Origin of the sequence: Streptomyces sp. SID5643 (assembly GCF_009872555.1) — a bacterium.
Classification (GTDB): Bacteria; Actinomycetota; Actinomycetes; order Streptomycetales; family Streptomycetaceae; genus Streptomyces; species Streptomyces iakyrus.
The window spans coordinates 1-52,934 of record NZ_WWIC01000324.1 but is presented as its reverse complement, the minus strand read 5'-3'; the positions used below and the strand labels follow the sequence as shown (position 1 = coordinate 52,934).

The 52,934-nt window shown below is 71.5% G+C and carries 63 protein-coding genes and 2 pseudogenes; 25 read left to right on the top strand and 40 right to left on the bottom strand.

Annotated elements, in window-relative coordinates:
• Positions 1–261 precede the first annotated feature (261 nt).
• Positions 262–1,791, top strand: coding sequence for a diguanylate cyclase CdgB (cdgB, locus tag GTY56_RS34350; protein WP_524540177.1), 1,530 nt, complete (start codon positions 262–264; stop codon positions 1,789–1,791).
• Between the two features lie 210 nt (positions 1,792–2,001).
• Entirely contained in the window at positions 2,002–2,478 is a 477-nt protein-coding gene (locus GTY56_RS34345) for a hypothetical protein (RefSeq protein WP_161369193.1), read from the top strand.
• A 124-nt stretch (positions 2,479–2,602) separates the two neighbouring features.
• Here GTY56_RS34345 and GTY56_RS34340 read toward each other — a convergent pair whose 3' ends face one another.
• Positions 2,603–2,929: a GYD domain-containing protein gene (locus GTY56_RS34340; protein ID WP_161369210.1), complete on the bottom strand. Its 327-nt coding sequence runs from the start codon at positions 2,927–2,929 to the stop codon at positions 2,603–2,605.
• Between the two features lie 134 nt (positions 2,930–3,063).
• On the opposite strand from GTY56_RS34340, the gene GTY56_RS34335 reads away from it, so the two are divergent.
• The 3 genes and pseudogenes from GTY56_RS34335 to GTY56_RS34325 all read left to right on the top strand — a co-directional run.
• Complete coding sequence (locus tag GTY56_RS34335; RefSeq protein ID WP_161369192.1) at positions 3,064–3,738, top strand: SMI1/KNR4 family protein; 675 nt, start codon at positions 3,064–3,066, stop codon at positions 3,736–3,738.
• Positions 3,739–3,900: 162 nt separating this feature from the next.
• The gene (locus tag GTY56_RS34330) at positions 3,901–4,317 is read left to right on the top strand and encodes a hypothetical protein (RefSeq protein WP_161369191.1); all 417 of its coding nucleotides are present in this window, start codon (positions 3,901–3,903) and stop codon (positions 4,315–4,317) included.
• 429 nt (positions 4,318–4,746) lie between these two features.
• Positions 4,747–5,277 (top strand): annotated as a pseudogene (locus tag GTY56_RS34325) (site-specific integrase); the annotation flags it as partial.
• Between the two features lie 40 nt (positions 5,278–5,317).
• On the opposite strand, the gene GTY56_RS34320 reads toward GTY56_RS34325, so the two are convergent.
• Positions 5,318–6,079, bottom strand: coding sequence for a phosphoglyceromutase (locus GTY56_RS34320; protein ID WP_033312308.1), 762 nt, complete (start codon positions 6,077–6,079; stop codon positions 5,318–5,320).
• Between the two features lie 193 nt (positions 6,080–6,272).
• On the opposite strand from GTY56_RS34320, the gene GTY56_RS34315 reads away from it, so the two are divergent.
• Both GTY56_RS34315 and GTY56_RS34310 read left to right on the top strand, forming a co-directional pair.
• Positions 6,273–7,577: an MDR family MFS transporter gene (locus GTY56_RS34315; protein ID WP_161369190.1), complete on the top strand. Its 1,305-nt coding sequence runs from the start codon at positions 6,273–6,275 to the stop codon at positions 7,575–7,577.
• Entirely contained in the window at positions 7,574–8,137 is a 564-nt protein-coding gene (locus GTY56_RS34310) for a GNAT family N-acetyltransferase (RefSeq protein WP_161369189.1), read from the top strand. The genes GTY56_RS34315 and GTY56_RS34310 overlap by 4 nt, the downstream gene beginning before the upstream one ends.
• A 275-nt stretch (positions 8,138–8,412) precedes the next feature.
• Here the strand turns inward: GTY56_RS34310 and GTY56_RS34305 are convergent, their stop codons facing one another.
• Both GTY56_RS34305 and GTY56_RS41685 read right to left on the bottom strand, forming a co-directional pair.
• Entirely contained in the window at positions 8,413–8,748 is a 336-nt protein-coding gene (locus tag GTY56_RS34305) for a DUF6233 domain-containing protein (RefSeq protein ID WP_161369188.1), read from the bottom strand.
• 63 nt (positions 8,749–8,811) lie between these two features.
• Positions 8,812–8,922: a DUF3237 family protein gene (locus tag GTY56_RS41685; RefSeq protein ID WP_524540176.1), complete on the bottom strand. Its 111-nt coding sequence runs from the start codon at positions 8,920–8,922 to the stop codon at positions 8,812–8,814.
• Between the two features lie 243 nt (positions 8,923–9,165).
• On the opposite strand from GTY56_RS41685, the gene GTY56_RS34295 reads away from it, so the two are divergent.
• Entirely contained in the window at positions 9,166–9,585 is a 420-nt protein-coding gene (locus tag GTY56_RS34295) for a nuclear transport factor 2 family protein (RefSeq protein ID WP_161369187.1), read from the top strand.
• 40 nt (positions 9,586–9,625) lie between these two features.
• On the opposite strand, the gene GTY56_RS34290 is transcribed toward GTY56_RS34295, so the two are convergent.
• The gene (locus tag GTY56_RS34290; RefSeq protein ID WP_202511106.1) at positions 9,626–10,324 is read right to left on the bottom strand and encodes a YqeB family protein; all 699 of its coding nucleotides are present in this window, start codon (positions 10,322–10,324) and stop codon (positions 9,626–9,628) included.
• A 122-nt stretch (positions 10,325–10,446) separates the two neighbouring features.
• Positions 10,447–10,893 carry a PTH2-like family protein gene (locus GTY56_RS34285; RefSeq protein WP_161369185.1) on the bottom strand — a complete coding sequence of 149 codons (447 nt, stop codon included), beginning with the start codon at positions 10,891–10,893 and terminating at the stop codon, positions 10,447–10,449.
• Between the two features lie 49 nt (positions 10,894–10,942).
• Here GTY56_RS34285 and GTY56_RS34280 point away from each other — a divergent pair, with 49 nt between their 5' ends.
• A complete protein-coding gene (locus GTY56_RS34280) occupies positions 10,943–11,746 on the top strand; it encodes a helix-turn-helix transcriptional regulator (protein WP_161369184.1) in 804 nt (267 codons plus the stop codon).
• On the opposite strand, the gene GTY56_RS34275 is transcribed toward GTY56_RS34280, so the two are convergent.
• Complete coding sequence (locus GTY56_RS34275; protein ID WP_161369183.1) at positions 11,743–12,252, bottom strand: type III secretion system chaperone family protein; 510 nt, start codon at positions 12,250–12,252, stop codon at positions 11,743–11,745. The genes GTY56_RS34280 and GTY56_RS34275 overlap by 4 nt on opposite strands.
• A complete protein-coding gene (mshA, locus tag GTY56_RS34270) occupies positions 12,245–13,582 on the bottom strand; it encodes a D-inositol-3-phosphate glycosyltransferase (protein ID WP_346345648.1) in 1,338 nt (445 codons plus the stop codon). Before mshA ends, GTY56_RS34275 begins: the two co-directional genes overlap by 8 nt.
• A gap of 221 nt (positions 13,583–13,803) precedes the next feature.
• On the opposite strand from mshA, the gene GTY56_RS34265 reads away from it, so the two are divergent.
• The 3 genes from GTY56_RS34265 (at position 13,804) to GTY56_RS34255 (ending at position 17,640) form a co-directional block, all read left to right on the top strand.
• Positions 13,804–14,622 (top strand): class I SAM-dependent methyltransferase, encoded by an 819-nt coding sequence (locus tag GTY56_RS34265; protein ID WP_202511105.1) that lies wholly within the window; start codon positions 13,804–13,806, stop codon positions 14,620–14,622.
• Positions 14,623–14,819: 197 nt separating this feature from the next.
• Positions 14,820–15,908 (top strand): C40 family peptidase, encoded by a 1,089-nt coding sequence (locus tag GTY56_RS34260; RefSeq protein ID WP_161369181.1) that lies wholly within the window; start codon positions 14,820–14,822, stop codon positions 15,906–15,908.
• A 385-nt stretch (positions 15,909–16,293) separates the two neighbouring features.
• Positions 16,294–17,640 (top strand): PP2C family protein-serine/threonine phosphatase, encoded by a 1,347-nt coding sequence (locus GTY56_RS34255; protein WP_161369180.1) that lies wholly within the window; start codon positions 16,294–16,296, stop codon positions 17,638–17,640.
• Between the two features lie 30 nt (positions 17,641–17,670).
• Here GTY56_RS34255 and GTY56_RS34250 read toward each other — a convergent pair whose 3' ends face one another.
• From GTY56_RS34250 to GTY56_RS34230, 5 genes are all read right to left on the bottom strand, one after another.
• Positions 17,671–18,003 carry a DUF2516 family protein gene (locus GTY56_RS34250; protein WP_161369208.1) on the bottom strand — a complete coding sequence of 111 codons (333 nt, stop codon included), beginning with the start codon at positions 18,001–18,003 and terminating at the stop codon, positions 17,671–17,673.
• A gap of 119 nt (positions 18,004–18,122) precedes the next feature.
• A complete protein-coding gene (locus GTY56_RS34245; protein ID WP_161369179.1) occupies positions 18,123–18,794 on the bottom strand; it encodes a hypothetical protein in 672 nt (223 codons plus the stop codon).
• An 89-nt stretch (positions 18,795–18,883) separates the two neighbouring features.
• Positions 18,884–19,480, bottom strand: coding sequence for a helix-turn-helix domain-containing protein (locus tag GTY56_RS34240; protein ID WP_161369178.1), 597 nt, complete (start codon positions 19,478–19,480; stop codon positions 18,884–18,886).
• Between the two features lie 81 nt (positions 19,481–19,561).
• Entirely contained in the window at positions 19,562–19,930 is a 369-nt protein-coding gene (locus GTY56_RS34235; RefSeq protein ID WP_161369177.1) for a VOC family protein, read from the bottom strand.
• Between the two features lie 7 nt (positions 19,931–19,937).
• Complete coding sequence (locus GTY56_RS34230) at positions 19,938–20,501, bottom strand: DUF6817 domain-containing protein (RefSeq protein WP_161369207.1); 564 nt, start codon at positions 20,499–20,501, stop codon at positions 19,938–19,940.
• Between the two features lie 217 nt (positions 20,502–20,718).
• Between GTY56_RS34230 and GTY56_RS34225 the strand changes: the two genes are divergently transcribed.
• Positions 20,719–21,732, top strand: a complete 1,014-nt coding sequence (locus GTY56_RS34225) for a LysR substrate-binding domain-containing protein (protein ID WP_161369176.1) — start codon at positions 20,719–20,721, stop codon at positions 21,730–21,732.
• A 65-nt stretch (positions 21,733–21,797) separates the two neighbouring features.
• Positions 21,798–22,442: a hypothetical protein gene (locus tag GTY56_RS34220; protein ID WP_202511114.1), complete on the top strand. Its 645-nt coding sequence runs from the start codon at positions 21,798–21,800 to the stop codon at positions 22,440–22,442.
• A gap of 12 nt (positions 22,443–22,454) precedes the next feature.
• Here the strand turns inward: GTY56_RS34220 and GTY56_RS34215 are convergent, their stop codons facing one another.
• Entirely contained in the window at positions 22,455–23,108 is a 654-nt protein-coding gene (locus GTY56_RS34215; RefSeq protein ID WP_161369174.1) for a class I SAM-dependent methyltransferase, read from the bottom strand.
• A gap of 142 nt (positions 23,109–23,250) precedes the next feature.
• Between GTY56_RS34215 and GTY56_RS34210 the strand changes: the two genes are divergently transcribed.
• Genes GTY56_RS34210 through GTY56_RS34200 form a run of 3 tightly spaced genes read left to right on the top strand, consistent with a single transcriptional unit; the run spans position 23,251 to position 25,598 of the window.
• Positions 23,251–23,778 (top strand): DUF2269 domain-containing protein, encoded by a 528-nt coding sequence (locus GTY56_RS34210; protein ID WP_161369206.1) that lies wholly within the window; start codon positions 23,251–23,253, stop codon positions 23,776–23,778.
• A 48-nt stretch (positions 23,779–23,826) separates the two neighbouring features.
• Positions 23,827–24,414 (top strand): TetR/AcrR family transcriptional regulator, encoded by a 588-nt coding sequence (locus GTY56_RS34205; protein ID WP_161369173.1) that lies wholly within the window; start codon positions 23,827–23,829, stop codon positions 24,412–24,414.
• A 5-nt stretch (positions 24,415–24,419) separates the two neighbouring features.
• On the top strand, positions 24,420–25,598 hold the full coding sequence (locus tag GTY56_RS34200) for a GDSL-type esterase/lipase family protein (protein ID WP_161369172.1): 1,179 nt from the start codon (positions 24,420–24,422) through the stop codon (positions 25,596–25,598).
• 15 nt (positions 25,599–25,613) lie between these two features.
• Here the strand turns inward: GTY56_RS34200 and GTY56_RS34195 are convergent, their stop codons facing one another.
• The 7 genes from GTY56_RS34195 to GTY56_RS34165 all read right to left on the bottom strand — a co-directional run bounded on the left by GTY56_RS34195 (position 25,614) and on the right by GTY56_RS34165 (position 32,843).
• Positions 25,614–26,237: an RraA family protein gene (locus GTY56_RS34195; protein WP_161369171.1), complete on the bottom strand. Its 624-nt coding sequence runs from the start codon at positions 26,235–26,237 to the stop codon at positions 25,614–25,616.
• A 31-nt stretch (positions 26,238–26,268) separates the two neighbouring features.
• Positions 26,269–28,287, bottom strand: a complete 2,019-nt coding sequence (locus GTY56_RS34190; RefSeq protein ID WP_161369170.1) for a HelD family protein — start codon at positions 28,285–28,287, stop codon at positions 26,269–26,271.
• Positions 28,288–28,327: 40 nt separating this feature from the next.
• Complete coding sequence (locus tag GTY56_RS34185) at positions 28,328–28,966, bottom strand: TetR family transcriptional regulator (RefSeq protein WP_161369169.1); 639 nt, start codon at positions 28,964–28,966, stop codon at positions 28,328–28,330.
• A 10-nt stretch (positions 28,967–28,976) separates the two neighbouring features.
• A complete protein-coding gene (locus GTY56_RS34180) occupies positions 28,977–30,056 on the bottom strand; it encodes an aminoglycoside phosphotransferase family protein (protein ID WP_161369168.1) in 1,080 nt (359 codons plus the stop codon).
• The gene (locus GTY56_RS34175) at positions 30,013–30,873 is read right to left on the bottom strand and encodes an HAD family hydrolase (protein ID WP_161369167.1); all 861 of its coding nucleotides are present in this window, start codon (positions 30,871–30,873) and stop codon (positions 30,013–30,015) included. Before GTY56_RS34175 ends, GTY56_RS34180 begins: the two co-directional genes overlap by 44 nt.
• A 130-nt stretch (positions 30,874–31,003) precedes the next feature.
• Positions 31,004–31,930, bottom strand: a complete 927-nt coding sequence (locus GTY56_RS34170; RefSeq protein ID WP_161369166.1) for a GntR family transcriptional regulator — start codon at positions 31,928–31,930, stop codon at positions 31,004–31,006.
• Positions 31,931–32,141: 211 nt separating this feature from the next.
• Positions 32,142–32,843: an HAD family hydrolase gene (locus GTY56_RS34165; protein ID WP_346345647.1), complete on the bottom strand. Its 702-nt coding sequence runs from the start codon at positions 32,841–32,843 to the stop codon at positions 32,142–32,144.
• A gap of 103 nt (positions 32,844–32,946) precedes the next feature.
• Between GTY56_RS34165 and GTY56_RS34160 the strand changes: the two genes are divergently transcribed.
• Positions 32,947–33,141: a hypothetical protein gene (locus tag GTY56_RS34160; protein WP_237525168.1), complete on the top strand. Its 195-nt coding sequence runs from the start codon at positions 32,947–32,949 to the stop codon at positions 33,139–33,141.
• A 56-nt stretch (positions 33,142–33,197) separates the two neighbouring features.
• The gene (locus GTY56_RS34155) at positions 33,198–33,383 is read left to right on the top strand and encodes a hypothetical protein (protein ID WP_161369164.1); all 186 of its coding nucleotides are present in this window, start codon (positions 33,198–33,200) and stop codon (positions 33,381–33,383) included.
• 251 nt (positions 33,384–33,634) lie between these two features.
• On the opposite strand, the gene GTY56_RS34150 is transcribed toward GTY56_RS34155, so the two are convergent.
• From GTY56_RS34150 to GTY56_RS34135, 4 genes are all read right to left on the bottom strand, one after another.
• The gene (locus tag GTY56_RS34150; protein WP_346345646.1) at positions 33,635–34,408 is read right to left on the bottom strand and encodes an HAD family hydrolase; all 774 of its coding nucleotides are present in this window, start codon (positions 34,406–34,408) and stop codon (positions 33,635–33,637) included.
• A complete protein-coding gene (locus GTY56_RS34145) occupies positions 34,408–35,259 on the bottom strand; it encodes a GntR family transcriptional regulator (protein ID WP_161369162.1) in 852 nt (283 codons plus the stop codon). Before GTY56_RS34145 ends, GTY56_RS34150 begins: the two co-directional genes overlap by 1 nt.
• Positions 35,260–35,298: 39 nt before the next feature.
• Entirely contained in the window at positions 35,299–36,561 is a 1,263-nt protein-coding gene (locus tag GTY56_RS34140; protein WP_161369161.1) for a GNAT family N-acetyltransferase, read from the bottom strand.
• 90 nt (positions 36,562–36,651) lie between these two features.
• Positions 36,652–37,284 (bottom strand): RsiG family protein, encoded by a 633-nt coding sequence (locus GTY56_RS34135; protein ID WP_161369160.1) that lies wholly within the window; start codon positions 37,282–37,284, stop codon positions 36,652–36,654.
• 211 nt (positions 37,285–37,495) lie between these two features.
• Here GTY56_RS34135 and dtd point away from each other — a divergent pair, with 211 nt between their 5' ends.
• The gene (gene dtd, locus GTY56_RS34130) at positions 37,496–37,921 is read left to right on the top strand and encodes a D-aminoacyl-tRNA deacylase (protein ID WP_003991219.1); all 426 of its coding nucleotides are present in this window, start codon (positions 37,496–37,498) and stop codon (positions 37,919–37,921) included.
• A gap of 19 nt (positions 37,922–37,940) precedes the next feature.
• On the opposite strand, the gene ygfZ is transcribed toward dtd, so the two are convergent.
• From ygfZ to GTY56_RS34100, 6 genes are all read right to left on the bottom strand, one after another.
• Entirely contained in the window at positions 37,941–38,906 is a 966-nt protein-coding gene (gene ygfZ, locus GTY56_RS34125) for a CAF17-like 4Fe-4S cluster assembly/insertion protein YgfZ (RefSeq protein WP_161369159.1), read from the bottom strand.
• 9 nt (positions 38,907–38,915) lie between these two features.
• The gene (locus tag GTY56_RS34120; protein ID WP_030849015.1) at positions 38,916–39,353 is read right to left on the bottom strand and encodes a Fur family transcriptional regulator; all 438 of its coding nucleotides are present in this window, start codon (positions 39,351–39,353) and stop codon (positions 38,916–38,918) included.
• Positions 39,354–39,374: 21 nt separating this feature from the next.
• Positions 39,375–40,028 (bottom strand): restriction endonuclease subunit S, encoded by a 654-nt coding sequence (locus tag GTY56_RS34115; protein ID WP_161369158.1) that lies wholly within the window; start codon positions 40,026–40,028, stop codon positions 39,375–39,377.
• Positions 40,025–41,626, bottom strand: a complete 1,602-nt coding sequence (locus GTY56_RS34110) for an N-6 DNA methylase (protein ID WP_161369157.1) — start codon at positions 41,624–41,626, stop codon at positions 40,025–40,027. The genes GTY56_RS34115 and GTY56_RS34110 overlap by 4 nt, the downstream gene beginning before the upstream one ends.
• Positions 41,619–42,239: a hypothetical protein gene (locus tag GTY56_RS34105; protein WP_237525161.1), complete on the bottom strand. Its 621-nt coding sequence runs from the start codon at positions 42,237–42,239 to the stop codon at positions 41,619–41,621. The genes GTY56_RS34110 and GTY56_RS34105 overlap by 8 nt, the downstream gene beginning before the upstream one ends.
• Positions 42,240–42,603: 364 nt before the next feature.
• A complete protein-coding gene (locus GTY56_RS34100) occupies positions 42,604–43,179 on the bottom strand; it encodes a heme-binding beta-barrel domain-containing protein (protein ID WP_161369155.1) in 576 nt (191 codons plus the stop codon).
• Between the two features lie 203 nt (positions 43,180–43,382).
• Here GTY56_RS34100 and GTY56_RS34095 point away from each other — a divergent pair, with 203 nt between their 5' ends.
• The gene (locus GTY56_RS34095) at positions 43,383–43,745 is read left to right on the top strand and encodes a DsrE family protein (protein WP_161369154.1); all 363 of its coding nucleotides are present in this window, start codon (positions 43,383–43,385) and stop codon (positions 43,743–43,745) included.
• Here GTY56_RS34095 and GTY56_RS34090 read toward each other — a convergent pair.
• From GTY56_RS34090 to GTY56_RS34055, 9 genes and pseudogenes are all read right to left on the bottom strand, one after another.
• Positions 43,739–44,116: a VOC family protein gene (locus GTY56_RS34090; RefSeq protein ID WP_161369153.1), complete on the bottom strand. Its 378-nt coding sequence runs from the start codon at positions 44,114–44,116 to the stop codon at positions 43,739–43,741. The two genes, GTY56_RS34095 and GTY56_RS34090, sit on opposite strands and share 7 nt — an antisense overlap.
• A gap of 18 nt (positions 44,117–44,134) precedes the next feature.
• Positions 44,135–44,395 carry a DUF3099 domain-containing protein gene (locus GTY56_RS34085; RefSeq protein WP_161369152.1) on the bottom strand — a complete coding sequence of 87 codons (261 nt, stop codon included), beginning with the start codon at positions 44,393–44,395 and terminating at the stop codon, positions 44,135–44,137.
• 148 nt (positions 44,396–44,543) lie between these two features.
• Positions 44,544–44,831 carry a DUF1416 domain-containing protein gene (locus GTY56_RS34080; RefSeq protein ID WP_003991226.1) on the bottom strand — a complete coding sequence of 96 codons (288 nt, stop codon included), beginning with the start codon at positions 44,829–44,831 and terminating at the stop codon, positions 44,544–44,546.
• 39 nt (positions 44,832–44,870) lie between these two features.
• On the bottom strand, positions 44,871–45,716 hold the full coding sequence (locus GTY56_RS34075) for a sulfurtransferase (RefSeq protein WP_161369151.1): 846 nt from the start codon (positions 45,714–45,716) through the stop codon (positions 44,871–44,873).
• Between the two features lie 137 nt (positions 45,717–45,853).
• Positions 45,854–45,934: a putative leader peptide gene (locus GTY56_RS41680; RefSeq protein WP_350310325.1), complete on the bottom strand. Its 81-nt coding sequence runs from the start codon at positions 45,932–45,934 to the stop codon at positions 45,854–45,856.
• Between the two features lie 202 nt (positions 45,935–46,136).
• A complete protein-coding gene (locus tag GTY56_RS34070) occupies positions 46,137–46,874 on the bottom strand; it encodes an LmeA family phospholipid-binding protein (protein WP_161369150.1) in 738 nt (245 codons plus the stop codon).
• Positions 46,875–47,016: 142 nt separating this feature from the next.
• Entirely contained in the window at positions 47,017–48,099 is a 1,083-nt protein-coding gene (locus tag GTY56_RS34065; protein ID WP_161369149.1) for a hypothetical protein, read from the bottom strand.
• 2 nt (positions 48,100–48,101) lie between these two features.
• The gene (locus GTY56_RS34060; protein WP_010036212.1) at positions 48,102–48,356 is read right to left on the bottom strand and encodes a MoaD/ThiS family protein; all 255 of its coding nucleotides are present in this window, start codon (positions 48,354–48,356) and stop codon (positions 48,102–48,104) included.
• Between the two features lie 38 nt (positions 48,357–48,394).
• Positions 48,395–49,245, bottom strand: a pseudogene (locus GTY56_RS34055) (alpha/beta hydrolase).
• Positions 49,246–49,417: 172 nt separating this feature from the next.
• On the opposite strand from GTY56_RS34055, the gene GTY56_RS34050 reads away from it, so the two are divergent.
• The 4 genes from GTY56_RS34050 to GTY56_RS34035 all read left to right on the top strand — a co-directional run bounded on the left by GTY56_RS34050 (position 49,418) and on the right by GTY56_RS34035 (position 52,703).
• Complete coding sequence (locus tag GTY56_RS34050) at positions 49,418–50,206, top strand: response regulator transcription factor (RefSeq protein WP_161369148.1); 789 nt, start codon at positions 49,418–49,420, stop codon at positions 50,204–50,206.
• Positions 50,207–50,333: 127 nt separating this feature from the next.
• On the top strand, positions 50,334–51,356 hold the full coding sequence (locus GTY56_RS34045) for a LacI family DNA-binding transcriptional regulator (protein ID WP_078625532.1): 1,023 nt from the start codon (positions 50,334–50,336) through the stop codon (positions 51,354–51,356).
• Positions 51,357–51,466: 110 nt separating this feature from the next.
• Entirely contained in the window at positions 51,467–52,489 is a 1,023-nt protein-coding gene (locus GTY56_RS34040; protein WP_161369147.1) for a S1C family serine protease, read from the top strand.
• Between the two features lie 31 nt (positions 52,490–52,520).
• Positions 52,521–52,703, top strand: coding sequence for a hypothetical protein (locus GTY56_RS34035; protein WP_161369146.1), 183 nt, complete (start codon positions 52,521–52,523; stop codon positions 52,701–52,703).
• Positions 52,704–52,934 lie beyond the last annotated feature (231 nt).

The window sequence follows — 52,934 nt, the reverse complement described above, 5'->3', positions numbered from 1 at the left end:
CGCCCCGGCAGCGCGCTCTTCGACGTGCTGAACGGGGCACTGCCGGTCACCACCGACACGCCGGTCGGCGGCGCCGCGCTGCCGGAGCTGCTCGGTGAGGGCCATGGGACACCCGGCGGAGGCCACACCGTGCTCGTGCCTCTGCACGGTCGCCGGCGGATCATCGGTACGGCGGTCCTGCTGCGCCACGCCGCCGAGCGAGCCTTCCAGGACGCCGACCTGTCGGTCGCCGCCGAGTTCGCCACCCGCAGCGCCCTCGCCATCGACAAGAGTCACAATCTCCAGGCCGCGGTCCAGGGTCTGCATCTGGCCCGCAGTCTCGCGGGCACCTTGCAGGTCGTCGCCGACGGAGTCGTGACCGGTCTCGGCTACGAGCTGGCGTGCGTGAACCTCGTACGGCCGGACGGCGATCTCGTGGTCGCCTCCTTGGCGGGCAACTCCGCCGCCGAGGCCCTCCTCACCGGCCGCGTCGGCTCGCGCGAGTCCTGGGACCGCAGGCTGAGCATGGGCGAGCACTGGGGCGACCTGGTCTTCATTCCGCACACCGAGGGCTGGGTCCTCGACGACGACGACGTCCCGCAGTGGCACACCGACGGCCCCGCCCCCCGCTTCGAGGACGAGTGGCACCCCTCCGACCGTCTCTTCGCCCCGATGTACGCCCGGAGCGCTTCCGGTGCCTCCCACGGTGAACTGATCGGCGTGATCTCCGTGGACCACCCCCTCACCCGCCGCCGTCCCGGGCCGGACGAACGCCGGGACCTGGAGGAGTACGCCTTCCAGGCCGCCATCGCGATCAGCAACGCGCGGCTGCGCGCGAACATGCAGCGCGCCCTGGTCAGACTGGACAGGGAGCAGCAGACGCTGCGGGCCAGCGAGGAGTCCTTCCGGCAGGCCTTCGAGTACGCGCCCAACGGTATGGCCATCGCCGAGCTGGGCGGTGACCAGAACGGCCGCATCCTCCGGACGAACGACGCGCTGTGCCGCATGCTGGGCCGCCCGGCCGCCGCCATGCGCCGCTACGCGTTCTCCGACCTCGTGCATCCCGAGGACATCGGCATCCTGCTCGGCACCAGCGCCGAGGGCGGGCGCGCGGAACTGCGCCTCGGGCGCCGCGACGGGACGTACCTGTGGGTGTCGATGCGCAACAGCGTGGTCGCGGACGAGGCCGACGGCCCCCGCTTCCTGCTCACGCACGTCGAGGACATCGAGGAGCGCAAACAGCGCGAGTTGGATCTCGCCCACCGCGCCTCGCACGACGCCCTCACCGGCCTGCCGAACTCCGCCGAGCTGCACGCCCGTATCGACGCCCGGCTCTGCGCGCTCCGGGAGCACGAACCCGACGCCGCGGAAGGGGCCGACGACCCCTACCTCGGCCACGCCTACCCCGCCACGACCTCCCACACCCATGTCCGGGCCCCCGTGGACGACGCCGGCACCCACGGCCTGGCCGTGCTGTTCTTCGCCCTTCGCGACTTCAAGGCGATCAACACCCTCTTCGGGCACGACGCGGGGGACGACGTCCTCGTCGAAGTCGCCCGACGGCTCGCGGAGACCGTGCGCGACGGCGACACGGTGGCCCGGTACGGCGGTGACGAGTTCGTCGTCCTGGCCGACGGTCTGGACCCCGCCGCCGCGCACACCGCCGCGGTGTGGATACAGGAACGGATCCACCTGCCGATCCCCCTGGGCGACCAGACCGTGCGCATGCACGCGGGCGTCGGCATCGCGTGGGCCCAGTGCGGGACGGCCCCCGGTGACATCCTGCGGGCGGCACGGGAGTTCTCGTCGTGAGGACGGAGTCGACCACGCCCTGACATCTGTCAGGACCGCGACATCCCTGGCGCGGTCTACGCTCCGAGGCGCTGACGCGGGGGAGTTCTTGGCCACTACGGCATCCGGAGCACGAGTTGTGAGCGCTCGGGTCGCGTTACAGCAGCAGCCGCGGTGACGACACCGCGCCCTTGGAACGGCTGCATCGATGGCGACTACGGAGGAGACCGAATGAGTGTGACAGGCATCAGAAAACGGGCGACCGCCATGGCCGTGACGATGATCGCCGCAGTGGCCCTCGTTCCGCTGGCGGGGCAGGCACCGGCACAGGCAGCACCGAACGTCGCGACCGGAACGGCCGGATGGACACCGGAGATCTACCCGCTGTTCTCAGGCGAGTGGGTCAAGCGGGACGTGTCGGGTGAGAAGCGGAGGGATGAGCTGATCGACTGCTCCCGGGCATCCGGGATCGCCTGCGTGGCGGTGGGTCAGGGCGACGGCAAGCACAGCATCTTCCACCTGTTCAAGTGCGATACGCGGTCGCTCTCGAACTTCATCGACGCGCTCTCCGTCCGCAACAACCAGACGGGTGGGGCAGAGGTCCGTTTCTGGGGTCCCACCTACTCGTACCGTGCCCTCGCGGACGGCAACATCTACAACTTCCCGGACCACGCGACGTACGACTTCAACCGCCTCGACATCTGCTGAGGGCGCCTCGACCCGGGCGCACTGATCACGGTGTCCACTCGGGCCGCGAGATCGAGAATGCCCCCGCCCCGCGCGTATGCGCAGGTCGGGGGCATGGCCACCAGTGCTCCGGCCACCTCGACCCCTATGCGCCGGGCGCCCGGTACTGGACTTGCCCGGCTTTGCGCAGGGCGTCCATGGTTTCGTCGACGCTCAGGAGGACGGTCGTCTCGAACGAGCTGAGTGCGCCGCCTCCGCTGATCGACAGGGCAACCGCGGCCATGGAGACGTTGTCGGGGGCCTCCCACAGGTTGTAGCCGTCGCGGGTGCCGAACGCGTACCAAAAGCCGTGGAGCTTGCCGCCGACGGATTCGATGTACGACTGGGCGGCCTTTGCACGGTCCTCGGGGTGGCCGATGAGTCGCGCCCAGGTCTCCGGCGTGTAGCTGAACCTTGATAGATAGAGCGGCATCATGTCTCCCTTTCGTCCCAGCAAGGGATGCCCCCACAGGGTGAGAAACGCCCCCGGGGCCGCGCGCAACTCCCCCGAATGGCCGGGACGACGACCGGTACGGCCACGGCAGCTCGGGATCTACGCTTCGGCTCATGGGGACAATGATCTGGAGCGGCGTCCGGGAGCGGGTGGAGGCTCTGGCCCGTGCCGACAAGGCGCGAAAGGTGTTCGGCGCGTGGGACAAGCATGGAGGAACGGGGCACCGGTTCCGGCTTGCTGATCCGCTGTCGGAGGCGGACGTCGCCGAGGCAGAGGCCCAGTGGCGTGTGTCGCTTCCCGCGGACTACCGGGCCTTCCTCCTCGAAGTGGGCGCCGGCGGTGCCGGACCCTTCTATGGACTCACGACCCTGTCCCGCACCGATGCCGGGTGGCTGTGGAGTGACCCCGGCGGCGGCACCGTCCACGAGCGACTGCGCTTCCCTTGCCCCGATGCGGCAGACAGCATGCGTGCTCAGGCCGAGCACGAGCGCAAGGAGCCCGTCGAGTCCGACTTCGAAGGCGAGGAAGCCTTCGACGCGGCGTATCGCGCCTGGCTGGAGGACGAGGAGAAGCTGTCCGACTGGCTCTTGTCCGGCGCTGTGTGCCTCAGCCACGAGGGGTGCGGCTACTTCGACTGGCTGATCGTCTCCGGCCCCCAGCGCGGCCAGGTGTTGCTCGACGAGCGTGCAGGGGGCGGACGGTTCGGCCCTCTCGGGCGGGTCGGATTCGCTGACTGGTACCTCCACTGGGTCGGGAAAGCTGAGGCTCTTGTGGGACGTGGCCGTTAGGACGGGTGCTCGCGTACTCCGGGCGGATGTTCTTCGACACGGCCCGGTCGGGCCTCACCAGGACCTGACGGCCGGATCACCGACCCCTTGGCATGTGAGGGTGATCGTCGAGTCCGGCGGCCTCTGTAGCCTGGCGGTGCTGTACGTCGGGGGGAGCTGACCGTGGAAAACATCCTGGCCGTGGCCATCGGGGCCGCCATCGGCCTCATAGGAGCGGTGTTCGGTTCGTGGTTCACTGCGCGCCGACAGGACCGCATGTGGCTCCGCGAGCAGAAGCTCAAAGCCGGGATCGGCTTCAACACGGCCGTAGTTCAGCTGCTGGACTACCTGAAGGAAGCACAGCTGAGTGACGACGGTCCCGGAGGCAACGAGTTGGCGAACCAGATGCAGGAAGCACGCTCGGCCCTCTACCTGCTCTGTGCCGGCGACACCGTGGATCTCGCCGATGCTCTCGCACATCGGGTCTGGAGCACCCGGCCCACCGACGGCAGGGACGACCGACGAGCCGAGTTCCGAGAGACGCTAGACCTCCTGCGGCGCTTCACCCACCAGCTCCGGCAAGAAATCGCCAGATTGTAGTCCCCCTCGGTGCCTGGCCCGACCCACGGGCCTGGTCCGCTTGTCGCTTGTCTTGTCGGCTCGCAGGTCAGAGCCTGTTCCGGGCTACCCCCGCAGTACGGTCCCGTCTTGTCACGCCAAGCGACAAGACAACCGACAAGGGCATGAGCGTGCCGGCGCGCCGGGGGAGGACGGGCAAGAAGGAGCGGCCTACGGCCGCGCGTCTTTCGGACGCCCGCCCTCGTCCGTCGCGCGCCATGTCGGCGACGTCCTCCACGGCGTCGCACCCCGCGGTCTCACTCAGCCCTGACGGCCGTCTGCCACCCTCTGACAGTCAGGGCCCCTCTGACACAAAGCCCTAGGCAAACGCGGGTGTCACCCGCTGTAACACCTTGCCTGACACCTGACGCTCACACCCTCTGACACCCCGCCCTGACACCCTGCCCGTGCGCGCCCGAGGACGGCAGTTCAGGGCGGGGGCTCCCGCTCGCTCCGCCTGGAATGCCGTCCGACCCCGTGGCAGAGGCACTACGGGAGCACATCAAGCGGTTCCCACCCGTGGGGATCAAGCTCCCGTGGACACGAGCGAACGGCCAGCCGGTGACCCGGCGGCTCATCTTCACGGGCCCCAACGGCGGGCACGTCTGGCCTACGTCGCTGAACGAAGATCACTGGAAGCCCGCTCTCGCCAAGGCGGGCGTCATTTCGAAGGCCAAGAGTCGCGAGCACGCCGCCGCCCGCAAGCACGGCATGCACGCGCTGCGGCACTTCTACGCGTCCGTGCTCCTGGACGCCGGGGAGAGCATCAAGGCCCTCGCGGAGTACCCCGGTCACTCGGACCCAGGGCTGATGCTGAAGGTGTACGCACACCTCATGCCGAGCAGCCGGGAGCGGGCCCGAAAGGCTCTCGGGCACGCTCTTCGGCCGCAGGATCACAGGGCTGAGGTTCCAGAGAGGTTCCACGACATGAAAAGCCCCTGAGTTGCGCCGTATGCGCAGCTCAGGGGCATGATCACAAAGCCTACTTCTTCTTGCCCTGGTTCTTGACCGCCTCGATGGCCGCTGCCGCCGCCTCGGGGTCGAGGTACGTGCCGCCCGGGTTCAGGGGCTTGAAGTCGGCGTCGAGCTCGTAGGAGAGCGGGATGCCCGTGGGGATGTTGAGGCCGGCGATGTCCGCGTCGGAGATGCCGTCCAGGTGCTTGACCAGGGCGCGCAGCGAGTTGCCGTGGGCCGCGACCAGGACCGTGCGGCCGGTCAGCAGGTCGGGGACGATCGCGTCGAACCAGTAGGGGAGCATGCGGACGACGACGTCCTTCAGGCACTCCGTGCGGGGGCGCAGCTCCGGCGGGAGGGTCGCGTAGCGCGCGTCGGAGAACTGGGAGTACTCGGCGTCGACGTCGAGCGGCGGGGGCGGGGTGTCGTAGGACCGGCGCCACAGCATGAACTGCTCCTCGCCGAACTCGGCGAGCGTCTGGGCCTTGTCCTTGCCCTGGAGGGCGCCGTAGTGGCGCTCGTTCAGGCGCCACGAGCGGTGGACCGGGATCCAGTGGCGGTCCGCGGACTCCAGCGCGAGCTGGGCCGTGCGGATCGCGCGCTTCTGGAGGGACGTGTGGACCACGTCGGGGAGGAGGTCGGCGTCCTTCAGGAGCTCGCCACCGCGGACTGCCTCCTTCTCGCCCTTCTCGTTGAGATTGACGTCCACCCAGCCGGTGAACAGGTTCTTCGCGTTCCACTCGCTCTCGCCGTGGCGGAGGAGGATCAGCTTGTACGGTGCGTCGGCCATGCCTCAGAGCGTAATCCACGCTTTCGCCCGTTCGCGTGGCTGCCCGGCAGGCGGACGTTTGACGGGATCTGTTAATTGAGTGGCCCCCGTCAACCGGCGGCTTGTAATTTGCGCTTGCCATCATCGCTGCTTACAAGAGCGGTCGACAGGTGGCAGACAGCGCAGCCGACACCTGTCGCCTCCGGGGGGATCCATGCCGTACGTCCTGCGTGCCCGACGTGCCGTCCGGGAGACGGTCTCGGGTCTGCCCCGCGAGTTCTGGTGGCTGTGGACCAGCACGCTGGTCAACCGGCTCGGTGCCTTCGTCGCCACCTTCATGGCGCTGTACCTGACCCTCGACCGCGGCTACTCCGCCACGTACGCCGGTCTGGTCGCCGCCCTGCACGGGCTCGGCGGGGTGCTCTCCTCGCTGGGCGGCGGGGTGATGGCGGACCGGCTGGGCCGGCGGCCTACGCTGCTGATCGCGCAGGCCTCGACCGCCGTGGCCGTGGCGTTGCTGGGCTTCGTGCACGATCCGGTCGCGATCGCCGGCGTCGCCTTCCTTGTGGGCATGGCGAGCAACGCCTCGCGGCCCGCCGTGCAGGCGATGATGGCGGACATCGTCCGGCCCGAGGACCGGATCCGCGCCTTCTCCCTCAACTACTGGGCCATCAACCTCGGCTTCGCCGTCTCCTCCATGGCCGCCGGGTTCATCGCCGAGGTCAGCTACCGCGCCGGGTTCCTGATCGAGGCGGGGATGACGATGGCCTGCGCGATCCTCGTCTTCCTGCGGCTGCCGGAGTCCAAGCCCGCCGAGCCGGCGGTGCGGACCGCCGCCCCGGAGGACTCCGTGATCCTGGGCACCGTCCTGCGCGACGGGCGGTTCATGAGCGTCGTCGGGCTGTCCTTCCTGATCGCGCTGATCTTCCAGCAGGGGTCGGTCGGGCTGCCGGTGGCGATGGGCGGGGCCGGTTTCACTCCGGCCGAGTACGGCATGGCGATCGCCGTGAACGGCGTGCTGATCGTCGTCCTCCAGATCCCCGTGACCCGCTTCATCGAGCACCGGGATCCCCGCCGGCTGCTGGTCGTCTCGTCCCTCCTCGCTGGATACGGCTTCGCCCTCACCGCGTTCGCGGGGTCGGTGGGGGTCATCGCGCTCACCGTGTGCGTGTGGACCCTGGCGGAGATCGTCAACGCGCCCACGCAGACGGGTCTCGTCGTACGGCTGTCCCCGGTGCACGGACGCGGCCGCTACCAGGGCATGTACACGATGTCCTGGTCCGTGGCCGCCCTCGTCGCCCCGCTGCTGTCCGGGTTCGTCATCGACCGGTTCGGGGCGGAGTGGCTGTGGGGGTCCTGCGCGGTGCTCGGGACGGCGGCCGGGGCCGGGTACGCCGTGCTGATGCGGCGGGTCGCCGAGGACGGGGAGAAGGCGGAGGCGGGAGCGGGGGCGGCGGACGGGCTGCGGGCGCTGCCTGCCGGGCCCGACGGGGACACACTGAGGAGCGGGACACTGTGACCACGAGCCACCCCGAACTCCACACCGAACGCCTGCGGCTGCGCCAGTGGAGCGAGGCGGACCTGGACGCGATCGCGGAGATGGACGCGGACCCGGACGTCATGCGGTACATCGGTGACGGCTCGACCGGCACCCGTGAGCGGACCGCCGCGGCGCTGGGCCGGGTGCGCGCGGCCTGGGACGAGCACGGTCATGGCCTGTTCGCCGCCGAGGAGACCGCTACCGGAGAGCTGGTGGGCTGGGTGGGACTGGCTGTTCCGGCCTTCCTCCCCGAGGTCATGCCGGCGGTGGAGATCGGATGGCGGCTGCGGCGCCGGTCCTGGGGCCGGGGCTACGCCACGGAAGCCGCACGGGAGGTCCTGGCGTTCGCCTTCGGTGAGGCGGAGGCGGGCCCCTGCCTGGACCGCGTCGTCAGCATCTGCCACGTCGACAACCACGCCTCGCTCCGCGTCATGACCAAGCTCGGGATGACGTACGACCGCACCACGCGTGTCCCCGCCCATGGGCAGCCGGTCCGGGTCATGGCACTCACGCGGGAGGGGTACCACTCCTCGGCATGACGGCGGCGACGCCGTCACCTCCCGCTTCACCCCTCGCGTCCGCAGCGGTGTGCGCGGCCGGCGCTGGCAGGTCTCCTCCTGGCCATCGACGAAGCCCGACCGTCGGTTGGGTCCCGGACGACTTCTCCGGGCCGCCCCCGGACAGATCGGGGATAGCAACCATTCCCTGCAGAGCTGGAACCCCCGGAAGCCGGCCGCGCGCTTGCGACCATAGCCCCGGGCACTGACAACGGGGCAGGGGATCCGGCGCCGCACCCCGCGCGAGCGCGGCCGTCTCACCCGTCCACGAAGCCGAGCTCCGTGTCCGGCCTGCACTGCGGGCAGGCCTTGATCCCTTCGGCCAGGGCCCGCAGGGCGTGATCGCGGTCGACGCCCTTGCTGCGGCGGCCCGCGTTCCAGCAGCCGCCGACGTGCACGTACACGGATTCCTGTCCGGACAGGCCGCGCTCGATCAGCCAGTCCGGCGTGGGCGGCCGGGCGAGGAGACCGCGGCGGTGTTCGGCCTGGCGGCGTTCCTCGTCCGCGATCCACCGGCGGGTGCGGGCCAGGTCGCGTTCCTGCACGCGCTCCAGGAAGCGGAGCAGCGCGAGCCGCGACTCTGGATCGTTCATGCGTTCGATTCTAGGAGCGGTATCACCCGCCGGCCCACCCCGGACCCGCCTCGCGGCGGTCGTTCACAGGACCTGCGAGACCTTGTAGGCGATTCCGCCGTCGCTCAGGTACCCCGATCCCACGCAGACGACGTCGTTCAGCCACGCGTATCGCTGCGCCCCCGTCTCGAACAGGGGACGTCCGGGAGTGGTGGCGTCGCCGCGAACACCGCCTTGCGGGTCGGTGGCGCAGACGCCGTGGACAAGGTCCGCCGGGTGACCGAAGGGTTCCTCACCCCTGCACGCTGATCCGTCGTCGGCACGACCTCGACGGGCCGGCGGCGTACTCCACCGCAGCGGCAGGGATCCGCCAGGGGCGGTGCGCGTTACCTCCGGGGTAATCGACGCCCACCCGGCGCCCGCGGCAGGCTGGGCCCCATGGCACCTGCCGACATCGCGGAAGCCACCCGCTCGACCGTCCAGAAGTTCCTCGCGCTCCGGCTCGCCGGGGACGCCGAAGGGCTCACCGCCCTCTTCGCCGACGAGGTCGACTGGATGCTCGCCGAGAACCCGGTCGTGCCCTGGATCAGGCCGCGTTCCACCGCCGCCGAATGCGCGGCGCAGGCCGATGAGCTGGCCCGGTACACCGTCCCGGAGGATGCCCGCGCCTCCGTGGACACCCTGCTCGTGGACGGGACCGACGCCGTGTTGATGGGGCAGCTCTCGGGGACCGTCCGGGCGACCGGGAAGTCCTTCTCGGGGCCCTTCGCCCTGCGGCTCACCGTCGAGGAAGGGCGGATCACCCGGCACCACCTGTACGAGAACAGCGTGTCGATCGCCGCGGCCTGCACCCCGTGACCGTACCGCCCCCCTGCCGGGCCGGGGCGTTCGCGGCCCCTCAGTCCCGTCGCACCAGCCGCCAGTACTGGCGCTTCTCCTCGTCCCGTACGACCACCCCCAGGCGCAGCAGCTCGTCGCGCAACTCCCGGGCGTCCCTGGCGTCGTCCTCGTGCTTGCGGGCCTGCGCGCGGGCCCGCAACAGGGCGTCCGCGCCCGGGGGCAGGCCGGGGGTGCCGGGGACCCAGCGGCGGAACTCGGCGCGGTAGGGGTCCTCCTCGGCCCACGCGTATCCGTGTTCCGTGAGGGCGGCCGCCAGGCGCCGCCAGTCCAGGCCGCAGCGCTCCCGCGCCAGTTCGGTACTGCCCGGGCCGAGCAGGACGAGCTGCTTGCCGTCCCGGAAGGACACGGAGATCTCTTCGCGCGCGAACTCCTGGGCGCTGTCCCGGACGGTCAGGGTCACGTGGGTGTCGCCGACGCGGACGGACAGCGACTCGTGCACCGCCGTGAAGCCGAGCAGCAGGCCGCCGAGGACGCCCACCGCGATCGTGCCGAGGGTGAGGCCGGGTTCCGGGATCGAGGTCAGCAGTTCGGCCGGGCCTTCGAGCGGCGCCCACGGCAGGGTGAGCAGCCAGCGGGCGAGGGGCGGGAGCAGGGCGCCGGCCACGGCACCGCAGACGACGCAGAAGAGCACGACGGCCCAGGCCGTTTCGGCGAGTTCCGTCGCCCCGTCCGCCCGCGGCCGGGGGCTCTTGCCCATGGAAACGTTCCTGGCTTCCTCCATGCGCCCAGTCTTCTGAGGAGCCGTCCGCCCTGTCATCAGCCGTTGGTCTACGGGGTGCCGACTTTGGTCTCAGGGGTGCATCCGCGCTGCCTTGACCATCAGGGATGCATCCGCGCTCCCTTGACCACCTTGTCCACCGCGTTCTTGGGGCCGTGGACCGCGAGGCCGACCAGGTCGAGTTCCGCCGTCGGCACCGCCCGTACGGCCGCTCGGTTGTCGCGGTCGTTGCCCGTGGCGAAGAGGTCGGAGGTGAAGACCGCGCGCGGCAGGGCGCGGGCCAGGGCCCGGGCGTGGGCGGTGGCCAGGGTTTCCTTGGTGGCCTCGAAGACCATGACCGGCTGGCGGAACATGGGGAGGTAGGGCACGCCGTCCGCGTCCTCGTACGGTTCGCCGATCACCTCGGGAAACTGCGTTCCCAATCCGCTGACCAGGAACGACGTCACGTTGAGGCGCTGCCAGGGCTCCAGGTCCGCACGCAGCAGCACGGCGATCTTCGTGTCGAAGCGGATCGGCTCCGGGCGCGGGGGTTCGGTGCTCGTGTTCATGATCCGAGCGTGCCGGGCGGTCCCCGTCGGGGTCTTGTACGTTCTTTGCATGGCCTCACAGCCCGCCCGGATCGTCTCCGCCTGGCGGCCTGCCGTCCCGGGTGTCGTCGAGGTGTTCCACGCGCGGTTCACCGAGTACGCGTATCCGATGCACGTCCACGACGCCTGGACGCTGCTGATCGTCGACACCGGCGCCGTGCGGTACGACCTCGACCGGCACGAGCACGGCACCCCGCACGACACCGTGTCGCTGCTGCCGCCGCACGTGCCGCACAACGGCTCCCCCGTCACCCCGGAGGGCTTCCGCAAGCGGGTGCTGTACCTCGACGCGACGCATCTCGGCGACGAGTTCATCGGGGCCGCCGTCGACCGGCCCGATCTGCGCGATCCGCTGCTGCGGCGGCGCGTGGGGCAGTTGCACGGCACGCTGGGACGGCCCGGCGAGGAACTGGAGGCCGAGAGCAGGCTGTTGTTCGTCGGGGAGCGGTTGCGCGGGCACCTGCGGGGCGACCCCGCTTCCCCACGGCCGGCCGATCCCCACCTGGCGCGGCGGCTGCGGGAGTTGCTGGACGAGCGGATCGTCGAGGGCGTCGTCCTGCGGGAGGCCGCCGGGCTGCTCGGCGCCCATCCGGCCCATCTGGTCCGGGCGTTCAGCACCGCCTACGGCATCGCCCCGCACCAGTACCTGACGTCCCTGCGCGTGGGGCGCGCCCGGCGGCTGCTCCTGGAGGGGCGCTCACCGGGCGATGCGGCGGTGGCGGCCGGCTTCTACGACCAGTCGCACCTCACCCGGCACTTCCGCAGACTGGTGGGGGTGCCGCCGGGGCGTTACCGGGCGGGCCGGGCGGGTTAGCACTCGGGGCGCTGGGTGAGGTGCGCGAAGGCGTCCAGGTTGCGCGTGGACTCCCCCCGCGACACCCGCCACGCGTACTCCTTGCGGATCGCCGAGGCGAAGCCCAGCTCCAGCAGGGTGTTGAAGGCGCCGTCGGACGCCTCCAGGACCTGGCCGAGCAGCCGGTCGAGCTCGTCGGCGGTGACGGCGGGCAGGGAGAGCCGGCCGGTGACGTAGACGTCGCCGTGCTGGTCGACGGCGTAACTCACGCCGTAGAGCTTGAGGTTGCGTTCCAGGAGCCAGCGGTGGACGCCCTGTTCGTTCTCGTCGGGGTGCCGGATGACGAAGGCGTTCAGCGACAGGGAGTGGCGGCCGACGATCAGGGAGACGGTCGTCTTGAGCTTGCGCGTGCCGGGGAGCTGGGCGACGTAGGTGCCGGGTTGGGGGCTCTCCCACTCCAGGTCGGCGTCCTTCAGCGCTCCCTCGATGACCTCGGCCGCGCGCTGTTCCTGATCGGTTTCACCCATGCAGCGAGCGTACGCGACGGCGGTGGGCCTGCATCGCGGCCGTGTAGACGTCGGCCGTGGCGGCGGCCGCCGTGTCCCAGCCGAAGGACTGGGCGTGCCGGGCGGCCTGCCCGCCGAGCCGGGGCACGAGCTGGGGGTCGTCGGCGAAGTGGCCCAGCACGCGCGCGTACTCGGCCGGGTCGTGGCCCTGGACGAGGAAGCCGGTGTGCCCGTCGCGCACGGCGACCGGCAGGCCGCCCACCGATGCCGCGAGCACCGGGGTGCCGGCCGCCTGCGCCTCTATGGCGACCAGGCCGAAGGACTCGCTGTAGGAGGGCATGACCAGCACGGAGGCGGCGCGGAACCAGTCCGCCAGCTGCTCCTGGCCGACCGGCGGGCGGAACCGTACGACGTCGGCGATGCCCAGGCGGGCGGCGAGCTTCTGCAGCCCCTCGGGCTTGGCGAGGCCGCTGCCGGAGGGGCCGCCGACGACGGGGACGAGGATGCGCGAGCGCAGTTCGGGACGCCGGTCGAGGAGGACGGCGACGGCGCGCAGCAGGACGTCCGGGGCCTTCAGGGGCTGGATACGGCCCGCGAAGAGGGGGATCAGCGCGTCCTGGGGCAGGCCGAGGCGGGCCCGGGCGGCGGCGCGGCCGTCGGCGGGCGAGAAGCGGCTGAGGTTCACGCCGGGGTGGACCACGGCGACCTTGTCGGTGTCGGCCGCGTAGTGCCGGACGAGTTCGTCCGCCTCTTCGGTGGTGTTGGCGATGAGCCGGTCGGCGGCGGCGACGATCTGGGTCTCGCCGATGACGCGGGCGGCGGGCTCGGGCGCGTCGCCGTCGGCCAGGTTGGCGTTCTTGACCTTGGCCATGGTGTGCATGGCGTGCACGAGGGGGACGCCCCAGCGCTGGGCGGCGAGCCAGCCGACGTGGCCGGAGAGCCAGTAGTGGGAGTGGACCAGGTCGTAGTGGCCGGGGCGGTGGTGGGCCCAGGCCTGCATGACGCCGTGGGTGAAGGCGCACAGCTGGGCGGGGAGGTCCTCCTTGTTGAGGCCCTCGTAGGGGCCGGCGTCGACGTGCCGGACGAGGACCCCGGGGGCCAGCTCGACGGTCGGGGGGAGGGCGGCAGCGGTCGCCCGCGTGAAGATCTCGACCTCGACGCCGTGCGCGGCGAGCCGCTGGGCGAGCTCCACGATGTAGACGTTCATGCCGCCGGCGTCGCCGGTGCCCGGCTGGTGGAGCGGGGAGGTGTGCACGGAGAGCATGGCGACGCGGCGGGGTTTGCGGTGCAGCCGGAGGCGTGGGGACGACGACGCGGAGCGCCGGCCGAGCCTGCCGATGTACTGGCTCACGTGGCGTTCCTCCTCGCTCGGGGCATGCCTTCCGCAGGGCGCACGCTGCCCTCCGACGGACTGCAACACCGGAAGCCGACGCTCCATTTCCCGATTCGGCAGTTTTACCGAATCATTACCGCTTGTCGCTCAACCGTTCGAGGGGTCTGCCGCCGGGCCCCCACCTGTCGGCGGTGGCACCTCGCCCGTGACCGGGCCGGAGGCCGCTTAACCTCGTACGTATGACACCCCGCGCAGCGACCCGACCCCTGGGCACGGTGACGCGCGGGACGACCAACCCCAACCGGCTGCGCCGCATGGACCGCTGGATCGCGGCCACGCACGGCGCCGAGCTGCGCCGCGCCACCGATCCGGTGGCGGTCGACCTCGGATACGGCGCCGCCCCCTGGACGGCAGTCGAGCTGCTCCAGCGCCTGCGGACGGTCGCACCACGCGCGCGCGTGGTGGGCGTCGAGATCGAACCGGCACGGGTCGCGGCGGCGCTGCCCTACGAACGGCCGGGGCTCGCCTTCCGGCACGGCGGCTTCGAGATCCCGATCCCGCAGCGGCCCCTCCTCGTCCGCGCGGCGAACGTGCTGCGGCAGTACGAGGAGGGCGAGGTCAGGGCCGTGTGGCAGCGGCTGTGCGGGCGGCTCGCCCCGGCCGACCCGGCGACCGGGTCGCGCGGCGGGCTGCTGGTCGAGGGGACCTGCGACGAGATCGGGCGCCGGCACGTCTGGGTCGCGCTCGGGCCGGAAGGACCGCGCACGGTCACCTTCGCGACCCGGCTGGGCTCCCTGGAGCGCCCTTCGGACCTGGCGGAACGGCTGCCGAAAGCACTCATCCACCGCAATGTCCCGGGCGAGCCGGTGCACGCCTTCCTGCGCGACTTCGACCGCGCCTGGGCGGCCGCCGCGCCCTACGCCTCCTACGGCGCCCGACAGCGCTGGATCCGCGCGGTGCGCGACCTGACGACCGACTGGCCGGTGACGGACGGCCCGGCGCGGTGGCGACAGGGCGAAGTGACCGTGCGGTGGGAGGCCTTGGCGCCGGGCAGCTGACTCCTCCGGCCCGGCCGGGGCCCGATGGAACGATCTCTTTGAGTCGTTCGTCACACAGACCGGGGAGATCGCAAGCCGGGGGCATAACGGTGAGAGGGCGGCGGGAAGTACTACCCCTGTCGCTTTCCGGACGGACATGACAGCATCCCCGGACGAACCGCATGTTACTGACGGTTAATCAGTTTGGGGGCTGAGGTATGGGAACGGGCAAGCGTGGCCTGATCGCGACGGCGGTGGCCGTGGTCTGCGCGGTCACGGTGCTGGCCGCACCGGGCACGGCGTTCGCGAACCCCACCCCCTCCCCCGCCCCGAGCGCGGGGGCGGCCCTCGCAACCGGCCAGGACCTCGAAGCCGTCCGCAAGAAGCTCGACAAGCTCTACCGCGCCGCGGGCCGCGCCACCGACGAGTACAACGCCGCCGAGGAGAAGGCGGACAAGCAGTCCGCCGAGGTCGTCGAGCTGGCCAAGAAGATCGTCAAGGGCCAGGAGAAGCTCCGGAAGCTGAAGAACCGCGCGGGCGCCGCGGCCGCCGCCCAGTACCGCGGGGGCGGCCTCCCGCCCGAGGCCCACCTGGTCCTGAGCGACGACCCGCAGGACTTCCTCGACGGCGCCGGCCGCGTCCGCGAGGGCCACCACGCGACGAAGGGCCTGCTCGGCGAACTGACCCGCACCCAGGAGGACTTGGAGCAGTACGCGAAGGACGCCTCCGCACAGTGGAAGAAGCTGGAGGCGGGTCGCAAGGCCAAGGCCGCCGCACAGAAGAAGATCGAGAAGCAGATCGCGCAGGCGGAGAAGCTCGAATCCGCACTGCAGAAGGAGGAGCAGGAGCGCCTTGCCGAGCTGGAGAAGGAGGCCGCGAACAGGGCGCAGACCGCCTGGCTCGACTCCGGCATCCTCGACGAGATCGACGGGAAGGCCTCCGAGCAGGGCAAGAAGGCCGTGCAGTACGCCACGGCCCAGATCGGCAAGCCGTACCAGTGGGGCGCCGAGGGCCCGGAGACCTACGACTGCTCGGGGCTGACGTCACAGGCCTGGATATCCGCCGGGCGCGGCATCCCCCGCACCTCGCAGGAGCAGTGGAAGCGGCTGAAGCACATCGCCGTCCAGGACATGCGGCCCGGCGACCTCATCATCTACTTCGGCGACGCCAGCCATGTCGCGATGTACATCGGCGACGGGGCGATGGTGCACGCGCCGCGGCCCGGACGCACCGTGACGATCGCGGGGGCCGGATCCATGCCCATCCTCGGGGTGGTCCGGCCGGACCCGGACACCGGCGCCAACTGATCGCCGATCACGACCTGAAGGCGACGGCCCCGACACCACGGCCTCAAGACGGCGACCTGACGACGGCGACCCGACGACAGCAGCCCGAGGACGGCGACCTGACGACGGCGCACCGGATATCGGACACCCGCGGTGAGCTGGCCCACGTGACCCACCGCACGCCCCACCGCGGGCAAACCGTGCGCTGACGTGACGTTCGTCATCCCCGCAGCATCTCCGAGCTGTCCAACTGCGGTACATATCGCGGCATATGACACTGGCCGATGGCGCAGCGGCGTGGCTCACACCATTCCAATGCGGCGCCGACACCCGCTATGGTCCCCGTCGGTGGGTCGAGGTCCCTCGCCCCACCGTGCCCTCGGGGGGAGGGAAGGAACCCAAGACGATGCCCGTACCCATACCGCGGCAGAGAGCGATCCCGGCCGTGGAGAGTGGTCAGGCGCAGGCCGCGTCCCCGCACGGCGGCTCGGCCGAGGAGTCCGCGAAGGACGTCTCGCCCACGGGCCGCACGCCGGACACCGCCGTGAACACCACGGACAAGGTGGAGAACAACACCGCCCACACCAACCTGACGCTGCTGCTGATCGAGGACGATCCGGCGGGGTCACCGATCGTGCCCGACATGCTCGACCAGGCGGGCAAGCCGATCCGCGTCCGCACGGCCCGCAACCTGACGGAGGCCGGGCGGCTGCTGACCGATGACGTCCACTGCATCCTGCTGGACCTGGCGCTGCCCGCGCCCGGCCACAGCGACTCCGAGGACGAGCTCGCCGTGCTCCGGCACGTGCTCGAGCTCGCGCCCCGGCACGCCGTCCTGGCGCTGACCGCGTCGGGCGACGCCGAGCGCGGCGCCGAGGCGGTGCGCGTCGGCGCCCAGGACTACCTCTTCCGCGACGAGCTGGACGGCAGGCTGCTGAGCCGCGCGATCCGCTACGCGGTGGAGCGCAAGCGCTCCGAGTCGGCCGAGCGCCGCCTCGCCGAGGGCCGGCTGCGCGCGCAGGAGAACCGCCGCCTGGAGCGCGGCCTGCTGCCGACGCCGCTGCTGGAGGGCTCCACGCTGCGGTTCGCCGCCCGCTACCGCCCCGGCCGCTCGCGTGCGCTGCTCGGCGGCGACTTCTACGACGTCGTGCGCACGCCGGACGGCACCGTGCACGCCATGATCGGCGACGTCTGCGGCCACGGCCCGGACGAGGCCGCCCTCGGCGTGGAGCTGCGGATCGCCTGGCGCGCGCTGACCCTGGCGGGCCTGTGCGGCGACCAGCTGCTAGGCACGCTCCAGCAGGTGCTGGAGCACGAGCGGGCCGACGACGAGATCTTCGCGACCCTGTGCACGGTGGACATCGCGCCGGACGGCCGCCGCGCCGGCCTGTGCCTGGCGGGCCATCCGTCGCCACTGCTGGCCCGCCCGGGCAAGCCGGCCCGCCTGCTGCCGTACGACAACAACGGCCCGGCCCTCGGGCTGCTGCCCGGCGCCCGCTGGCCGCGGATGCAGGTGGAGCTGGGCGCCGAGTGGAGCCTGATGCTCTACACCGACGGCCTGATCGAGGGCCACATCGGCCGGGGCCGGGAGCGGCTCGGCCAGGACGGCATGACGGAGATGATCCGCCGCCAGTTCGCCGAGGGCCTGCGGGGCGAGCAGCTGCTGCGGGCGGCGGTGAACGAGGTGCGCGACCTCAACGGTGGCGAGCTGACCGACGACGTGGCGGTCCTGCTGCTGGACCGCGTGCCGTAGCCCCGGCGCTGCTGCTTCCGGAGGGAGCCCTTACCGGCCGCCGTTCCAGGGACCGTAGGGACCGTCACTGCTGGAGCCCCGCCGGCTGCGGCCACCGCCCGGGAGCGCCCGGATCGCGGGCCGTACGTCGACCATGTACACGATCGTCGCGATGAGGCCGATGATCGGCAGGAACGACAGGATCGGGAAGAGCAGGTTCACCACGAAGGCGATGCCCAGGATGATCAGCCAGAAGGGCTTGGTCTTCTTGTCGGCCGCGCGGTAGGCGTCCTCCCGGCGCACAGCCGCGTCGAACAACGCGAAGCCGCTGAAAACGATCAGGGCCATGCTCAGAAGCCACATAAACCCTGCGAAGCCCTGCATCAGCACAACGTCCACCACCTGACTCGGCTCGTCCTACGCGTCACCGTACCCGTACAACGGGCCGGGCACCCCCAGGGTGCCCGGCCCGTGTGACCGCTCCGTCGACCTGCTCCGCCGTCCTACTTGACGGGCGGGGTGGTCTTCTTGGCGGTGGTGGTCTTGCGCGCCGGGGCCTTCTTGGCGGCGGGGGCCTTCTTCGCCGGGGCGGCGGCGACCACCGGCTTCGCCGGCTCCTCCGTGACCTCGACCGGCTGCGGCTTCGGCTTCGGCTCGACGGCCACGGCCAGCTCCTCGACGCCCTCGGCGACGTCCTCGATGCTGTCGGCGGCCTCGCCGCGCCAGGTGCGCACGGCCTGCTCGCCGTGCTCGGCGACCTTCTCGTAGGTCTCACGGGCCTTGACGGCGTACTCGGCGGCCACGCCGACGCCGCGCAGCGCGAAGTCCTGGGCGCTCTCGCCGAACTTCTTCAGGTCCGCGTCGATCGTGCTGCCGAGCTTCTTGATGTCGACGTCGATGGAGCCGATGAACTCCGTGACCTTGGTCTGGAGCGTCTCCTGCGTCTCCTTGACGCGGGCGGAGGCCTCCTTGGCCCGGGCGGACGCCTTCTCCTGGACGGCCTTGGTGTCGGTGTTGCGTACGGCGTCGATCCGCGCGGGGGCCTCGGAGCGCAGCTGCTCGACCAGGGCCGGCACCTTCTTGGCCTGCTGAAGGGCCAGGTCGGCGGTGCCTGCGGCGAAGTAGAGCGGGGTCGGGTCGCTGAAGGTCTTGCGCAGGTCGTCGGTGATGGCCATGGTGATGGTCCTCCCGGATTCTGTATCGCTTGAGGGTTCGGCTGAGGGTGGTGTGATCCGCGGCAGAGCGGCCGGTGCCCTGGTCCGGCTCAGCCGGCCGTCTGCTGCGGGTCGATGTCGTTGCCGTCGTTCTTCTCGATGCTCCGGCCGGCGCTCTTGCGGCTGCGCCGCCGGGCGGGCTGAGCGCCCTTGGCCGGGCCGGGCGTCGGTATCTCGGCTCCGGCGCCGGGAGCGTCCCCGTCCATGCTCACCGCGCCGCCCCCGGGGACGACACCGACGACGCCGGCACCGCCCGAGCCCTCCGCAGCACCCGGGACATCCGAGCCGTCGCCGCTCCCGAACCCGTTCTCCTTGCGGAAGGACTCGTAGATCTGCAGCAGCACCTGCTTCTGGCGCTCGTTCAGCGCCGGGTCGGCGAGGATGACGGCGCGCGTCTCCACCTCGTCCCGGTCCCGCTCGGCGTCGAGGATGCCGGCCCGGACGTACAGCGTCTCGGCGGAGATCCGCAGGGCCTTGGCGACCTGCTGCAACACCTCCGCGCTCGGCTTGCGCAGCCCGCGCTCGATCTGGCTCAGATACGGATTGGACACCCCGGCGGCATCGGCGAGCTGCCGCAGCGACAGCTGCGCGGTGCGCCGCTGTTCGCGCAGATAGTCACCGAGATTGCCGACGTTGAGCGATGCCATGCCTCCACAGTGCAGCACCTCGCTAACTATTGCAAGCACCCGCTTGCAAAAGTGCGCCACGCCACCCGGAGGCCGGACCGGTCAGCCCCGGGCGATGCAGAACGGATGCCCCGCCGGGTCGGTGAGTACCCGCCACCGGCCGGGGTTCGGCTGGCGCTCCGGCCTGCCCGCGCCCAGTTCCACGAGACGTCCCTCCGCCTCGTCGAGGTCCGGAACGTCGAAGCAGCAGTGCAGTTGCTGGGGTACGTCCTGGTCGGGCCAGCTCGGTGCCCGGTGGCCGGGGACCCGCTGGAAGCCGAGGCAGAGTCCGCCCTCACTGGTCAGCGCGGCGAAGTCGGCGTTCGACTCCGGATGCGGTTCCAGCCCGGTGGCCTGCTGGTAGAACGCCGCGAGGGCGAGCGGATCCGCGCAGTCCAGGGTGATCGCGCTCAACGTCATCGGTAGGGACATGGGCTCCTCATCGACCGAAGGCCTCCTGGCAGGACGTCCGGGCGGGTTCGCTCAGCAGGGGGTGGATGCGGGTGAAGAGGCTCAGGAGTCCGGGGCCCCACGCGTCGCGGAAGGCGGGGTCGGTGCGGGCGAGGTCGACTTCGTTGGCGGCGGACAACTCGGCGAAGTCACGCCGCGCCTGCGGGCCCGGGACGTGACTCAGGCCGGTGAACCGGTCGTGGAAGGGCCCGTCGGCATCCGCGAGCCGCGGATAGGTGGCCCGGCGATCGCAGGACGCGTACAGGTACACGAGCGCCTCGGCCTCCGCACCGATCGCCGCAGTCAGCTCCGCCCGGCGGTCCGTCGGCAGCAGAGCCTCGGGAAAGCCGTCGGTGCCGTAGAACGCGTGGCACAGGCCTGCCCGTTGGAGGGCCGGGCGGGCGCCCCACGCGGCGAGTTGTTCCTGGACCCGGGTGAGGTGGGCCAGGAGGGTGCCGCCCGGATGGGCGAGGGCCGCGGCACCGAGGCCCCTCAGCAGCGCGACGGCCCGGTCGGCGGCGACAGGAGAGACGGGCTCGCCAGATGGGGACACAGGAGAAACGGGCACGTCGGATGCGGGCACGGGCATGTCCCTCCGGCACTCGGTCGGCACTCGGTCGGCACCCGTCCGTGCCTTCGTCTGTGGGTCCGGACCCCGCGAAAGCGCCGGACGGGTTGCCGCCTGGGCCCGGTAGCGAGCATGCTCGATACTCAACACCCTAGTCAATCCTATGAATTGCTGCGCGAAGCCAAGCTGTAGCTTGGATGTTGTGACTCTGGACGATCTGCGCGTCTTCGTGAGCGTGTGCAGGGCGGGCAGCCTCAGTGCCGTCGCGCGGGAACTGGGCTGCACGCAGTCCGCGGTGAGCCAGCACGTGAAGCGGCTGGAGCGGGAAGCGGGCGTCAGCCTCCTGGAACGCCGGCCGCGGGGCGTCGTGCCGACCCCTGCGGGGCGGGTGCTGCGGGATGCCGCCGCCGACAGCATCGCCGGCCTGGACACGGCCCTGCGCCGCGTCGGCGACCTGGTCAACGGCGACAGCGGCGCCGTGCGCGTCACCACGGGCGGAACGACCGTACGGCACTTCATGGCCGAGGCCGTCGTCGCGTTCCGGCAGCGCTACCCGAAGGTGAGCCTGGAGTTCCAGACGGAGACGTCCAGCCGCCGGTGCTTCGAGGCCCTGGCCGACGGGCACCTCGACCTCGCCTGGGTCACCATGGACGGCCCGGTCCGGGGCATCGAGCAACGCCCCGTCGTGGAGCTGCCCTGGGTGCTGGCCGTCCGCGCCGGCGATCCGCTCGCCGGCCGTTCCCGCGTCGACGCGGCCGATCTCGCCGACGTGCGCCTCATCCGTCTCCCCCACAACTCCACCTCGGGCGCCCGGCTCGACGCCGCCTTCGCCGAGGCGGGCGTCCGGACCCGCTCCGACACCGGTGTGGCCGACTGGGACACCGCTCTGCTGCTGGCCGAACTCGGCCTCGGCCATGCCGTCGTGCCCGCTCTGCCCGGCCGGCCGGTCCCCGGCGACGGCCCTCTGCGTCTCGTCCCCGTGCCCGGCCTGCCGCCGCTCGCCGTCGGCTGGGCCGTCCGCCGCTGGGACGCCCTCTCTCCACTCGCCCGGTCCTTCGCCGAGACCGTGGCCGGCAGTTGCCGGCAGCGGGAGACGAACAGCGGGACGACGCCGCCCCCGGCCTCGCGGCCCACGGCCTCACCGCACTCCGGCCCGCCCACGACCGCGAAATCGATCGACGACCGCGGCCGGACACGCCATGATCCGTCCTCGTGACGACTCCTCCGCAGCGACACCTCGTCCGGGCCGCCGCCCGAGACAACGCCGAGTGGTGTGCGGTGATGGCCCGGGCGCACGGGGTGGCGAGCGCGTTCGGGGACGAGGCGTGGGCCGCCGCCCGGCGTACGCCGGTGTACTACCCCGACGCCGTGACGCTGGAGCCGGGCGCCGACCCGGAGGCGCTCGTGGCGCGGATCGACACGGTCTCGCCCGGGGCGTCGGTGAAGGACAGTTTCGCCGACCTCGATCTGACCGGGGCGGGGTTCCGGGTGCTGTTCGAGGCGGAGTGGATCCATCGTCCGGCGGGTGTTCCCGTCGCGGCGCCGGATCTCGCGTGGGACGCCGTGCGGGATCCGGACGCCCTGCGGGAATGGGCCCGGGCCTGGGACGACGGGGGCGGGAACACCGACCTGTTCCGGCCGGGGCTGCTCGGTGCCGCGGAGACGTTCGTGCTCGCCGGGCGGTCCGCCGACGGGCGGGTGGCCGTCGGAGCGGTGGCCGGCCGGAGCGGTGACGTGGTCGGTGTGTCCAACGTCTTCGGACCGCCCCACGTGGCCTGGCCCCTCGTCCTGCACGCGGTCGGCCGGCTCTTCCCCGCGCTGCCCGTCGTGGGCTACGAGCAGGGAGACGACCTGACGGCCGCCCTCCGCCACGGTTTCGAGGCCGTGGGACCGCTCCGGGTGTGGGTGCACGAGCGGCCGGTGTGAGCCCCGCCGGTGTCATTCCGGCTTGTACGCCAGGAACGTGCCCACCTGCCTCTTCGACCCTCCCTCCGGTTCCTGCACCACCCGCGTCGTGACCACCAGACCCGCCCTCCGGAGGAGTTCGGCGATGCGGTCCGCGGGGAGCAGGTAGGACGCGTAGGACACCGGGTGGTCGCCGTAGGCGTGGGTCGGGTGGAGGTGCTCGCCGCCTCCGACGTGGCCGGCCAGCATCAGCCGGCCGCCGGGCGCGAGGGTGCGGTGGAACTCGGAGAACACCGTCGGCAGCCACTGCGGCGGGGTGTGGTGGGTGGCGTAGTACGCGAGGATGCCGCCGAGCTCGCCGTCGGCGATGTCCAGCGCGGTCATCGAGCCGACGGTGAAGTGGAGTTCCGGGTACGCCGCCCGGGCCAGCTCGATCATCCTCGGGGACACGTCCACGCCGAACGCCGGCACCCCGAGGGCGGCCAGATGTGCCGTCACCTTGCCGGGGCCGCAGCCCAGGTCGGCGACCGGCCCGGGATGCGGGGGCCGGACGAGGTCGGCGAACGCGGCCAGCATCGCGCGGGACACGGGGTCCAGTTCGGCCGGTTCCTTGACGCGCCGGGCGTAGTCGGCGGCGACGGTGTCGTAGGACTCGCGGACCGCGGTGAGGTGGGAGGGCTCGGTCATGCCGCGAACCTAGGCGACGGGAGTGACACCTCCGTACTCCGACGCCAGTACGCCGGTCTACTCCCGCCGTGAGACGACCCGGCGGCCCCCGTTCGGCACCGTGTTCGGCGTGGACACGCATACCGAGCAGAAGCCGAGCAAGCTGAAGAAGCAGTACCCGGGCCAGCCGCCGAGACTGGGCCGCCCGGCCCGCCGGGCCGCCCTCGTCGTGCACGTCATCGCCTCCGCCGGCTGGCTCGGCCTCACGCTCGGGCTGCTGGCCCTCGGGGTCACCGCCGCCACCGACGGCTCCGCCGGGACCGTGGAGGCCTCGGTCCGGGCCATGAAGCTCTTCGCCGACTGGCTCCTGCTGCCCGTCGCGTTCCTCACGCTCCTCAGCGGCCTACTGCTGTCACTGGGCACGGTGTGGGGTCTGGCCCGGTACCGCTGGGTCTTCACGAAGTTCTGGCTGACCCTCGCCACGACGACCGCCACGGTGTTCGCGCTGCGTCCCGGGGTGGACTCCGCGGCCACCGCCGTCGCCGCGGGCGGGCCGCTGCCGGACGCCGGTGACGTGGTGTCCGGGCCGGTCGTGTCGCTGTCCGCGTACGTCTTCATGACGGTGATCTCCGTCCTGAAGCCCTGGGGGAAGACCCGCCGCGGTCGACGAGAGGCAAAGACATTTGCCTAAATGCTTTAGGCAGGGGCACACTCCCTTCAGGTAGAAGGGAGAAGCTTCATGGCACGCGTAGGACTGACGCCCGAGCGGCTGACCGAGGCCGGCGCCGAGCTCGCCGACGAGGTCGGCTTCGAGCAGGTCACCGTCTCGGCACTCGCCCGGCGGTTCGACGTCAAGGTCGCGAGCCTCTATTCGCACGTGCGCAACTCCCACGACCTGAAGACGAGGATCGCCCTGCTCGCCCTCGCGGAACTCGCCGACCGGGCCGCCGAGGCCCTGGCCGGACGGGCCGGCAAGGACGCCCTGGCCGCCCTCGCCAACGTGTACCGCGACTACGCCCGGGAACACCCGGGCCGCTACGCCGCGGCCCAGCTACGGCTCGACCCGCAGACGGCGGCCGCGAGCGCCGGTGTCCGGCACGCGCAGATGACCCGGGCACTGCTGCGCGGCTACGACCTGACGGAACCGGACCAGACCCACGCGGTCCGGCTGCTCGGCAGCGTCTTCCACGGCTACGTCAGCCTGGAGCTCGGCGGCGGTTTCAGCCACAGCGCCCCGGACACCGAGGAGACCTGGGCCCGGATCCTCGACGCCCTCGACACGCTGCTGCGGAACTGGCCCGCGGCCCCCATCGACCCCCGAGGCTGACACCGATGCACACCGAGCACGACTGGATCACCACCCCCCTCACGGCGGACCTGCTGCGCGGCGCCCTCGACGTGGAGCGCACCGAGCACGGCCTGCTGCCCCACCGGCTCCCGGCCCGGGCCCGGGCGCAGAACACCAACGCGCAGCTGGCGATGGCCGAGGCCCAGCCCTCCGGCGTACGCCTGGTGTTCCGTACCGCCGCGACCGCCGTCGAACTGGACACGCTGCGCACCAAGCGCGACTACACCGGCTTCCCGCCGCGCCCGGACGGGCTGTACGACCTGCTCGTCGACGGCGTCCCGGCCGGCCAGGCCTCGGGGACCGGCGGCAACGTCCTCACCGTCGACCTGGCCACCTGGGCGGGCGAGGTCACGTCCGGCCCGGTCGGCACCGTCCGCTTCACGGGTCTGCCCGCGCGGGACAAGGAGGTCGAGATCTGGCTGCCGCACAACGAGACCACCGAGCTGGTCGCCCTGCGCACGGACGCGCCCGTCGCGCCCGCGGCGGACCGGGGCCGCCGGGTGTGGCTGCACCACGGCAGCTCGATCAGCCACGGCTCGGACGCCGCGAGCCCCACGGCCATCTGGCCGGCGATCGCCGCGCTGCGCGGCGGTGTGGAGCTGGTCAACCTCGGCTTCGGCGGCAGCGCGATGCTCGACCCGTTCACCGCGCGCGCCATGCGGGACACCCCGGCCGACCTGATCAGCGTCAAGATGGGCATCAACATCGTCAACGCGGACGCGATGCGGCTGCGCGCGTTCGGCCCCGCCGTGCACGGCTTCCTCGACACGATCCGCGACGGGCATCCGGACACCCCCCTGCTGCTCGTCTCCCCCATCCACTGCGCCATCCACGAGGACACGCCGGGCCCCACCGCCCCCGACATCGACGAGATCGGCAAGGGCCGCCTGGCCTTCGCCCCCATGGGCGACCCGGCGGAGACGCCCCTGGGCAAGCTCACCCTGACCGTCGTCCGCGAGGAACTGGCCCGCATCGCCGAACAGCGCGCCGCCGACGACCCGAACCTCCACTACCTCGACGGCCTCGACCTCTACGGCCCGCAGGACGCCGCCGCCCTGCCCCTGCCCGACCACGTCCACCCGGACGCGGCCACCCACCGCCACATCGGCGACCGCTTCCACGACCTGGCGTTCACGAGGGGAGGCCCCTTCGCCGCGGCGTAGCGACAGGCCGGCCGGTCAGCCCTCGAAGCCCTGGTCCGCCAGGATCCTGTCGACGCGGGCCCGGTGTGCCGACTCCCAGGTGTCCAGGGACTCCGCGGCCTCCCCGGTCAGTCTGGTCCGGGCCGCGGTCAGGATCTCCTCGCGCCGGGCCCCGGGGACCACCACGACGCCCTCCTCGTCGGCGACGACCACGTCGTCCGCGTTCACGTCCACCCCGCCGCAGCGCACCCGTTCGTTCAGCGGCCGGGCGGCCGCCTTGGTGCCCGGGATGGGGATGACGCCGCGCGCGAAGACCGGGAAGCGCATCTCCCGGACCTCGGCGAGGTCGCGGATCAGCCCGTCGGCGACGAACGCGGTGATGCCCCGGCGCCGGGCGACGGCGCAGACGTTGCCGCCGGCCAGGGCGTAGTCCAGGTCGCCCGACTCCACGACGACGACCGAACCGGGGCCGGCCCGGTGGATGGCGGCGTGCAGCATCAGGTTGTCGCCGGGAGGGCACCGTACGGTGAAGGCGGGCCCGGCCACTCGGGGCACCGGCTCCCACAGCGGCCGGATCCCGACGTCCATGACCTGCCCGCGGCCCAGCAGGTCGGCCAGTGTGGTCGTGGGGATGTCCGTGAACGCCTCGACGTCAGCCATGACAGCGGACCTTAGCCGTCGAAAGGGTTGCCTAGAAGGGCAGTTCCCTCGCCCGCACCACCTCCAGCCGCGACACCGCCCGCGTCAGCACCACGTACAGCCGGTGCAGTCCCCGTTCCTCCGCCTCGGCGATCGCCGCCGGCTCGACGGCCACGACATGGTCGTACTCCAGGCCCTTGACCACACTCGCCGTCACCAGGGCGACCCGCGCGCCGAGTTCGTCCGGGCCCGCGGCTTCGATGCGGGCCGCCTCCAGTGCCGCCCGCACCCGGGGAAGGTCCGCGTCCGCCACGACGATCCCGACCGAGCCCTCCCGCCCCAGCGCGTCCCGGACGGCCGCCACGACCGCCCCGGGCACGCCGTCCCCGGTCGTCTCCCGCATCCGCACCTCCCCGTCCCCGCGCAGCGAACGGGCCCCCGGCACCTCCACGTCGAGGCGCTCCAGCAGCCGGTTGGCGAGGCCGACGACGGCCTGCGGCACCCGGAACCCGGTGGTCAGGGCGACCACGGCCGCGTCCGGTTTCCCCAGGTGCGCAAGGACCGTGGTCCAGGACCGCGCGGCCCACGGCGTCGTCCCCTGCGCCAGATCGCCCAGCACCGTCAGCGAACCGAAGCGGGCCCGGCGGGCGATGGCCCGGCACTCCATCGGGGACAGGTCCTGCGCCTCGTCGACGACGACGTGTGCGTACCCTGCCGGATGCGCGATCAGCCCGGCGACCTCGTCGAGCAGCACCAGGTCGGCGGCCGACCAGCGCGCCGACTTCCACGACCGGGGCGGCCGCCGCCACAGCAGGGCCCGCTGCTCACCGGCGTCGAGGAGCCCCTCGGCGGCCACCGCCAGCGCCCCCGCGTCGCCGAGCAGTCCGGCCACGACCTCCTCGGGCCGCACCCGCGGCCACACGGTGTCGACGTACGCCGACACCGGCCGCGCCCGCTCGACCCTGCGCACCCAGGAAGCGGGGGGCGGCCCGGCCCGCCGCTCCACCTGCTCGCGCAGACACCGCACGATCCGCGCCCGGACCCGCTCCCGCCCGACCTCGTACGGCGGTTCCTCCTCCCGGACCTCGGCCACGATCCGCGCGAGCCGCCCGGCCGGCACCCGCCACCGGTAGGCCCCGTCCGGCAGGGCTATCTCCTTGCCGTTCCCCTCGGCGCACACCCTCGCGTACAGCGCCCGCCGCAGCACCTCGGCCATCCGGGCGTCGTGCTTCACGACGGCGGCCCGCTCGTCGTCCGCGCCCCGCACCGGACGGCGCGCGATCTCCTCCCCCAGGGTCGACTGCCGCACCCCGGTCTCGCCGAGGGCGGGCAGCACCTCGGCGATGTACGACAGGAAGGTGCGGTTGGGCCCGAGGATCAGCAGACCGCCGCGCCGGATGCGCTGCGGGTGGCTGTAGAGCAGGTACGCGGCCCGGTGCAGCCCGACGGCGGTCTTGCCGGTGCCCGGTGCGCCCTGCACGCACACCGACAGCGCCAGATCGCCCCGGACGAGGTCGTCCTGCTCGGGCTGGATCGTCGCGGCGATGTCCCGCATGGGCCCGACCCGGGGCCGTTCGATCTCCCGGGCGACGATCGCGCTGTCGCGCGTCTCCCCCCGCTCCAGGTGTTCGTCCTCCAGGCCGGTGAGATCCGCGGAGTCGCCCCGGCTGCCGGGCGCCCATCCGAAGCGCCTGCGCACCACCACGCCCTGCGGGTCACGGGCCGACGCCTGGTAGAAGGCGCGCGAGACGGGCGCACGCCAGTCGACGACCAGGGGCGGTTCGGCCGGGTGCTCGGAGATCCGCAGCCGCCCGATGTGCAACTGCCCCTCGCCGCCCCGCAGGGCCCCGAAGAACAACGGCCCCTCGGGCAGCTCCCGCAGCGCCTTCGCCCGACTGCGCAACTGGTACCCGAGGACCTCGGCATCCGCCCCGGACGCCGACACGTCCTCCCCGGTGACGACCTGTTCACCGGCGCCCTCGACCATCGCGGCGAGGGCGGTCCGGCAGCGCTCGTGGTGGGCGCGTTCCCGGTCGAGGACGTGCTGAAGGGCAGGTTCGGTCGAGGTCATTCCCCCGAGCGTACGCGAAAAAGTGACCGAGTTAAATAAATTACCGAGTATCACCGGAGAGGTGCGGCGGCAGCCCGGCCGCGAGCCGGCCGAACGCTCGCTCCGCCGCCGCCACCGCCTCCGGCCGCACGTCCGTCACCCGCTCCCCCGCCGCGATCCGCCGCCAGTTCTCCAGCGCCAGCACCCGCAGCACCGCCATGATCTGCCCGGCCGCGAGCCGCGCGTCCAGATCCCCCCCGAGCACCTCGGCGAGCGCGGTCTCCGACCGCTCCTGATGCGTGTACGCCCGGGCCACCAGGGAGGGCGTCCCGTAGAGCAGGGAGTGGAAGGCGAGCACGTCGGGATGGTCGCTGAGCCCGGTCACGGGGTCCGCCCGCTCCAGCCCCTCCAGGAAATGCCGCCGCAGCGCCTCCACGGCCGTCCCCTCGGCCCGCGCGACCACCCGGGCGGCCTCCCCCTCGTGATCGGCGATCCGGTAGAGCACCAGATCCTCCTTGGCCGGGAAGTACCGGAACAGCGTCGGCTTCGAGATCTCGGCCGCCGCCGCCACCTCAGCGACGGACACCGCGTCGAACCCCTTCTCCAGGAAGAGCCGCACGGCGATGTCCGACACGGTCTCGTACATCCGCTGCTTCTTGCGCTCCCGCAGGCCGGGGTCACGGGGGTCCCTCTCGCTCATGCAGGCGAGCCTACGCACACCTCAGATCCCAGGTGCGCTGTCGGCGGACGAGCGCCGCCATGATCTCCGAGTGGCCCGGGGTCCGCGCCAGGCCGAGCGGCCCGGCCCCGGCCGCCAGGATCCGCTGGAGCTTACGGGCGGCCTGCGGCAGGGCCACCCAGTTGAACCCGGGTCCGTCACGCAGCGACAGCGACACCCGGATGACGTCCGTGAAGACCGACTGCGCCCTCTTGAAGCCCAGGAGCAGCGGCAGGTCCTCCTCCGCTCCGTACGAACCGCCGGGGAGGGCACCTTCCACGGCCCGGCACCACTCCTCGGTCATGCGGCGTTCCTGGTCCGCCGGGTAGCGCATCAGATACAGATGCGTGGCGAGGTCGTAGAGCGGGTCGCCCATCATCGCCAGCTCCCAGTCGATCGTCCAGAGCCGGCCCTGGCCGTCGACGACCAGATTCCCCCGGTGCAGATCCCCGTGCAGCAGGCAGAAGGGGCGCCGTCGCAGCCCCAAGACGCTTTTCCTGAGATGCGCGAACGACTCCTCGCGTACGCCGAGCTCGTCGAAGAGGTTCCCGAACCATGGGTGGTTCGCGACGTAGACCTGCTGCTCGGCGAAGTGGATCAGGCGTTCCAGGAAACCGTCGCTGTCCCCCTCCTCGGCCTGGCCGCCGGGCGCGCACCGCCGTCCCACGCCTGCGAGCTCGGACGGGGTGATGCGCGCCATCTCCCGGAAGAGGTCGGTGATCTGGCCGAAGACCGTGTCCGGAACGCGCCGGCCGGTCCAGCGGTAGGTGGGCAGGACGCGTCCCTCGATGAACCCCTGCAGCCGCAGTCCCTCGAAGTCGAGGATGTCGGGAATCCCCGTGACGCGCCCCTGCAGGGCACGCAGCAGTTCCTCCTCCGACAGGAAGCACCGCCGGTCGAACCAGAGGATCGCGGCGCGCGGCTCCCGGATCTTGACGACCCGGCCTTCCCCCGAGAGCGCCAGCACGTACGTCTCGTGGTGGTAGCCCTTCAGCGGTCCGGTGACCGCCCAGGCATCGTCCGACAGTTCATCGGCGCGCCGCCTCGCCGGCGAAATGGACCGCGGCGTCATGGGCCCCCCTCTCCCCGGCCACGTCGAGCAATGAAGCGTACGCCCCCAGCACGACCGTCGCCCCGGCCTCACGCAGTCGGGCCCGCTTGAGCTCGTTCCTGCCGTACCCGATGAACGGAACTCCCGCCCGTCCGGCGGCCTCGACATCCGCCGATGTGTCCCCGATCATCACGGCGTCCTGCGGCCGGAGCCGCAGGCTGGTCAGGGCCCGGTGAACGACGTCGGGGTGCGGTTTCATCAGGTCCGGGTCGGGGGTACGGCCATGGACGGTGTGGAAGTGCCCGCGCAGTCCGTGCTCCCGCAGATAAGCATCCGCCGCGCGCGGCGAGTTGTTGGTGACCACGGCCAGGCGCAGCCGCCGCCCGGCCAGAGACCGGATGAGTGCATCGGCGTCGGGTGTGGGCCACGCGACACGGGCGGCGGCCACCTCCCCGGCGGCGACCCGTTCTTCGAGCTTGCCGAGCAGCCCCCGCAGATGCGGGTCCGCCGTGGGCCGCGGCCCCGCGGCCCGGCGCACGGCGCGCAGCACCAGGTGCGGGTCCTTGTCCGTGCGCAACCGGCCCGTCAGAAGGTTCGCGCATCCGCAGCGAGTCACCAGCTCACGGAGTTCGTCGGCCACGGGCAGCGAGGAGTCGCCGGGAAACAGGCGGCAGATCGGACCGTCGAAGTCGAACAGGACCCCGCCTGCTCGTGCGAGAAGGTCCCGCGCGGCGGCTGTCGCGGCAGCGGCGTCGTCCGGGTCGGCACCCCTGCCGCATCGGCCTCCTCGCTCGTCGGCCCCCGGCCTCGTGGCCTGGTCCTGCCCGAGTCGTCCCATCCACGCTCTCCTTTTCGTCGCGCCCCGCCCTCGAGTACTCCTTGTGCAACAGGGCGAACGGCCGGGAGGTGAGGCGGGACACGGTCATCTCAAGGCATGCCGGTGTTCGGGCGACCGTCGCGACGCCGTGTCACTTCGGGTCGAAGGCGAGCAGCTCCCACGTCTCGTCGAACCAGGTCTGCCAGCTGTCCACGGTCACGGATGCCTGCGAGTCGGGCCTGTCGTCCTTGACCACATGGGTGAGCGTGGCTCCGACACCCAGCGCGTCGATCGTCAGCACGTCCCTGTTGCCTTTGCGCAGGTGGACCTTGCGTTTCACCGGGACGTAGGGAGCGGAGAGCATCTCCACACGGTTGAAGAGATAGAGCTTCTGGGTGGCCTCGAACCGCACCTGACGGACTTCCAGCTCGACGGAGGACACCAGCCCCTCGGCCCTCAGGTCGTGCAGCTTGTCATGGATGAAGGCCGTGTTGCGGTGCGTGGTGTCCAGCAGCCGCTCCACGACCGCCTCCCGGTCGCCCTCGTTCACCGCCGCCGGATAGGCCCTCTCCTTCAAGTCCTCGGCGGGCAACAGCATGCGCAGCGCGATCCGCTCCGGGCGCTGGGACAGGCCGCGCCGAATCCGATCGGCCTGCGTGGTGAGCTGGATGGCCAGGGACTCGGACGTCAGGGTGAAGACGTCCAGCGTGATCTCGGGCCGCTGGAAGACCTTGTTCATGAGGTCCTCCAGCGACACACCGCCGCCTTCGGACGGGATGAGCTTCGGCTCCTTGATGACTGTGGTCCCGCTGCCCCGCTTCGACTCGATCCAGCCTTCGTGGGTCAGCGTCTTCAGCGCCCTCTGCACGGTGTCGCGGGACACCTGGAACTCTTTCTCCAGGGCACGCTGCGCGGGCAGGCGCGTGTGGATCGCGTACGTCTTGTCGGCTATGCGCCTGTGCAGTTCACTCAGGACCCGCTGATAGGCGACACCGCCCTGGTCGTCGCTCCGCTCCTGCTCGGGCTCGCGCTCCTGCTCGGGCTCCTGTCCGGGCCCCTGCTCCCGCTCCTCGCTCACCCCGCGATCGTACTCCTTCCAACCCAAAACCGGTCCACTTGCAGCCCAACAACCAGCCCATTTGGCTTGATGGTTAAGGGATCAGCCCAGTTGGGCAGTACCTCCTCAGGGAGAACCGGTCCAATTGGACGGTAAGTGGCAAGGGTTGGGGGTGGGAATCGTGGCGATGCAAGGGGCGAGGGCCCGGACGACGGCAGCCGTCCGGGGCAGCTCAGCCGTCCAGGGCGCGCAGGACGTCCTCCAGAGAGGACACGAGGTGCTCGGCCCCGGCGTCCCGCAGCTGCTGTTCCTTCCGGTCGTTGCGCACGTATCCGAGGAAGGCGACGCCGGCCCGCTGCGCGGCGACGAGGTCCGAGGGGGAGTCACCGACCATCAGCGCGTCCGCCGGGTCCGCGTCGAGTGCCGTCAGGGCGCGCAACACACAGTCCGGATGCGGTTTGAGACGGCTCACGTCGTGGGTGCGGCCGTACACATGGGGACCGAAGCAGGCCTCCAGTCCGTGGTCCGCCAGGTACTTGCGTGCCGCGTCGGGGGAGTTGTTCGTGGTCACCGCCAGACGCACGCCCCTCTCCGCCAGCCTGCGCACCAGCAGATCGGCGTGGGCGGTGGGAGCGGCGGACGAAGCGGCCCGCAGTTCCTCCTGGGTCAGCCGCTCCTCCAGCTCCACCACCAGGTCCTTGCCATGGTGCCGGCGATCGACCGCCCGCAGGACGTCCCACGGGTCCGTCGACCGCCGCTCCTCATCGGTCAGCGGATGCTGCATCCCCCGTTCGTCGAGCCAGTCGACGAGTTCGACGGCCACCCGGTCCGCGGCGTGTCCCGCGAAGAAGCGGCAGATCGGCCCGTCGAAATCGAAGAGCACGTACCGGGGGCGGGTGATCAGTGCCTGGAGATTCTCACTGCGCGATGTCACCGAGTCAGTCTGCGTCACGTCGGCCGGCCACCGGTGCCGACGAGGCGCACAACTCCCCACCGAAGGGAGATCGTTCCTCTTCCCCCGCCGAAGGAGGCAGACCGTGCTCGCGACCCTGATCGAGTTGCTCCGCTCCACCCCCGCCGTGGCGCTCCACGCACTCGCCCAGTGGAGATACGGCGCCACAGGACTCATGGCCCTTGTGCTGCTCCTGGTCGGTATCTGGAGGCGCAACGCCACGTGCAGCGCCGTCGCCGCCATAGTCCTGGCCGCGCTCGTCACGAGGCCGGCGCTGTGACCGGACACCGCTCACCGACGGGGCCCGCTCCGTCGCCCCTCGGAAGGACACACCGCATGCCACTCGTCGCAGTCGTCGCCGCCGCACTGGTTCTCGGCCTGGAACAGACCATCCAGTGGAGGTTCGGCCCCATGGGGGTCATCGCCTTCGTCGCCCTGACCGTGGGAGTCAAGGCCAGGAGCGCCGTGATCAGCGGCTTCGGGGCCGTGATCCTCGTCATGCTGCTCACCCAGTCGGGCTGAGCCGCCCGGGCGCCACCGCCCGGGCCCGGGTTCGGCTGTCCGGGCTCCCTTCCGGAGGGGAGCCGGGAGCCCGGACAGCCGTCACAAGGAAAAACAACCGAACAGTTCGCTACGGATGAGCAGGCCTTCCGCCGGCAGAGAGGAGCACCGCGGAACAGGTCCGGGTACCGAGGCCGCCCGGACGTTCGCAGCGGGGCGCCGGCCTACGGGCGGCGCCCGCTCGTTCTTCTCGGGAGCCGCGGGGCCACGCTTCAGGCGCCCGCGCGCCGGGCCGGTGCCTGTCCCGGGGCCGGGCCCCGGCGGATGACGCCCAGGAGGGGTTCCAGCGAACGGACCACGACGTCGGCTCCGGCGGCCCTCAGGGACGCCGCCCCGCGTTCACCGCGCGCGTAGCCGAGGAACGGGACTCCGGTCTCCGCGGCCGCCGCGCAGTCCGAGGGCGCCCCGCCGATCACCAGGGCCTCGGAGGGAGCGGCGCCCATCGCGCCCAAGGCCCGGTGGATCCCGTGCGGGTGGAGCTTCAGGAGGCCGTGATCCGGGGTGCGGCCGTAGATGTGGGGGCCGAAACAGGGCAGCACGCCACGGCTCGTCAGGTAGGCCAGGACAGCGCGTGGGGAGTTGTCGGTCACGACCGCCATGCGGACGCCCACCGCCGTCCAGGTCCGGATCAGCGGATCCGCGTACGCGGTGGGCATCGCCGAGGCGGCGGCCCTCACTTCCTCCGCGGCGAGGCGCTCGTCCAGCTCCGCCACGACATCGCCGCCCGGATGGCGGCGGCCGACCGCACGCAGGACGGCCCGCGGACACAAGCCATCCCGTTCGGCCTCCGTCAGCAGGCCGCGCAGGCCCCGCCGCTCCAGCCACCCCACCAGGTCGGTGGCCAGCCGTTCCGCCGGGTGCCGGCCGAACAGGCTGCAGATCGGTCCGTCGAATCCCCAGAGCACGACACGTGCGGGGGCGATCAGGTCCGGGAGTGGTCCGGTCTCCGCTGCCGCCGGTCGGTCCTGCGTCGTATCAGAAGTCACTAGGAGAGTGTCAGGTCCGTCGTGATGGTTTCCCAGAGGGCGTCGAACCACCTTCGGGATTCCTCCACGAACGCCGCGTCCCGCCCGCCGGTACGCTGCGCGAAGGAGAAGAGCAGGGACTGGGAGCCGAGGACGTCGTACATGTCCAGGGTCCGGCTGCCCCACTCCTCCGCCCGCCTGGTCAGCATGTAGTAGCCGATCAGGGCCTCCTCCTCGTTCAGGAGGTACAGCTTCACCGGCGGGGTGAAGGGCAGCGCCCGGAACGTGACGCGCACGTCGATGCCGTGCGTCGAGCGCAGGGCGCGCAGGTTGTGCTGGAGGACCTGCCCCTGGGCGTTGCGCATGGACAGCCAGCGCTGGTGGACCGGATTGTCGTCGCCGTGGGCCTCGACCGGGACGGGGAAGGCCAGCTCGATGTCCCGGGAGGGGACCAGGATGCGGACGTCGATGGTCTCCGGGTGGATGCGGCCCTCGTGGATCAGACGCAGCGGCTCGCCGATGGCGACCATCAGCGTCTCGGCGGTGTGGCAGACGACGTCGACGCGGACACGCGGGGCCGAGAACGCCTGCGTCAGGCGCGGCGCCAGGCCCACCATCGTCGGCTGGGGCTCGCCCCCGGCCGGGGCGGGGACAGCGATCCGTGGCGGGCTGCCCCTGCTGACGTCGGCGAGGAGGCCGTCGCTGTGGAGGACGCGCAGCGCTTGGCGGACGGCTTCGCGCTCCACTCCGAACTCCTCGGCGAGCCGGGCCTGGGTGGGCAGGCGGTCCCCGGGTCTGAGCTCACCGGCACGGATGCGTTCCCGCAGGATGTCAACGATCTCCTGGGGCGATGACCTTCTGCTGCCGCCCACTGCCACCCCCTCCTCAGGGTCTTCCCGGCGGAGGCCGGCTCAGAACATGTCCGGGCACCAAGGCCGCCTGGACGTACGCAGCAGGGCGTCGGCCTTCCGGGCGGCGCCCGCTCGTTCTTCGCGTACCCGCCCCAGCGCCGCCAGCCGCACCGCCGACTCGTCCCCGAGCCACAGCGCGCCCAACTCGCCCAGTCCCAGCGCGATTTCCGCGCTCTCGGTGGTCGGCGTGCAGGACGCCCCCTCGGGTGAGGCCTCCAGCCGGTAGCGCCCGCCGGTCAGCCCGTCCACTCCGGCGATCTCCAGCACCAGCGCCCCGTGCCCCTCGTACGTCCGCGCCTCCAGTGCCCGTACGACGTCCAGGATCCGGACCCACAGCCAGTCCGCCATCGTGGTGATCCGGGCCGCCCGCGGGTCGGGCAGGAAGTGCGGGAGCAGATCGTCGGGCGCCCGCCAGCCGCTCTTCACCTTCACGACCCAGTCGATGGAGCACAGGTACTCCCACAGCGCGCGTTCCGCGGCCGGAGTCACCCCGATCAGCCACCGCACGCTCGCCGTGTTCAACGGCTGTTTGGCGTCACCCCAGCTGTCGTCCACGTCGTAGGCGGCCAGGCCCTCGACCTCGCCGGACGCCGAGCGGTACACGGCGTAGAAGGGGTCCTTCCAGGACGGGTCGACGCGTACGGCGCCGGTGTTCCACTTCCACCACAGCTCGTCGCGGTCGATGGCGCCGGGCCGGCCGCGGCACAGCCGCGCGTGCAGGTCGGGGCCGAGCTTGCGGACCTCCTCGCCCTCCACCAGGTCGATCCGCCCGCCGTCCGCCGGGCCCGCCCAGCGGGCGTCGAGGCCGGCGCGCGGCACGTCGACCGTCCACTCCGCCATCCAGGTCGCCGGCCCGAAGCCGTAGCGGCCGTAGATCGGGTACTCGGCGGCGATCAGCGTCGCGACGACGTCCCCGCGCTCCTTCGCCGCGGCCAGGTCCCGCGCCATCATCCGGCTGAGCAGCCCACAGCGGCGGTGGGTGGCGGTGACGGTGACGCCCGAGATCGCGTCCGCCGGGACACTCGCCCCGCCCACGGCCGTGAGTTCCTGGTCGAACGACCGGAAGGTCGCCACACACCTGCCGTGGTCGAAGGCTCCGAGGTAGCGGCCCTCGACGAACTTCGCGCGCCGGCCCTCGATCTCCTCCTCCGTGAGCGCGGGCACCCGCAGGAAGCCGGTGTTCACGGCACGCAGCCAGTCGGTGAACTCGGACGCGCTGATCGGGCGTACGTCGATGTCGTCGGCACGGGACGCGGAGGTCATGAACTCACGCTAGGCGGAGGGCCGGTCGGTGTCGCGTGAATAACCGACCGCCGGCCCTCCCTCCGCCCCCGGGGCCCGTCCCGGGACGGCTCACACCAGCAGGTCGTCGACCTGCGCCTCCCCCTCGCGGTACCGGCGCGCGATCTCCGCGCTGCACTCGTCGGCCGTGCGCTGGAGCCGCCGGCGGCGGCGGGAGACCTGCTGCTCGTGGCGTTCGAGCCGTCCCATCGCCGTGTTCAGCTCCTGGACCGTGCGCGCGTCCAGGTCGGACAGCTCGACCTCGGCGAGCATCTCCGCGGCCAGCCGCCGGTACTCCTCGCCCTGCGGGGTGCCCAGGGTCACGTGGCGGGCCGAGGAGCGGTGCCGGGACGGGCCGTCCCGCAGGATCTCCGCCAGCCGCTCCACCACCGAGCCCTCGTCGGGCTCGGCCACGGAGGCCACGCCCGCCGGCGTGCGCCGGGCGACCTCGGCACGCAGGATGTCGATCCGTCCCTGGAGCAGCCGCCGCAGATAGCTGAGGTCGGCCTCGTCGCGCTGGGCCTCGCGGCGCAGCGTGCGCAGCGCGGGCAGGCTCAGCGCGGGCAGCTCCGGCTCGGAGGTGTCCGAGGGCAGCCGCGGGCTGTCCGTGCGCTGTGTGGGCGGCCGGTGGTACTCCGACGCGCCGATCCCCGTGTACGTCGACCGGAAAGCCGCCTGCTGCTGTCCGGTGCTTGATGTGCTCATGTGCCTCAACCGTCCCCTCGACCGGTGTGTGCAAGCATCGTGCCACCCCAAGTGGCCGCTATGGGAACGAGTGCCCCCGATAGACCCCAGATGGGCGGTATAGCAGCAAAATACGTCCGTGCAGGGGCTGTTGGCGCCCGCGCAAACCACCCTTTCGGGCCATGCGCCGACCGCCCGCGGCGCGGATGTCACCGCCCTGCATGATGGACGTATGCGAGCAGTGGTGCAGAGGGTGGACGGCGCGAGCGTCGTCGTGGACGGCGAGACTGTGGGGGCGATCGAGGGCGAGGGGCTGTGCGTCCTCGTCGGCGTCACGCATGAGGACACCAAGGAGAAGGCGGCCCAGCTGGCCCGCAAGCTGTGGTCGATCCGCATGCTGCACGACGAGAAGTCGTGCAGCGACGTCGACGCCCCGCTCCTGGTGATCAGCCAGTTCACCCTCTACGGCGACGCCCGCAAGGGCCGCCGCCCCACCTGGAACGCCGCCGCCCCCGGGGACGTCGCCGAGCCGCTGGTCGACGAGGTGGTCGCCCAGCTGCGCTCCCTGGGCGCGACGGTGGCCACGGGCCGTTTCGGAGCGGCGATGAGGGTATCGCTGACGAACGACGGCCCGTTCACCGTGCAGATCGAAATCTGACCCGAAAGATCTACAAGTCCTACGGCGCGACGACGACTTCCTGGGCGGCGGCGGTGTCCCCGGCCACCAGCGGGGCGTCCACGGCCACGTTGCGCTTCACCAGGGCGAGGGCGACCGGCCCGAGCTCGTGGTGGCGCGCGGAGGTCGTGATGAAGCCGATCTTCCGGCCGTCGGGGCCGTCGTCCGCGAGCCGGAGCTCCGTCCCGGCCACGGGCAGGTGGACCTCGCTGCCGTCCAGGTGCAGGAAGACCAGGCGGCGCGGCGGCTTGCCCAGGTTCTGCACCCGGGCGACCGTCTCCTGCCCCCGGTAGCAGCCCTTCTGCAGGTGCACCGCCGAGCCGATCCAGCCCAGCTCGTGCGGGATGGTGCGGTGGTCGGTCTCGAAGCCGAGCCGGGGCCGGTGCTGCTCCACGCGCAGCGCCTCGTGGGCGAGGATCCCGGCGGGCGGCCCGGCCTGCGCGGCGTAGGCCTCCAGGTCGGTGCGCGGCAGGAACAGGTCCCGCCCGTGCGGCGTCTCCCGTACGACGACGCCCTCGGGAACCTCGGCGATGGAGCCGGCCGGGAGGTGCACGACCGCGGTGTCCGCCGTGCGGTCGGCGACCTCGACCTTGTAGAAGAACTTCATCGACTCCAGGTAGGCGATCAGCGCCCCCTGGCTGCCCGGCTCCACGTGGGCCCAGACCGTCCCGCCGTCGTCGACGAGGTACAGCGCGTGCTCGATGTGGCCGTTGGCGGAGAGGATCAGGGCCTCGGTGGCCCGGCCCGCCGGGAGGTCGCTGACGTGCTGGGTGAGCAGCAGGTGCAGCCAGGCCAGCCGGTCCTCGCCGGTGACGGCGACGACCCCCCGGTGCGAGAGGTCCACGAATCCGGTGCCGTCGGCGAGGGCACGCTGCTCACGGAACAGGTCGCCGTAGTGGGCGGCGACGCCTTCGTCCACGCCCTCGGCGGGGACGGCGCCGGGCAGGGTCAGCAGGGGGCTCTTCATATGCCTAGCCTACGACTCGGTAGTTGAAGCCTTGAGCGTGCAGTCCTCGCACCGGCCGAAGATCGCGAAGTGCTTCAGGTCGGTGTCGAAGCCGAAGGTCTCGCGCAGCTTGGCCGTGAACTCGGCGGCCACGGAGACGTCCGCCTCGATCACGTTCTGGCAGTCACGGCAGACCAGGTGGATGTGGTGGTGCCGGTCCGCGAGGTGGTACGTCGGCGCCCCGTGCCCCAGATGCGCGTGACTGACCAGACCGAGCTCCTCCAGGAGCTCCAGCGTCCGGTAGACCGTGGAAATGTTGACCCCCGACGCCGTCTTCCTCACTTCCACGAGGATGTCGTCGGGGGTCGCGTGCTCCAGGGTGTCCACGGCTTCGAGCACGAGTTGCCGCTGCGGGGTCAGCCGGTAGCCGCGCTGCCGCAGATCGCTCTTCCAGTCGGTGCTCACCACGACGCCCAGTGTAGGACGGCGTCATCCGGAGCTGTCGCGCTCCGCCGAAAGCGCACCGGTCATGAGGAGATCGGCAAGAGTGCCGCGGTATTCGCCTGCCGCCCGGGCGATCTCCGAGTGCACTCGGACCTTCTCGTCGAGGGCCGCGAGGGTTGCTCCGATGGCCTCACGTTCAGCGGATGGAGGGACGAAGACGGGCAGTTCGCCCAGCTCGCGGATACTCAGTGACGGGATCACCGCGCTGGCCGACCTCTTGTCCATCCAGCGTTGCGCGAACCCCGCGCTCAGGTACCCGGCCAGATACGCGGCCAGGGACGGGTCCGGTGTGCCGAGCCGGAGTCGGAAGAGGTTCGCGTGGTAGAGCCATCCGGCATGCGTCCCGGTCACCAGCGCGCACCGCCCCACAGTGCCGGTCCGGATGACCAACACGTCTCCCTCGGCCAAGAGGTACTTCTGCAGGCTGTGCGCTTTCTCCGGGAGCACCCCGACGTTCTCGGTCGGGGTGATCCTCTGCTGGACGACATCTCGAGGCAGCACGAGTGGTACGCCCGCGTCGGCCGTAGTGCGTTCTTCGTTCTTGACGGCGGGACCCGCCTGGAACAGACAGAGCTCCTTCAGCGCGAGGCGCTGCCAACCCGCAGGCAGCGGCCCTGGACCGTCGATTGCACCACTCACAGGCCGTACCTCCTCAGCTGTTCCTCGGCCAGATTGTCGACGTTGCCCGCCGCGGCATGCAGTCTCCTCAGCTGCGCGGACAACTCGACCAGCCGGGCCCGCGCTGCTGCCGGATCATCGAACGCGCCTGCCGAGGGCAGATGCTCCCGCACGTACAGAGCCGGTTCCAGCCGGTGGTCGTGGGCGGCGATCTCCTTGCGGGACACGGGTCGGCTCAACCTCGGCAGGCCGGCTTGTCTCCCCTCGCCGTTCCTGGTCTGGCGCCAAGACGCGTAGGACCGCACCAGGCTGTCGATCTCCGCGTCCGACAGCTCCCGGCGCGTTCGGGTGGCCATGCTGCCGAGTCCCGATCCGTCCACGAAGAGAACCTCCTCCCCTCCCATCCGTGGCGAGCGCAGAAGCCAGATGTGCGTCTGGACCGACGTCAGCTCGAAGAGCTGTGGCGGCAGGGACATCACACACTCGACGACGCCGTCTTCGACCAGGCGAGCCCTGGTCTCCCGCTCAGCGCTACCGCGGAAGCCTGCCCCGGCAGGCATCAGAACGGCGGCTCGACCGCCGGGTGCGAGGCACGAGACGACGTACTGGAGCCAGTCGAATTCTCTGGAGCGGGACGCACCGTAGCGCCAGTATGCGGGCGAGGTATCGGGCCAGGGCCCCACACTGCCGAACGGCGGATTGGTGATCACCGCGTCGAAGGAGCCCGGTGCGTCACCGAGACCGTGAGATCGCGCGGGAGAGTGGCGTCCCGGGAGAATCAGAGAATGTCGCGCTCCGTGGATCGCGAGGTTCATCTGGGCGATCCGCAGGAACTCCTCCCGAGGGGCGCGGCCAACGACTTGCTCGGGCATCGCGGCACCGTGCTCGGTCGCCGCGTCCAGGTAGGCGGTCAGCAGCTCGCCGGTACGGCAGAAAGGATCATGCAGCCTCTTGGCGGGGCCCTGTGCGGCCAGAACCCGCCCCATGACGCGACTCACCGACCGCGGGGTGAAGAACTCTTCTGCCGCCCTCGCGTCCGCGGAGGAGAAGAGTTCGAGGAGACGGTCGAAGGCCTGCCGACCCTCAGCGGGTGTCGGTTGCGGGGTGTCGTCCAGGAATCGGACGACCTCAGCCAGCGGCACCTCCCCACCCTCCGGCATCCGCAGGGTCTGCAGGATGGTTTCCGGGTCGTCGACGTAGCGAGACCACTGTTCCTGGTCCTGGCTCCGGGCGAAGACCAGAGTCAGCAAGAGGTCCAGATAGTCGGAGATGCGAAGCCGTCCGCGTAGCCGATCCGCATCGCGCCGGGACAGTTGCTCGACCGCCGTCAGCAGATTCCCCGACCCGCTTCCGTGCCAGGCGGAGCGGAAGCGGTCGCCGTACGTCGTTCCGGTCGGCTCGCCCGGTCTCAGCGCGTTGGCCGGGACCGTACGGCCGGACAGCCACTCCAGCACCCGATCCGCCCGGAACGCCTCGGGCTCGTCGCTCCCGGCGGACGGCGCGACAGGCTCGGGAAAGTCCGGATGGCGTCGTTCCCAGTTGGTGACGGCTGGGCGACGCACTCCGGCCATCCTGGCGATGTCGGAGCGCGAAACCAGTGCGTCCCCGAAGTCACTCAAGAGCATCCTCCTTGCCGTCGAGCACGGACCGGAAGCGGTCCGCCGCGCGGACCACCTTGGCCAGGTCCGGACTGAGCGCCCCCAGCACCCGGTAAATCCTGGCATGCGCGGCATCGAGGTCCTCCGCGTGGATGGGCTCATGGTGCATGACGCGGTTGCGCAGGCGGACCAATGCCCACAGGTCGGCGGACAGCGGTGCTCGCGGACCCGAGTAGTACGCGAACGCCTCGTGCAGACTGGTCCGCCAGAAGGCGCGGTCGTAGCGCTTCACCAGCAGGGTCGCCCAGAAGCCGAAGTTGAGTTCCGTGACGACGTCGTCCACGGTGACCGCCCGCTTCGGACGCTGCTGCTCCGTCGCTCGCCGCTCCTCGTTCGCCTCGCACTTGGCACGCGCCTTTTCGACGAGGTTCCTCCCCTTCGCATCGAGCGGTGCCGTACCCCACCAGTCCGTCCGGCCGTACGTACGCACAAGACTCTCGTGCAGGGCATTGCGAACGGCCAGCTCCACGTAGTGGAGCGGGGTGTACAGGGCTTCCGACGCCTCGACGTTCCACCCGTACAGCCGCAACGCCGCATCGGGGTCCCCTCCCGACGCGCGAAGGTAAGGCTTCATGCGGGGCGCTGAAAAGAATTTCTCGGCCCACTCGGGCATGCTTCCGGTCACCGTTTCCCCCTAGTTTCTGGGCATACGGATGCCCGGGTCGTTGTCTCCTCACGAAATGGCGTGCTGTGCTAATGTGGATGGCGAACGTTCTGGGACGCCTCTGCTTGCATGCCACCCAGAGCACAGCTTGTCGGAACCCCGACCGCAGTCCAAGTGCGGTCGGGGTTCCGTGCGTTGAGGTCAACGATATCCGGCAGTAGACCTCGAATGCAAGCGCATTGCAGTGCGGCTGAAACTGTTAACCCCCTTCAAGGTGCGAAACAGGGCCCCGCGATCGGTCCGCGAGGCCCTGGTGCGATGCTGCCCGTCTGCTCTACTTGAAGAAAGCGATCCCGTCGTCCGGCATGTCGTCGGGCAGGGCCTTGGCCCAGCGCTCGACCTCCTCCGGGGTGACGACCTTCTTGAGGTGGGCGGACATGTACGGGCGCAGCTCGACCTCGGGGGTCTGCTTCTCGCCGACCCACATCAGATCGCTCTTGACGTAGCCGTACAGACGCTTGCCGCCGGTGTAGGGCTGGGAGGCGGCCGTACGGGCCACCGCGTCGGTCACGAGGTCGATCTGCGGCTTCTTGTCGGCCAGCTCGCCGTACCAGATCTCGATGACGCCGTCGTCGCGGGTCATCGTGACCTCGACCTTGCGGGCGGCGTCGATGCGCCAGAAGCCGTGCTCGGACTCCAGGGGACGGACCTTGTTGCCGTCCTTGTCCAGCACCCAGCTGTGGGACCGGTACTCCAGGAAGTCCCGGCCGTCGTGGGTGAAGGAGACCTCCTGCCCGAAGTTGCACTTCTCGGAGCCGGGGAAGTCGTGCACGCCGGCGCCGGCCCAGTCGCCGAGCAGGAAGGCGAGCGGGACGAGGTCCTTGTGGAGGTCGGACGGGATCTCGATCATGGGAACTTCCTAGACGTGGGTCAGCGCTGGCCCTGGTACAGCTTCTTCACGGTCAGTCCGGCGAAGGCGAGGACGCCGACGGCGACCAGGACCAACAGGATTTCGAAGAAGATCTCCACGGGGTGCTCCTTGAGCGGGGTGCGAATGGGTGCACAGGGCCGAGCCCAGCTTACGCGGGCCCTTCCGGCACTACGATTCCGGCTATGGCGAAGAAGCTGGTGATCAAGGTGACGGCGGGGGCCGACGCCCCCGAGCGGTGCTCTCAGGCGTTCACGGTGGCGGCGGTGGCCGTGGCCAGCGGCGTCGACGTCTCCCTGTGGCTGACCGGCGAGTCCGCCTGGTTCGCCCTGCCCGGCCGCGCCGCCGAGTTCGAGCTGCCGCACGCGGCTCCCCTGCCCGACCTGCTGGACTCCCTCCTCGCGGGCGGCCGCGTCACCCTGTGCACGCAGTGCGCGGCCCGCCGCGAGATCACGGAGCAGGACGTCATCAAGGGTGTCCGGATCGCGGGCGCGCAGGTCTTCGTCCAGGAGGCGATGGCGGACGGGACGCAGGCGCTCGTCTACTGAGGCGGTTCCGTGTAGAGGCAGAACGGGTGGCCCGCCGGGTCCAGGAGCACCCGGACGTCGTCCTGCGGCTGGAACTCCGCGAGCCGCGCGCCCTCCGCGACGGCTCGCGCGGTCTCCCGCTCCAGGTCGTCGACCTCGATGTCGAGGTGGATCATCATCTGCTGCCGGCCCGCCGCGCTCGGCCAGGTGGGCGGCCGGTAGGCGGGCTCGGTCTGGAAGGACAGTCCCGTACCGCCGTCGGGCGGCCTGATGTGCACCCAGTCCCGCCCTTCCTCCCCCCGCCACACCCGCCAGCCCGGCAGCAGCCGCAGGTAGAAGTCCGCCAGCTCACGGGCGTCCGGCCCGTCCAGAGTCGCCGCCGCCAAGCGCATGGTCCTCCCCCGGCCGGTTCACTGCCGGCGCTTCTTGCCGTCCAGCTCGTCCCACCACTCGTCGGACTGGGGATCCCCGGAAGGGTCGTCCCACCACCGGTCCTCCGGCCCGCGCCGGTTGGCGACCATGGCCGCGACGGGCGGGATGACCATGGCCACCACGCACATACCCACGGCCACGGGGATCGACCACAGCCGCACGACACCCCAGGCCAGCACGAAGAGGCCGATGCAGAGGCCCATCATCGCGAAGTACGTGTGACGCCGCCGTGCGTACATGTGTCCAGCGTAGGGGGTTTCTGACGGATCTCCGCGGCGTCGCGACGCCGCGGAGATCCGTCAGAAACCCCCTGGGTCCGGGCAGGCCGAAGGGCCGCACCCCAGGCGTCCAACCCGGGGGGTGCGGCCCTTCGGAATCCGGTCGCCGTCAGACGGCGATCGCGACCTCCGCCAGGCCGCCCTGCTGGGCGACGACCGTGCGGTCGGCGGTGGCGCCGGGCACGAGGGCACGGACGGTCCAGGTGCCCTCGGCCGCGTAGAAGCGGAACTGTCCGGTCGCCGAGGTCGGCACCTCGGCCGTGAACTCGCCGGTCGAGTCCAGCAGACGGACGTAGCCCACCACGGGCTCGCCGTCCTTGGTCACCTGACCCTGGATGGTGGTCTCACCGGGCTTGATCGTCGAGGCGTCGGGGCCGCCGGCCTTCGCACCGCACATGTCGTACTCCTGAAGTCTGGAAAGGTCGGTGGGGGTTGGTTACTTGTTGGCGCCGAGCTCGATCGGCACGCCCACGAGGGAGCCGTACTCGGTCCAGGAGCCGTCGTAGTTCTTGACGTTCTCCACACCGAGGAGCTCGTGCAGCACGAACCAGGTCAGCGCGGAGCGCTCACCGATGCGGCAGTAGGCGATGGTGTCCTTGGCCAGGTCGACGCTCTCCTCGGCGTAGAGCTCCTTGAGCTCGTCGTCCGACTTGAAGGTGCCGTCGTCGTTGGCGTTCTTGGACCACGGGATGTTGCGGGCGCTCGGCACGTGGCCGGGGCGCTGGGACTGCTCCTGCGGCAGGTGCGCCGGGGCGAGCAGCTTGCCGGAGAACTCGTCGGGCGAACGCACGTCGACGAGGTTCTGCGAACCGATGGCGGCCACGACGTCGTCGCGGAAAGCGCGGATGGACGTGTCCTGGGCCTTGGCCTTGTAGTCCGTCTTCGGACGCTCGGGCACCTCGTCGCCGGGGACCAGCTCGCGGGCGTCGAGCTCCCACTTCTTGCGGCCGCCGTCGAGGAGCTTGACGCTCTCGTGGCCGTACAGCTTGAAGTACCAGTAGGCGTACGAGGCGAACCAGTTGTTGTTGCCGCCGTAGAGGACCACGGTGTGGTCGTTGCCGATGCCCTTGTCGGACAGGAGCTTCTCGAAGCCCTCCTGGTCGACGAAGTCACGGCGGACCGGGTCCTGGAGGTCCTGGGTCCAGTCGATCCGGATGGCGTTGCGGATGTGGTTCTTCTCGTAGGCGGACGTGTCCTCGTCCACCTCGACGATGGCGATGGTCGGGTCGTCCAGGTGCTCCTGGAGCCAATCGGCGTCGACCAGGACGTCGCTGCGGCTCATGCTTCTTCTCCTCCGGGGCAGTTACGGCGGGGCGTGCGAGGTCTCAAGGGCGCGCCCTTGAGACAGGGCGGCGCACGGGTGCCCGTGAAACGGGGCTGCGGGAATGCGCGCGCCGGCGCGACTGCCGACGCGATCGCTCAGAAGGTGCGACAGAGCATGGCGGCGACGCGGCACAGGTCTACTGCCCGCCGCTTCGTGAGGTCCGCCTGTCGCTTCATAGCGTCGATCGTAGGGACGGTCAGGCGGGCATGTCACCGGTGTGTCGCATACTGAGACGAGATGATCCGCGATGTGGGACCAGAGGGCTGCGAGAGGCCTCGGGGCACGGACCGTGACCGGATGTATCGGCCGTCACAGCTGAGCCGCGGACGTCACCGTCTCGCCCACCGGACACCCCTGGTCCGCCGCCTCGCGCCCTCCCTACCCGGCCAGCCGGACGTCGGAACCCTTCACGGTGATCTCGACGCCGTCCGGGGCGGCCTGGACGGTGTCCAGCTTGATGCCGCCGGGCAGGCCGTCGATCTTCTGCTGGAAGTCGGTGATCGCCCGGACGCGGTCCTCGGCGATGTCGACACCGCCGAACTCGGGCAGCCCGTCGGCGTGCACGCGCACGGTGCCGTCGTCCACCTTCACCGAGCTGAGCACGGAGACCGGCTCCGGGAGCCTGGTGCCGAGGACCGTGGCCTCGACGGTGACCTTGATCTTGCCGTTGCCGCCGTCGGAGAGGCCGACGACGTTGGCGGTGACGCCCGGGGCGACCTGGGTGGGCTCCGACTTCGCCGTCTTCAGCAGCTCGTCGTAGGCGATGGTCGCGGTGCCGGTGGCGGTGGAGGCGGTGGCGGAGCTGTAGTCGCCGGAGAACTCGACGCCCTTCATGTCGGCCTGGAGGTCGTCGATGCGGATCTTCTGGCCGCCGTTGCCCGCCGTGGCCTCGTAGTCCTTGATGCCGACCTCGATGTCGTCCAGGGAGCCGCCGGCGACCTGGGTGAGGAAGGGGAAGCCCTTGATCGACACGTCGGGCGTCGCCGACAGGTTCTCGGTGGTCTTCAGCCGGTCGGCGGCCTCGTCCTCGGCGAAGTTGACCGCGACGCGGTCGGCGATCACGAAGAGCCCGCCCAGGATCACGACGAAGATCAGCAGTATTCGCAGTGCGCGCATGCGGTGTGTCCCCCACCCAGTCGGTTAGACGGCGGTCCCTGACGACCGGGTGGCCGTCCCTGGCGCGAGAGTAACCCTCCGGGGAAGAGGAACCGGAGGATTGTCGATCATCTGTGACAGGGCGGGAGCTTCGGCGCAGGCGCTACGCCAGCGCCCTGCCCAGGACGTACACCGCCGGGGCGGCAGCGGCCAGCGGCAGGGCCACGCCCGCCGTGAAGTGGACGAAACGGGACGGGTAGTCGTAGCTCGCGACCCGGTGGCCGATCAGGGCGCAGGCGGCGGCGCCCGCACCGAGGAGCGCCCCGGAGGTGCCGAGGTCCGTGACCTGCCCGGCCGCGATGCCCGCGCCCGCCGCGGCGAGGAGGGACACCACCACCGAAGCCGGGGTCGGCAGCGGCAGCGCACGGGCCACTACGGCCACCGCCACGGCCACCGCGCCCACCGTCACCGCGTCCGCGGCGGCCGCGAGGTACCCGCCGGCCACGATCGCCAGCGCCGAGGCCGCGACCGTCGCCATCAGTCCGTACATCCGCTCGTCGGGGTCGGCGTGCGACCGCAGCTGAAGGACCAGCGCGAGCAGCACCCACACGCCGAGCGCGCCGAGGATGGCCGCCGGGGAGCGGTCCGAGGCCAGCAGTGCCGCGTCCGCGGCCAGCGCGCCCGCGAAGCCCAGCGCGATGCCCTGCCGGGCCGGCCACATGCCGTTCAGCCGGAACCAGCCCGCCGCCGTGACGGCCTGGAGGATCACCAGCGGCACGAGCAGCGCGTACGTCCCGACCGCCGCCGCACCGGCCAGCAGCAGCCCGAGCAGCGCCGTCAGCGCGGCCGGCTGGATGCCGGGCTCGATGACCGGGGACCGCCCCTCCGCCCGGGCCCGCTGCGCGTCGGTGACGCGGGTGTTCCCGCCGACGGTGGCGGGGCCGTAACCGGGAGCGGGGGAGTCGGCTCCGGCCGGGGCCGCGGATCGCCGCGGCGGCGACTGGGGGGTCAGGATCGCCGTCTCCGGATCGGCCGCATGCGCCTGCGCCTGCGCGGACGGCACCGCCTGGTGGTTCTGCGTCTCCCAGGTCTGCCCCTGCCACTGCTGCGTGTACTGCTGAGCGGCCTGCGGGTCCTCGTACCCCTGGTGCCCCTGGTACCCCTGCCCGGGCCACGCCTGTGGCGCCTGCGGCTGCTGTCCGTAGGGGTCGTACGGCTGGTGGGGCCGGTTCGGCTGGTCGTTCATCGTCATCCTCCTGCGAACGGCGGGAGCACCTCGACCGTGCCGCCGTCGGCCAGCCGTACCGTCTCATGTCCGCGGGTGCCCACGGGGTCGCCGTCCACGAGGAACGAGCACCGGCGCAGGACGCGCTCCAGCTCGCCGGGGTGCCGCTCGCGCACCCCGTCGAGCGCCTCGGCGAGCGTGGCCGCCTCGTACGGCTCCTCGGCCACCCCGGCCGCGGCCTTGGCGGCGGCCCAGTAGCGCACCGTGACCTTTGGCATCTGCTTCCTCAATGAATTCGGCGGTCAACCCCGTCAGGCTAGCCCGCCCGGCCGACGCCCCACTCCCCGATCCGGGCGAGCAACGCGTCGCCCGCCGCGTGCTCGGCGTGCCCCATGCCCGGCTCCAGCCACAGTTCGCCCTGGTCACCGGCGGCCGCGGCCAGCATCCGCGGATGGTCGACGGGGAAGTAGCCGTCGGCGTCGCCGTGCACGATCAGCAGGGGGGTCGGGGCGATCCTCCGCACCGCCTCCACCGGGGAGAGGGGCACCGGGTTCCAGTCCCGGCGGTGGATGCGCGTACGGAACCCGTAGCGGCCGACGACCCGCCCCTCGGGCCGGGTCACCAGCCAGTGCAGCCGCCGCATGGGCGCGGTGCCCCGGTAGTACCAGCGGGCCGGTGAGCTGACCGACACCACCGCGTCGGTCTGCCGGGGGTGCAGCGCCGCGTGCCGGAGCACCACCGAGCCGCCCATGGAGAAGCCCACCGTCACCACCCGCGCGTGCCCGTGGCTCCGCGCCCAGGCCACCGCCGCCGTCAGGTCGAGCACCTCCCGGTCGCCGCCGTGGAGTGCCCGCCGGACCTCCCGTGCCCACGGAAGGAGAAGGTGACCACGCCCCCGTACCGGGCGAACGCGGCGGCGATCCGACGTACGTGCGGGCGGTCCACCGCGCCGGTGAACCCGTGGGCGACGACGAACACGGGATGAGCGGAAGGGGTCCCGGAGGTGTCGTACACAGCCGCTCCCGGCTCGTACACGGCGTCGATCGCAACCCCGTCGGACGTGCGCAGAAACACCCGCGAAGACATCCGCACGGACTTCCCACCACCCGTCTCGGAATGCGGACGATCGGTGGAACGCGCCACATGACCTGCCGGACCAGAGCTCATGTGGGCTATTCTGCTGGGCAGAGGACTCGGGCAGCGTAGCCCCCGGGTCCTTTTGTGCTTTCGGAAGCGTTGTATACGACGCGGGAAACCGCAGGTGTACGGAGCCTTCGGGATCGCAGAGCGGTGCTGTGCCAACAAACGTCCTCGCAGGGACCGAGGAGGAACCAGACGTATGAGTTCTCTGCTGCTCCTGACCAACGCCCTCCAGCCGTCGACGGAGGTGCTCCCCGCCCTCGGCCTGCTCCTGCACAACGTGCGCGTGGCCCCCGCGGAGGGCCCGGCCCTCGTCGACACCCCCGGCGCCGACGTCATCCTCGTCGACGGCCGGCGTGATCTGCCGCAGGTCCGCAGCCTCTGCCAGCTGCTGCGTTCCACCGGGCCGGGCTGCCCGCTCGTCCTCGTCGTCACCGAGGGCGGTCTCGCCGCCGTCACCGCCGACTGGGGCATCGACGACGTCCTGCTCGACACCGCCGGCCCGGCGGAGGTCGAGGCGCGGCTGCGGCTGGCCATGGGACGGCAGCAGATCGTCAGCGACGACTCCCCCATGGAGATCCGCAACGGCGACCTCTCGGTCGACGAGGCGACGTACTCCGCCAAGCTCAAGGGCCGCGTCCTCGACCTCACCTTCAAGGAGTTCGAACTCCTGAAGTACCTCGCGCAGCACCCCGGCCGGGTCTTCACCCGCGCCCAGCTGCTCCAGGAGGTCTGGGGCTACGACTACTTCGGCGGTACGCGCACGGTCGACGTGCACGTACGGCGGCTGCGCGCCAAGCTGGGCCCCGAGCACGAGTCGCTGATCGGCACCGTCCGGAACGTCGGTTATCGATTCGTTACGCCGGAGAAGCCGGAGAAGATGGAGCGCGTCGCCGAGGAGGCGAAGGCCGGGGCGGCCAAGGCAAAGACGGACAAGGCGGACGAGTCGGCCGCCCTGGACGCCACCGAGGTACGCGCCAAGGCGTGACAGGCGTACTACGCCGCCGACCTGGGCATCGCTTCCCGCACAGGGTGCCCGGGACGGCGGTCGGGATATCGTACAGAACCTCCTTTACGCCCTGCCCACGGCCGGTATATCCGCGTAGACTCCGCGCGTGGCCAAGGTGACTCGGGATGATGTGGCGCGGCTGGCAGGGACTTCCACTGCCGTGGTCAGCTATGTCATCAACAACGGACCCCGGCCGGTCGCCCCGGCCACGCGCGAGCGTGTCCTCGCCGCGATCAAGGAGCTGGGGTACCGGCCCGACCGGGTCGCCCAGGCGATGGCGTCCCGGCGCACGGACCTCATAGGCCTGATCATCCCGGACGCCCGCCAGCCCTTCTTCGGGGAGATGGCGCACGCGGTCGAGCAGGCCGCCTCCGAGCGCGGGAAGATGGTGCTCGTCGGCAACACGGACTACGTGGGCGAGCGCGAGGTCCACTACCTGCGCGCCTTCCTGGGCATGCGGGTCTCCGGCCTGATCCTCGTCAGCCACGCGCTCAACGACCTGGCCGCCGCCGAGATCGAGGCCTGGGACGCCCGCGTGGTGCTGCTGCACGAACGCCCCGAGGCCATCGACGACGTCGCCGTCACCACGGACGACCTGGGCGGCGCCGAGCTCGCCGTCCGGCACCTGCTGGAGCACGGCTACGAGTACGTCGCCTGTATGGGCGGCATAGCCGAGACGCCCGCGGTCGGCGACCCGGTCTCCGACCACGTCGAGGGCTGGCGCCGGGCGATGGACGAAGCCGGGATCTCCACCGAGGGCCGCCTCTTCGAGGCCCTCTACAACCGCTACGACGCCTATCAGGCCGCCCTGAAGATCCTGTCCGGACCCGAGCGCCCGCCGGCCATCTTCTGCTCCACCGACGACCAGGCGATCGGCCTGCTGCGGGCGGCGCGCGAGCTGCGCATCGACGTCCCGGGCGAGCTGGCGGTGGCCGGCTTCGACGACATCAAGGAGGCGGCGCTCACCGACCCGCCCCTGACGACGGTCGCCTCCGACCGTCCGGCGATGGCCCGGGCGGCCGTCGACCTCGTCCTCGACGACGGGCTGCGGGTCGCGGGGGCCCGGCGGGAGCGGCTGAAGGTGTTCCCGTCGCGGCTGGTGACGCGTCACTCCTGCGGCTGCGCGTAGCCTCCGGCGGTTCAGGCGGCGGGCGTCTTTATATCGGGCATACGAGGTTCTGTCGGGCTTCTCAGCAAGCACTCAGGAAGCTCTCATGGTCGGGCGACAAGCTCGGTTCCATGACCGAGAGCTTCCACCGCAGTGGCGAGTACGAGAACCCTCACGAGGGTCAGCAGCAGGCCCCGGTGAACCCCGAGTGGCCGCCCCCGCCGGCGTACGCCCCGGCACATGCTCCGCATCCGAAGAAGCGCGGCCGTGGCCCCCTCGCCCTGATCGCCGCCGTGGCGATCGTCGCGGCGGCGATAGGCGGCGGTACCGCCTACGGCATCCAGGAACTGACCGGCAACGACACCGTCGCCTCCAGCTCCACCAGCACCACCGTGGTGCCCTCCAGCCAGAAGGGCACGGTCGCCGGGGTCGCGAAGGCGGTCAGCCCGAGCATCGTCGAGATCAGCGCCGACTCGGGCGCCGGCTCGTCCACCGGCTCCGGCGTGATCATCACGAGCGGCGGCGAGATCATCACCAACAACCACGTCGTCGCCGGCGCCTCGCAGATCAAGGCGACCACCAGCGACGGCAAGTCGTACACCGCGAAGGTCGTCGGCACCGACAGCAAGAAGGACCTGGCGCTGATCAGGCTGGAGAACGCCTCCGGCCTGAAGGCGGCCACGCTCGGCGACTCGGCCGGGCTCCAGGTCGGCGACCAGGTCGTGGCGATCGGCTCCCCCGAGGGGCTGTCCGGCACCGTCACCAGCGGCATCATCTCGGCCCTCGACCGTGACGTCACCGTCCCCACCGAGGAGGGCCAGGACCAGGGCCAGCAGCAGTGGGGGCAGGGCCAGGGGCAGGGCGGTGACCAGTGGCCGTTCGAGTTCGGCGGGCGCCAGTTCAACGGCGACACCGGGTCCGAGACGACCACGTACAAGGCGCTCCAGACCGACGCGTCCCTCAACCCGGGCAACTCCGGCGGCGCGCTGATCGACATGAACGGCAACATCATCGGGATCAACTCCGCGATGTACTCGCCGACGAGCCAGGCCTCCTCGTCCTCCGACGCGGGCAGCGTCGGCCTGGGCTTCGCCATCCCGATCAACACCGTCAAGGCCGACCTGGCGAAGCTGCGGGCGGGTTCGACCGACTGAGTCCGAGCACCTGACAGTGAGGAGTACCGCGATGATCCAGCGGGTGGTGCATGCGGAGCCCGGCGGGGACGCGGCGGCGGTGGGCCTGGCCCTGGCGGTGGCGTACGCCCTGCACGCGCCGCCGGGCCGGGCGGCGGAGGTGGCGGCGACGGACTCGACGACGCGCCGGAGGAGCCGGCCCGCGAGGGCGCGACGCCGAGCGGGACGAGGCTGAGACATCTCCTGCCACGGCCCGTCACCGGGAGGCGCTTCCCCGCCACCGTCATCCGGCAGGCGCTCCTCCCGGGCCCTCACCGTCTGGAGGCGGTCTGCCGGACCCGCCCACCGGCAGGCGGTCCGGACCCCGGTCACGGGCAGGCGCCCGGCCGCCCCCGCCCACCACGGGCCGGCGCTCCACCCGCCCCCGCCCGCCGACGTGCGACGCTGAGAGCGTCAGAGCACCCCC

Bases quoted from the DNA above. Each gene is read 5' to 3' on its own strand.
- GTY56_RS34345 (WP_161369193.1), top strand. From the start codon at position 2,002: ATGAGTGTGACAGGCATCAGAAAACGGGCGACCGCCATGGCCGTGACG.
- GTY56_RS34340 (WP_161369210.1), bottom strand. From the start codon at position 2,929: ATGCCGCTCTATCTATCAAGGTTCAGCTACACGCCGGAGACCTGGGCG.
- GTY56_RS34335 (WP_161369192.1), top strand. From the start codon at position 3,064: ATGGGGACAATGATCTGGAGCGGCGTCCGGGAGCGGGTGGAGGCTCTG.
- GTY56_RS34320 (WP_033312308.1), bottom strand. From the start codon at position 6,079: ATGGCCGACGCACCGTACAAGCTGATCCTCCTCCGCCACGGCGAGAGC.
- GTY56_RS34315 (WP_161369190.1), top strand. From the start codon at position 6,273: ATGCCGTACGTCCTGCGTGCCCGACGTGCCGTCCGGGAGACGGTCTCG.
- GTY56_RS34305 (WP_161369188.1), bottom strand. From the start codon at position 8,748: ATGAACGATCCAGAGTCGCGGCTCGCGCTGCTCCGCTTCCTGGAGCGC.
- GTY56_RS34295 (WP_161369187.1), top strand. From the start codon at position 9,166: ATGGCACCTGCCGACATCGCGGAAGCCACCCGCTCGACCGTCCAGAAG.
- GTY56_RS34290 (WP_202511106.1), bottom strand. From the start codon at position 10,324: ATGGGCAAGAGCCCCCGGCCGCGGGCGGACGGGGCGACGGAACTCGCC.
- GTY56_RS34285 (WP_161369185.1), bottom strand. From the start codon at position 10,893: ATGAACACGAGCACCGAACCCCCGCGCCCGGAGCCGATCCGCTTCGAC.
- GTY56_RS34280 (WP_161369184.1), top strand. From the start codon at position 10,943: ATGGCCTCACAGCCCGCCCGGATCGTCTCCGCCTGGCGGCCTGCCGTC.
- GTY56_RS34275 (WP_161369183.1), bottom strand. From the start codon at position 12,252: ATGGGTGAAACCGATCAGGAACAGCGCGCGGCCGAGGTCATCGAGGGA.
- GTY56_RS34265 (WP_202511105.1), top strand. From the start codon at position 13,804: ATGACACCCCGCGCAGCGACCCGACCCCTGGGCACGGTGACGCGCGGG.
- GTY56_RS34260 (WP_161369181.1), top strand. From the start codon at position 14,820: ATGGGAACGGGCAAGCGTGGCCTGATCGCGACGGCGGTGGCCGTGGTC.
- GTY56_RS34255 (WP_161369180.1), top strand. From the start codon at position 16,294: ATGCCCGTACCCATACCGCGGCAGAGAGCGATCCCGGCCGTGGAGAGT.
- GTY56_RS34250 (WP_161369208.1), bottom strand. From the start codon at position 18,003: ATGCAGGGCTTCGCAGGGTTTATGTGGCTTCTGAGCATGGCCCTGATC.
- GTY56_RS34245 (WP_161369179.1), bottom strand. From the start codon at position 18,794: ATGGCCATCACCGACGACCTGCGCAAGACCTTCAGCGACCCGACCCCG.
- GTY56_RS34240 (WP_161369178.1), bottom strand. From the start codon at position 19,480: ATGGCATCGCTCAACGTCGGCAATCTCGGTGACTATCTGCGCGAACAG.
- GTY56_RS34235 (WP_161369177.1), bottom strand. From the start codon at position 19,930: ATGTCCCTACCGATGACGTTGAGCGCGATCACCCTGGACTGCGCGGAT.
- GTY56_RS34220 (WP_202511114.1), top strand. From the start codon at position 21,798: ATGGCCCGGGCGCACGGGGTGGCGAGCGCGTTCGGGGACGAGGCGTGG.
- GTY56_RS34215 (WP_161369174.1), bottom strand. From the start codon at position 23,108: ATGACCGAGCCCTCCCACCTCACCGCGGTCCGCGAGTCCTACGACACC.
- GTY56_RS34205 (WP_161369173.1), top strand. From the start codon at position 23,827: ATGGCACGCGTAGGACTGACGCCCGAGCGGCTGACCGAGGCCGGCGCC.
- GTY56_RS34200 (WP_161369172.1), top strand. From the start codon at position 24,420: ATGCACACCGAGCACGACTGGATCACCACCCCCCTCACGGCGGACCTG.
- GTY56_RS34195 (WP_161369171.1), bottom strand. From the start codon at position 26,237: ATGGCTGACGTCGAGGCGTTCACGGACATCCCCACGACCACACTGGCC.
- GTY56_RS34190 (WP_161369170.1), bottom strand. From the start codon at position 28,287: ATGACCTCGACCGAACCTGCCCTTCAGCACGTCCTCGACCGGGAACGC.
- GTY56_RS34185 (WP_161369169.1), bottom strand. From the start codon at position 28,966: ATGAGCGAGAGGGACCCCCGTGACCCCGGCCTGCGGGAGCGCAAGAAG.
- GTY56_RS34180 (WP_161369168.1), bottom strand. From the start codon at position 30,056: ATGACGCCGCGGTCCATTTCGCCGGCGAGGCGGCGCGCCGATGAACTG.
- GTY56_RS34175 (WP_161369167.1), bottom strand. From the start codon at position 30,873: ATGGGACGACTCGGGCAGGACCAGGCCACGAGGCCGGGGGCCGACGAG.
- GTY56_RS34155 (WP_161369164.1), top strand. From the start codon at position 33,198: ATGCCACTCGTCGCAGTCGTCGCCGCCGCACTGGTTCTCGGCCTGGAA.
- GTY56_RS34140 (WP_161369161.1), bottom strand. From the start codon at position 36,561: ATGACCTCCGCGTCCCGTGCCGACGACATCGACGTACGCCCGATCAGC.
- GTY56_RS34135 (WP_161369160.1), bottom strand. From the start codon at position 37,284: ATGAGCACATCAAGCACCGGACAGCAGCAGGCGGCTTTCCGGTCGACG.
- dtd (WP_003991219.1), top strand. From the start codon at position 37,496: ATGCGAGCAGTGGTGCAGAGGGTGGACGGCGCGAGCGTCGTCGTGGAC.
- ygfZ (WP_161369159.1), bottom strand. From the start codon at position 38,906: ATGAAGAGCCCCCTGCTGACCCTGCCCGGCGCCGTCCCCGCCGAGGGC.
- GTY56_RS34105 (WP_237525161.1), bottom strand. From the start codon at position 42,239: ATGAAGCCTTACCTTCGCGCGTCGGGAGGGGACCCCGATGCGGCGTTG.
- GTY56_RS34100 (WP_161369155.1), bottom strand. From the start codon at position 43,179: ATGATCGAGATCCCGTCCGACCTCCACAAGGACCTCGTCCCGCTCGCC.
- GTY56_RS34095 (WP_161369154.1), top strand. From the start codon at position 43,383: ATGGCGAAGAAGCTGGTGATCAAGGTGACGGCGGGGGCCGACGCCCCC.
- GTY56_RS34090 (WP_161369153.1), bottom strand. From the start codon at position 44,116: ATGCGCTTGGCGGCGGCGACTCTGGACGGGCCGGACGCCCGTGAGCTG.
- GTY56_RS34085 (WP_161369152.1), bottom strand. From the start codon at position 44,395: ATGTACGCACGGCGGCGTCACACGTACTTCGCGATGATGGGCCTCTGC.
- GTY56_RS34080 (WP_003991226.1), bottom strand. From the start codon at position 44,831: ATGTGCGGTGCGAAGGCCGGCGGCCCCGACGCCTCGACGATCAAGCCC.
- GTY56_RS34075 (WP_161369151.1), bottom strand. From the start codon at position 45,716: ATGAGCCGCAGCGACGTCCTGGTCGACGCCGATTGGCTCCAGGAGCAC.
- GTY56_RS41680 (WP_350310325.1), bottom strand. From the start codon at position 45,934: ATGAAGCGACAGGCGGACCTCACGAAGCGGCGGGCAGTAGACCTGTGC.
- GTY56_RS34070 (WP_161369150.1), bottom strand. From the start codon at position 46,874: ATGCGCGCACTGCGAATACTGCTGATCTTCGTCGTGATCCTGGGCGGG.
- GTY56_RS34065 (WP_161369149.1), bottom strand. From the start codon at position 48,099: ATGAACGACCAGCCGAACCGGCCCCACCAGCCGTACGACCCCTACGGA.
- GTY56_RS34060 (WP_010036212.1), bottom strand. From the start codon at position 48,356: ATGCCAAAGGTCACGGTGCGCTACTGGGCCGCCGCCAAGGCCGCGGCC.
- GTY56_RS34050 (WP_161369148.1), top strand. From the start codon at position 49,418: ATGAGTTCTCTGCTGCTCCTGACCAACGCCCTCCAGCCGTCGACGGAG.
- GTY56_RS34040 (WP_161369147.1), top strand. From the start codon at position 51,467: ATGACCGAGAGCTTCCACCGCAGTGGCGAGTACGAGAACCCTCACGAG.
- GTY56_RS34035 (WP_161369146.1), top strand. From the start codon at position 52,521: ATGATCCAGCGGGTGGTGCATGCGGAGCCCGGCGGGGACGCGGCGGCG.